Origin of the sequence: Streptomyces sp. NPDC059534 (assembly GCF_042743475.1) — a bacterium.
Classification (GTDB): domain Bacteria; phylum Actinomycetota; class Actinomycetes; order Streptomycetales; family Streptomycetaceae; genus Streptomyces.
In genome coordinates, this window is the sequence record NZ_JBHWAQ010000023.1 from 1 (window position 1) to 57,671 (window position 57,671).

Genomic DNA, 57,671 nt, shown 5'->3' on the forward strand with positions numbered 1-57,671 from the left:
GACCGCGGGCACGGGCCCGCGGTCCGGGACTTCGTCATGCCCGGGAACGGTGGTGCGGGAGCGCCGCCCGACGGCCGAAACCTGGTATGGACCTGACAAGAGGTGACCGTTAGCGTGACGGAGGCACTCGTTGAGAGCGCTCTCAATGCTCGGCTTCCCCCACACCAGGAGGTCCCGTGAAACGCACCACCCCCCTGCGCGCCGCCGTTGCCGCCCTGCTCCTGACGGTCGGTCTGGGCGCCGCCCACGCCGGCATCGCCGACGCCGCCCCGCTTCCGGAGCCCGGCGCCGCGGCGCCGGCCGCGTCAACCGGACTGCTCGACGCGATGCGCCGGGACCTCGGGCTCACCGCGACCGAGGCCGAGGAGCGGCTGAACGCCGAGAAGGCCGCCGCCGAGGTGGAGAAGGCCGCCCGGCAGCGTACGGGAGCCGCCTACGGCGGTTCGTGGTTCGACCCGGCGACCGGCCGGCTCGTCGTCGCCGTGACCGACCGGGCCGAGGAGGCGGAGGTACGGGCGCTGGGCGCCGACACCCGGCTGGTCCGTCACAGCGCCGCCGCACTGGACCGCGCCAAGGCCCGCCTGGACACGCTCCGCGCACCCGCCGGAGTGGCCGGCTGGCATGTCGACCCGAGGACCAACAGCGTCGTGGTCGACGTCGTACGCACCGAGCGTGAGGCGCCCGCCGTACGGTCCTTCGTGGAACGGGCCCGGGCCGGCGGCCTCGTCACCGTCGCCGAGACGGCGCAGGCGCCCCGCACGTACGCCGCTGGCACCGTCGGCGGCGACCCCTACTACACCGGCAACGTCCGCTGCTCGATCGGCTTCTCCGTGTACGGGGGCTTCGTGACGGCCGGACACTGCGGCCGGGCCGGCGCGGCGGTGCGCGGCTGGGACGGGTCCGCGATGGGCACCTTCCAGGGCTCGTCGTTCCCCGGCGACGACTACGCGTACGTCTCGATCCACAGCGGCTGGTGGACGGTACCCGTGGTGCTCGGCTGGGGCACGATCCCCGACCAGCTGGTGCGCGGCTCGGCCGAGGCCCCGGTGGGCGCCTCGATCTGCCGCTCCGGCTCGACCACGCACTGGCGTTGCGGCACGGTCCTGGCCAAGAACGAGACGGTCAACTACAGCCAGGGCGCCGTGTACCAGATGACCAAGACCAGCGTCTGCGCCGAGGGCGGCGACTCCGGCGGCTCGTTCCTCAGCGGCGACCAGGCCCAGGGCGTCACCTCGGGCGGCTGGGGCAACTGCTCCTCCGGCGGCGAGACGTGGTTCCAGCCGATCAACGAGATCCTCGGCCGGTACGGCCTGCGGTTGCACACCGCCTGAGGCCGGCACGGCGAACGGGTCCTTCCGGGCGGAGCGCCCGGAAGGACCCGCTGCACGGCGGCCCGTCCGGCCCGCAGGCACCGAACGGGCCGCTCGTCAGGGCGCCCAGGGCGCCTCGACCGACCAGCTGCTGTCGGCACTGAGCGTCCGGGGGCGGTCGAAGCCCCCGCTCCCGGCGCCCGAGGCGATGTACACCGCGGAATCGAAAGGGCGCAGAGAGGAGCCGGGAATGTTCAGCGACTCGAAGGTGACGCCGGTCCCGCCGACGCCCGGACGCACACAGAAGGTGGCGTCCCGGCGGAAGAGCGCGGAGCCGTCGCCGGGCGCGGTGCGCACCCGGCTGTCGGCATGACGCAGATACCGGCCGGGGTAGTTGACCGACTCGAACGAGTAGCACGAGGACTCGGCGAGGCCGCGCCGCAGCGTGTACGAGGCGTCCTGCTTCACCAGGTCGCCGCTGCCGGCGTTGACCACCTCGGTCCAGGCGAGGCTGTCGGCGTGCCACAGGTAGTGGTCGGCGTGACCCCAGGTGGTGACGCGCAGCGAGCGCCGCACGTCGGTGGGCAGCAGGACCGAGCTGCGCCACAGGGCGGGCTCACCGGTGTTCCAGGTCGCGTCGGCCGCGAAGGAGGACGCCGTGTCCCAGGGGTTCGGGCCGCCGCTGCGCGCGAGGTACACGTCGAGGGGCTCACGGATCGACCCGGCTCGACAGCGGCGACCGGGCGCCGTTCAACGCGCCCACGGGCCCCACCACTTGGGCGGCGGCGGGTCGGCCGGAGCCGAGGCGGGCTGGTCGGGGTGGAGTCCGAGCCGCCTCAGCACGTCCGCGCGGACGCGGACCGCGATGGTGCCGTGCCAGTGCCCGTCGGAACGCACCCCGCACATGTGGTCGATCCGGACGTCGTGCTCGGCGAAGGGGTGCCAGTCGATCCCCCGGTCACGCAGTCAAACCGACATCAGGCGTCCGGGCTTCGGGCAGCCGGCGACGTTCTCGAACCAGAAGAGAGTGCCCCAGTCAGAGGTGTGTCCGTCCATGGCCGCCATCATGCCGCACCGCGGGCGACCGCCGCCGATTCGGGACGACCCCTCCCACGGAAGGGGGCTCGTGGCACACCGGGCCGGGACGCCCGGCCGACCGCCCCGGGAGGCTCCGATCCGCCCTCCCGCTCCCTCAAGACAGCCTTAAGAGAGTGTTAAGCCGCAGGTCGTCGGAGAAAACCCCAGTTCAGGGGCGTGCATGAAGTGACGCCTGACGTTGCCATGACAGTTACCCCTCCGTAATACTCACTCCCCCGGGTGGCATCACGTCACGATTGAGAGCGCTCTCAGGCGACAGCCGCATGCTTCGCCCTGCCCGGCCAACCTCGTTCCCCATCCCCCCAGACAAGGGAGCACGCCCATGGCTGCTGCTCATCGCGCCCGACGCCGGTCCTTCGGCGGACTGGTGCTCGTCGTCACCGCCGCGCTCGTCGCGGCGGTCCTCATCTCCTTCAGCGGCTCGGTCACCCCACGGGCCGGTGCCGCGGTCGCCGCGCAGACCTGGTCCGACGAGTTCGACGGCCCGGCCGGCCGAGCTCCCGACGCCGCCAAGTGGACGCTGGAGACAGGCGGTTCGGGCTTCGGCAACCACGAGCTGCAGTACTACACCAACAGCACCTCGAACGCCGCGCTCGACGGCCAGGGCCGCCTGGTCATCACCGCACGGAAGAACACCGACGCCGGCCTCGGCTGCTGGTACGGGCAGTGCCAGTACACCTCGGCCCGACTGAACACCGCCAGGACCTTCACCCAGGCGTACGGCCGCTTCGAAGCCCGCATCAAGATCCCGCGCGGCCAGGGCATCTGGCCCGCCTTCTGGATGCTCGGCAACGACCTCGGCACCGTGGGCTGGCCCAACAGCGGCGAGATCGACATCATGGAGAACATCGGCCGCGAGCCCAACACCGTGCACGGCACGGTGCACGGCCCCGGCTACTCGGGAGCGGGCGGCCTCGGCGCCGCGTACAGCCTGCCCGGCGGCCGCGCCTTCGCCGACGACTTCCACGTGTTCGCCGTCGACTGGAGCCCGAGCTCCATCGTCTGGTCGGTGGACGGCACCACGTACAAGACCCTCACCCCGGCCGACACCGGCGGCAACAAGTGGGTCTTCGACCACCCGTTCTTCGTCATCCTGAACCTCGCGGTCGGCGGCGACTGGCCCGGCAGCCCGGACGGTTCCACGGCCTTCCCGCAGACGATGACCGTCGACTACGTCCGCGCCTCCTCCTCCGGCACCGCCCCCGCCGCACGTCCGATCCGCGGCATCGGCGGCATGTGCGTCGACGTCGCCGGCGCCTCCAGCGCCGACAGCACACCCATCCAGCTGCACGACTGCAACGGCAACGCGGCCCAGCAGTGGACCATCGGCGGCGACGGCACCGTCCGCGCCCTCGGCAAGTGCCTGGACGTGGCGGGCGGCTCCACCGCGGACGGCGCCGTCGTCCAGCTCTACACCTGCAACGGCACCAACGCCCAGAAGTGGACGTACACCGCCGCCCACGACTTCACCAACATCGGCGGCGGCAAGTGCCTGGACGCCAAGGGCAACTCCTCGGCCGACGGCACCCGACTGCAGACCTGGACCTGCACCGGCGCCGCCAACCAGAAGTGGACGGTCGGCTGACCGGCCCACCCCACCGGCCGGGCCCTCCCCGCCCTTCCTCCCGACCCGCGTCCGACCGCTCCCCCACCCGACCTCACGAAGAACGGACCCCCACCGTGACGGCACGCCACCAGCGAACGATGTCCCGCAGAAAACTCCTCGCCGCGACCGCGGGCCTGGCCCTGGCGGCGCCCGCCGTGGCCACCTGGCTCGAGGTGGGCGCCCACGCGTCGACCACCGCCACGCTCCCCCTCGACCTGGTCAACACCACCGGCAACAGCACGGTGTACGCCTACGTGCTCGGCCGCGACCCGGCGGCCGGCGGCAACTGGGCCTTCATCCAGGCCAACGGCTCCAGCCTGTACCACCCGCCGGCCCCGGCCAACGACCAGACGCCGCTCGGAGTCGACTGCGCCATCCCGCTCAACGCGTCCGGCGCCGGGGCGCGGAGGGTGACCCTGCCGCGCCTGGACAGCGGCCGCATCTACTTCTCCGTCGGAGCGAAGCTCACCTTCCTGATGAACCGCGGCGGCGGCCTCGCCCTGCCGTCGGTGAGCAACCCCACCGACCCCAACGCGAACGTCCACCACGACTTCTGCGAATTCACCTTCAACAACGACCAGTTGTACGCGAACATCACGTTCGTCGACATGGTCTCGCTGCCGATCGCCTTCCAGCTGGAGACGGCGCAGGGCACGCAGACCGTGCGCGGGCTGCCCGCCGACGGACTGTCCCGCGTCGCCGCCGCGCTGCGGGCGCAGTCCGCCGCCGACGGCAGCGACTGGAGCAAGCTGATCGTCGCCAAGGGCGGCGGCGACCTGCGCGTCCTCAGCCCCAACCTGGCGATCCGCGGCAACAGCGCCCTGTTCCGCGGCTACTTCGACAGCTACGTCGACGAGGTGTGGAACAAGTACCGCACCACCGACCTGCGCATCGACACCCAGTTCACCTGGGGCACCGTCACCGGCCGGGTCAACGGCGACACCCTCGCCTTCCCGGGAGTGGGCAGCTTCGCCAAGCCGTCGACCCTCTCGATCTTCTCCTGTAGCGACGCCCCCTTCACCACGGGCAACGACCTGATGGGCAACCTCAGCGCACGCCTCGCCGCCGCCTTCAACCGCACCACCCTGCTGGACAACCCCCACCAGCCGACCGCCGAGAACCCGGCCGCCTTCTACACCCGGCCGCGCACCAACCACTACGCCCGCATCCTGCACAACACCACCCCCGACCACCTCGGGTACGCGTTCCCCTACGACGACGTGCACCCGGCCGGCGTCGACTTCGAGGGCAGGGTGCAGTCCGGCAGCCCCGGCCGCTGGACCATCACGGTCGGTGGCATGGCCGGCGGCGGCGGCACGCCGACCCCGACCCCGACCGCCACCGCCACGGGCGGCGGGGCCAGCGCCTTCGCCACCCTCCAGGCCGAGGCGTTCAACGCCCAGTCGGGGGCCCAGGTGGAAGCCTGCTCCGACAGCGGCGGCGGCTCCGACGTCGGCCATCTGTCCAACGGCGACTGGCTCAAGTTCTCGTCCGTCGCCTTCGGCGCCACCGGCGCCACCCGCTTCAGCGCCCGCGTCGCGTCCGGCGCCGCCGCCGGCGTCAGCGGCCTGGTCCAGGTCCGCCTCGGCAGCCCCACGGCCACCCCGGTCGGCAGCTTCGCCGTCGCCAACACCGGCGGCTGGCAAGCATGGCGCACCGTCCCCGCCGACATCGGCCGCACCACCGGAACCCACGACGTCTACCTGACCTTCGACAGCGGCCAGCCCGCCGACTTCGTCAACGTCAACTGGTTCACCTTCGCGTAGGTCATGCCCGCATCCCTGCCTCGCTGTTCCGTCCGCGGTGCGCGGCATGGGGGGAGGGATGAGTCGCAGGCGTTGATCACCCGTGCGCGGCACCGGGCCCGACTCGTCATCGTCACGGACGGGTCGGGCCCGGTGGCCCCGGTCCCAAGCAGGTCGGCCTGAGGCTCTCTTGGATCGTCAGCCTCGGCTCCAAGGGGTCGGTCACTGCTGTGACGGCTCATCGCCTCGGCCTGCTCGGCGGGCCTCGCGGCGCGCGCAGGACTTCGAGGGTCGTGCTCAGGAGGACGCCGGCGATGGACAGGATGTCGGCTGCTCGGGAAGACCCTCGCCACGCTGGCTCAGGAAGTCGGCTACTCCACGAGTCAGATCAGCACCCTGCTCAGCGGCCGCGTCCCACGCCGCGAGTTCGTCATCCGGTTGATCGCGGTCACGGCGCATCCCACCCTGCGTGAGCGCCGCGAAGCCGAGGCCCTCCGGCTCCTGCGCGACGCCGAGCACCCGCCCCGCGTCGGTCTCAAGGCCATCGTGCCGGCGCAGGTCTCCGCCGTGCGCGTGGCGCAGACACAGGCCGCGCAGATCCAGGTGTACGAGCGGCTGACGCGAGCATGGGAGCAGGAGAGCGAGTTGTGCCAGACCGCGGTGAACTCGGCCACTCTGATCTGGGTGCTTCTCAGGATGGTCAGCATCCTTGAGGAGCGCGTACGCAAGCTGACCGGTCAGTGTGACCGGCTCGCCGGCCAGGCGGAGGCGGAGCTCGCCCGTGCCGAGGAGAGACGACGACAGGCCGAGGACCTCGCCGACCGCCTTCGGCGGGAGATCGAGCCCCTCACCGACGAGCTCGGCCGGCTTCGCGGCGACGGCCCCTCACCCCACGACCACCTCCCCACCCGGGCCGGTGCGCCGACCGCGTCGACGCAGCCCGGAGATGCCGAATCCGACGACATCGACGCCGCACTCGCCAAGGCCATAGCGGTCAGCAACGAGGACGCGGACACCATCGACCGGATCAGCACCGAGATCACCGGCCTGCCCGCCTCGGCCACGGGGACGGAGCCGGATGTCGCGGACAACTCCCCCGCCGGCCCGGACGCGGTGAGCACATCGGCCCTCCAGGTCAAGGAGGCAGCCGACGCGGCCGCCGCACGCGGCGACGCCGCCGAAGCCGCGCGACTGCACGGCGTCCACGTGACCCTCACGACCGCCTACCTCGGCCGCGAGCACCCGGACGCCCTCTCCAGCCGCCACGACCACGCCCAGTGGACGGAGCAGGCGGGCGACCCGGCCGCGGCACGCGACCTCCACGCCGCCCTCGTCACCGACCGCACCCGCGTCCTCGGCCCCCGGCACGGAGACACGCTGGCCACCGCCTCGAGCACGCCTACTGCACGGGGATGGCCGGCGCCCCGGCCGTCGCGCGCGACCTGTACACCGACCTCATCACCGCGTACTCCCAGGTGCTCGGCCCGTACCACGAGCGCACTCTGCTGACCCGCCACCTCCGCGACATGTGGGCCACCGAGGCCGCCGAGTCCTTGTAGGTGTCGCCGAGCGCGGGTGGAATCCCCGCGGGTCGGGCCGGGCGAGCATCTCCGCGAGCAGGCGTACTGCAGCCCGTACCCGACGAAGGCGTAGGTGCACATGGGTCGGCCGTACCGACCGCGTGTCCGCGCCGACGAGCGGTTGTGTGTCGGCGGCAGGTCAGGACGGGGCGTCGAGGAGGTGGGCGCCGTTGTTGCGGACGTTGTTGACGGCGGTGGAGACGGGCCGGACGGTGAGGAGGCCGTCCGCGGGCCGGGTGAGCAGGGCGCGGAGGTCGTCGGTGTCCTGGTGGCGGGGGTCAAGCCAGGTGTCGTAGTGGTCGGGGGTGAGGGCGAGTGGCATGCGGGGATGTACGCGGCCGGCGGCGTCGGTGGCCTCGGTGGTGATGATCGTGCAGGTCGTCAGCCAGGCGTCGGGGTCGTCGGCGGATGCGACGTCGGGGTTGCGCCAGTACTCGTAGAGACCCGCCATGGCCATCACCTGGCCGTCGGAGGGGGTGATGAAGTACGGCTGCTTGCGGACCTTTCCCGTCGCCTCGTCCTTGATCGGCTCCCACTCGTAGAAGCCGTCCGCCGGCAGCAGGCAGCGGCGCTTGGCGAAGGCGCGCCGATAGGCGGGCTTCTCATGGACGGTCTCCACGCGGGCGTTGATCATCCGGGCGCCGACCTTCGGGTCCTTCGCCCATGACGGCACCAGGCCCCACCGCACCGCACGCAGCCGGCGGCGCACCTCGTCGTCGTCGCCGCGCCCGGCGCGTTCGAGGATCGCGTAGACCTCGTCGGTCGGTGCGACGTTCCAGCTGGGCGCGAGGGCCTCTTCAGGGCGCCAGTCGGTCACCCGGAAGAGCTGGGTGAGGTCTTCGGGACTGCGAGTCGATGTGTAGCGGCCGCACATGGAGCCACTGTGCCACGGCGCCCGATGTCCGGGGCGCGGAAACGGCGATCGTCCTGTCGTCGGTGGTCCTCGTTCGCCGGGGCCGACCGGGTCGGCCGGCCCCGGCGAACCGGGTCACTTGGACTGGGTGGAGAGGCTCACGCCGCTGAAGTCCTGCGCGGCGGCGAGGCTGAAGTAGACCCAGCCGGAGGGCGGGTTGTCGATCGTCAGGGTCTCGCCGTTGCCGGTGTTGGTGGACTTCGCCTGGTAGCTGCCGGTGGTGGCCCAGCTGCCGCCGCCGTAGTACAGGTCGGCGTTGCCGGTGCCGCCGCTGCTGGTGATGGTCAGCTGCTTGACCCCGGCGGGCAGGTACACGAAGTGGTAGCTGTAGTTGCCGGTGGCGGCCGCGAGGTTGTCCCGGCGGCAGTTGCCGTCGAACTGGCGGGGGTCGCCGAGGGTGCAGAGCGGGGTGGACGGGGTGGCCGTCGCCTCGGGCAGGGGGCCGCAGTCGGCGGTCGCGCACGCGGTCGTCAGCCAGGTGGAGAAGTCGGCGTCGTAGCGGGTGCCGATGGTCTGCTTCAGGAAGGTGCGGGCACCGATCCAGTCACCGGCGCGGTACTTGCCGAGGACGGTCTGGACGTCGGCGGGGTGCGCCTGGAGCATGTAGCGGACCGCGAGGAAGCCCCAGCGGTAGACCCGGTTCGAGTTGACCTCCGGGTCCTCCTCCTGGCCGTAGACGGTGTCGAACAGGTCGCTCAGCTTGTACGTCCGCTTGCCGGCCTCGGCGATCGCGTCGGCGTTGCGCTCGTTGCGGTAGCCGAACGAGATGTTCTCGGCGATGCCCTCGACCCACCAGATGGTCGGCGTGGTGATGCCCGCCTCGAAGTCGCCGTACATGTTGTAGCGGCCGTCGAGGTAGTGGGTGTACTCGTGGTTGAGGTTCCAGATCTGGAAGTCGGGGCGCAGCCAGTGGGCCTCGTGGGCGATGAAGCGGGCCTGGTTGCCGGGAACGGCCGGGTTGCCCTCCTCGTACATGCCGCCGTTGTCGACGTCGATGTTGTAGATGGCCCAGGCGTACATCGCGTACTGGGTGTAGTCGTCGAAGACGACGACCTCGAGGTTGGTGTTCACGTCCCCGGGGATCGCGCCCTTGTCGCCGATGACCCGGTGGAAGTAGGCGTCCTGGTTGACCAGGCTGGTGCAGGTGCCGGCCAGCTGTCCCGGGGACATGTCCTGGGCACGGATCTTCAGCTCCGGCGTACACGTGTGCTGGATCGGCAGGATCGCCGGGAGGACGCGGTCACCCAGGTCGCAGATGGCGTAGGCGGCGCAGTTGTTCCGGTCGTACTGGCGCGTGTACCAGCCCAGGTTCATGGTGAGCGGCGCGGTGGGGCCGACGTTGGGGTAGCGGTTGATCAGGTCCTTCAGCAGCGGCCGGACCCGGTCCTTGAGCTCGGGGACGTCGAGGGCGTAGCCGAGGTAGCGGCCGACGTTGCTGACGACGTCCAGGCGGTTCAGCTGCGCGCTGTTGCGCGTGATGAAGCCGGCCCAGGTGTCCAGGATGGTGGGGTCGGCCTTGAGGGCGGCGCGCCAGCCGCGGCCGTCGTTCTTGGCCTTGAAGCCGTTCTCGACGACCCATTCGACGTGCTGCATGGCGAGGTTCATCTGGCCGGGCCAGGTGCCTGCGTAGCCGGCGAGCATCCACTTGACGACGCCCGCGTACCGGCCGGCCGACTGGGTGCTGTCGATCAGCGTGACGACCTCGTTGAGGATCTCGCCGTTGGCGTCGGTGACGTCCTTGCTGCGCGGGGCGGCGAAGAACGCGTCCAGCGCCCCGAGCGCCGCGTTGTCCAGCGGCGTGCCGTAGTCGCCGACGACGTCCGCGTGGTTGTCCTGCACGTAGTAGCCGGCGCGCAGGAACAGCACCAGCTGGCCGATGGCGGTGCTGTTGCTGCCCGAGTAGGTCGCGGAGGCGTCGCGGAGCGCGTTGGCGACGGTCACCATCTGCGGTTCGCGGAATGCCTTGCGGGCGTCCTCCCCGGTGAGACCGAACAGCGGGTAGGTGCAGTCGATCCGGGGCAGGGACTTGAGTTCCTGAACCAGCGCGGCGCCGGTGGCGTCGATCACGCGGGAGAGGTCACCGCACGCGTCCTGAGCGGCGGCCGAGGACTGCTTGGCGGCCTTGACGGCCTTGACGGCCGGGGCGGGCGCCGGGCCGGACTCCTCGGTGCCGTCCTGCGAGGAGATCCGGAAGCGGGAGCTGTTGCTCATCGCGTCGGGCGACTTGGGAACCGGGATCGACCGTGGCGCCGACGCCGCGGTTCCCTGTGCGTTCGCGCCGGCCGGGGGCGTGACCCCGACAGAGGCGGCCTGGCTCTGGGGCGCGAACAGGCCGAGGGCGAGGAAGACGGCGGCGCCGAGTGCGGGCAGTCTGCGCGCGTTGGCCTTCGATATCCGGAAGGGATGCATCTGTGGGGGCCTCCGGGGCCGTTGTGGCCGCGTGCCGAGGCACGGGGCATTGATGTGTGACGTGTAAAATTTCACATGTCGCATCTCACTGGAAGCCTTCCGGCCAGATTGACCGGCATCCGCAACTGAAACGTTGTCAACTGCCCACCCCTGAGCCGCCCCTCACCCGCGGCGGACTACGCACCCCGGACACCGCGACGTGAGCCCGTTCGTGACTGGCCGTCGCACGCCTGGACGAGGTCGTGACCGAGCTCGGCCGACTGCCGTTGACCTTGGGACACGCAGCGGCCGACTGCCGTTGGCCTTGGGATACGCAGCGACCGACGGCCATTGGCCCTGGGATACGCAGCGGCCTACCCCATCAGCGAGGAGATCGCCGACGGCGAGTACCTGAGGGAATTCAAGGACCCGGCACTGTCACTCGCGGAGCCGGCCTCCTGCAACGCTCCGGGCAGGCACCGGGAGGGGCATCGCCTGCAGAGGCGAGTCCCCACCGACCGCGAATCGAAGAGCGCCCCGCAGCCCCAGGGGAGGAAAGTCCTCGGTCAGTGCGTCACTGCCCCGGTTCGTGGAGGTGAGGCGGGTGCGGGACGTGACGGGCTACGGGGTGGGCGGGCGGGTGGTGCGGGTTCGGCGCGCGGTGAGGGCGACGGCGACGAGGAGGACCAGGACCGCGACGAGGACACCTTGGACCCCGCTTCCGGCATGCAGGAGACCGCCGGCGATGGCCCCCGCCGCGAGCGCCGCCACGGACACCCCGCGTCGTACGACCGCGGGCCCCGGCCGGTCCGCGGCAAGGCTGGTCAGGGTCCGCGTCATGACGGTGGTGGTCAGGTCGGGCACCCCCAGGCGGTGGACGACGGCGTTCTGCAGGCCCATTCCGCAGGCCAGGGGAACCAGCACCGCGTAGCGCCCCCAACCGGCCCACTGAGCGGCCAGCGCGAGCGCGACCAGGAGTCCCTGTACCGCGACCAGTGGTGCGAACAGCCGTCCCGGCTCCGCATCGCGTCGCCACGCGCCGCCCGCGGCCGCGCCGGCCAGGAAACCCGTCAACGCCAAGGCGGAGGCCAGGGCCGACAGCTGCGCCGCCCCGGCCAGGGCGAGCCCGAGGAACACCAGATTGCCGGTCATGTTGGCCACGAAGACCCGGCCGGGGCCGAGGAAGCTCGCCGCGTCGACCAGCCCGCTGACGAACGTCAGGACGAGCATCAGCGGAGCGATCCGCGCGTAGCGGTGGCCTTCGGGGAACAACCAGCGCGCCGCCACCCCTCCCCCGGTCACCGCGGGTTCCTGGGCGCCCGCACGGTCCCGGGCCGCGTCGGCCTCCACCCACCGGCGGCGGGCGGCGCCCCCCTCACCCCGCGACCGACGGCCGGCACGCTCATCATCCGCCCAGTGGAACAGAGGCCCCGGCCACCCGTGGGCGCCCCACAGCCCATCAGGGGGCAACTCCCTCGAACGGCCGCGCCTCGCCCGGGCACACCGGCATCACGCGCGAAGCCCCGGACGGCCCGGCCGCCCCGGAACGACACCCGAGGCGGGGCTACCGGGCGCGGCGTCCGGCGTTGACTCGTCCCTGACGGCTGCGCGGGGGGCGCTGGCTGCGGCGGGCGGCCGCGGTGTCGTCGGGGCCGGACGCGTCCTCGGAGGAGAAGGTGACCGGAACGGGGGCGGGGGGTGGGGTCCTGGGTGCGGGAGCCGAGGTGCCGGGTGGGGCAGCGGCGCCGCTGAGGACCGTGGTGTGCGTGATGTGGGGAGCGCATCCCTGGCAGATCTCGGCCAGGGTCCACACGTCGCCCACGGCGCGGTTGTGGATGAGGAGGAGGAGATTTCGGCCCACGCATGCCGCCCTCGCGGAGTGATAGCGGCAGTCCGCCTCGGAGCAGGCACACGTCGCGTTCGGGCGCGGGGCCGCGAGGCGTGCGTGGGCATGCGCATGCTGGTGGGCGAAGACACGCAGGGCGTTGACGTCCCGGGACCGGGGTGGCATGCGGCATGCGGCGGTGCTGCACGTCACCGTGGCGGAATGGTCGGGGTGCCCGGTGAGACGGACAGTCCACGTTCTGCCCGGCGGGCGTGATCCGGGAGGGTTACTCACTTCGCACTTCCATTCGATCGACTGGTGCAGGGGCTCATGGTTCCACCGCGTCCGACATTGTGGGTGGTTCCCGCCGACTGCTGTACCCGTGAGACGCGCTGCGCGACTGAACGCCGACCTTGCCACGAGTCACGACCTCATGATCCCCTCTCTCCGCCGCGTCGCGGACTCGGGGACACGTTTCCGGCGCGGGGTGGACTCAAGGGCTCACACGGGCAGACCACATACTCCGCCCCCACCAGGGCCTCCTCCGAAGCACCCTGCCCGGCACCTTGCCGCGCAGGACCGTCCACCCAAGGGTCTGATACCCCTCCTCCGTACGCCTCGAATCCACAGCCGGTTCCGACGGAGCCGCGTGGCGACGGCTGGTGCTCGACCGCGCGCAGTCGGCAAGGAGGTGGCTGTGAAAGCCGGTGTCCGGGCGACCCGGCGTTACTTGCCAGTAGGCTCGTGCGCTGTCACGAGCGTGCCGGAGGGGAGCCAGGAGAACACGTGGTCGACGACGGATTGACGGACTTCGCCCGGGAGCGGTTCACCCACCAGGGCCGGTCGCATGCGGTGCTGAGGTCGGGGAACGGCCCGGCCGTCCTCGTCATGGCCGAGATCCCCGGCATCACGCCGAAGGTGGCCCGGTTCGCGCGGCGGGTTCGCGACATCGGCTGCACGGTGGTCCTGCCGGATCTGTTCGGCGTCGCCGGACGCGATCCCGATCCGAAGGCCCATGGGCTGATGGGAACCGCGATGACGGGCCTGCGCGCCGTCGCCCACATCTGCGTCAGCCGGGAGTTCACCGTGCTGGCGGCCGGTCGCACCTCCCCGGTCGTGACCTGGCTGCGGGCGCTCGCGGCCCGGGAGCACGAGCGGTGCGGCGGCCCGGGCGTCGGAGCGGTCGGCATGTGCTTCACCGGCGGTTACGCCCTGGCCATGGCGACCGACGAGCGTCTCCTCGCGCCGGTCCTCTGTCAGCCGTCCCTCCCCCTGGCCGTCACGCCGCGCAACCGCCGCTCCCTGGACATCTCCCCGGCCGACCTGCGCGCGGTGCAGGAGCGCTGCGGGACGGACCTTCGGGTGCTCGGACTGCGCTTCCGCGGCGACCGGCTCGTCCCCGACGAGCGCTTCGCGCTGCTCCGGGCGAAGCTCGGCGAGGCGTTCGTCGGGATCGAACTCGAGGACAGCGCGGCGAACCCCGACGCGCCGACGCCCCCGCACTCCGTGGTCACCGAGCATCTCGTCGACGAGCCCGGTCAGCCCACCCGCGAAGCGCTCGACGAGGTCCTGGATCACCTCCGGGCCCGGCTCCTGACGCCTCGCACCTGAACGTGCCGACGGGGGACGGGGACGCGTGAGGTCCTGCCGGGTGCCCGGCAGGACCTCACGCGGTCAGGAGAGCGGTGCCGGCTGCTCCGGTGCGAGCGAGTTGCCCGCGGGGATGCGGCCGCAGTCGGACGGGGCGGTCCTGCCCTCGAAGCGGTCGTCGAGCCAGGCCATCGCGAGGGGTGCCCAGACGACCGGCACGCCGGTGTGGCTGAGCAGGTTGTACTGCCGGTACGTGATCGAGTCGTTGCCGGTGGCGCAGTACTGGCGGGCGAGCGTCCGCACGTCGCCGGCGACCATGACCGCGTCGCCGGTGCCGATGCCCGGCGGGTTGCCGAAGGTCCCTTCGAGGACGCCGCCGTTGCCCTGGGCGATGAAGCCCGGGGCGGTCGGCGTGGGGGCCGAGCCGAGGTTGACCCTGTTCACCGCGGCGACGAACTCGGGGACCGAGTTGGGGTTGGCGTACTCGGGCTTCGCCATCTTCTTCCAGGTCAGGCCCGGGAAGCGGCCCAGCGCGTCGACGATGGAGGCGTCCTCCAGCCGGTCGTACACCTGTCGGCCGTAGTCGTTCATGTACTGCCTGAGGTCGATGTCGTAGGAGCGGGAGACTCCGATGAGCGCCATGGGGATGACGCCCGACCACACGAGGGAGCCGTCCACGTACTTGAGGTTGTGCGCCGGGGCGACGAGGAGGCCGCCCTCGGCGAAGCCGACGAGCCTGCTGTTGACGTCGGGCGCGTAGCTCGGGGCGAGCGCGGCCGCCCAGCCGCTCGCGATGGCGCCGCCGGAGTAGCCGATGAGGCCGACCTTGGTGCCAGCGTTCATACCGGTCGCGGCGGACCTGGTCGCGGCACGGATCGAGTCCAGGGTGTTGGTGGCGTACTCGGGTCCCGCGGCGAAGTCGGCCCGCTGCCCCTGGGTGTCCGGGATGATCAGGGTGTACCCCTTGGCGAGCAGGGGCGCCATGAAGAGGGCTTCGGCGTTCGGGATCACGCCGCCGAGTGTGAGGTCGCCGGCGATCGCGCGGGAAGGGCCGTCCTCGGGGTCGAGCGAGTCGTAGAACGACTGGTACGAGACCGCCTTGCTGCCGTCGCCCGTGAGGCTGCGCACCACGGTGGTCACGTTCGCGGCCGGGCGGCCCTGGGCGTCGGTGCTGCGGTAGAGCAGCTGGATCGCCTTCAGCGGCGTGGGAATGCCCACGAGGTGGTACTGCAGCGTCCGCGTCTTCAGCACGGTGCCCGGGGCGAACGACGCGAGGGGCTCGCCGCCGTCGTAGGTGTAGAAGGGGTCGCTCGCGGTCGCGGTGGCCGTGGCGGCCGCCGCCGGTGACAGGGATCCGCCGGCGGTGGCCGCCGGCGCGGATCCGGTGGCGGTGGCCGCCGGCGCGGATCCGGTGGCGGTGGCCGCCGGCGCGACGGTGAGAGCCGCCGCGGTGGCGACCGCGAGGGAGATCAGGCGAGCAGGTGTCCTGGACATGCTTCCTCGATTCGTGGAGGGGTGACCGGCGTGCGGAGGGTGCCCGCGTGCGTCGGCGCGGCCGGCCGAAGTGGCGTCCTCAGCCCGCACGTTGTGGGTCCCGGCGGCCGGCGACGACGCGTCGGGGAGTGAACTACGCGGCAGTCACCACGACTGGCCATCCACCGGCCGGACGTGTTACCAACCAGTAGGACGTGTCCCGGAAACATCATGGAGGCGGTACGCGGCCGCGTCTCCGGGGCGGACAACAGAGATTTGCGAGGTGGATTGTGACCGCGTCCAACACGGCTGGGACCGCATCGGTGCCGCATTTCGGCGGCGTCCCGGTCCACAAGAGGCTCCAGGCCGCCGTCGGCACGCTGGAGCGTGCGGTCATGGTCCGGCTCGTCGAGCGCCTGCCCGTCTACGGAACACTCCCGTCGGAACAGCTCGGCGGCGACATCGCCCAGCAGGTGACACTCGGCATCCGGAGCTTCGCCGACGTGCTGCGCACCGGTGAGCTGCCGGACCAGGTGGAACGAGCGGCGATCCGAGAGTCGTCGGCCCGACGGGCCGACGAGGGCGTGCCCCTGGAAGCCGTGGTGGGCGCCTACCACCTCGGCGCGGAGGAGTGCGCCGCACAGCTCGTCTCCGCGGCCGAACCGGGCGATCTGCACGACGTGCTGCTGGTGCAGCGTCAGCTGCTCGCCTACCTGCGGCTGGTGAGCTGCGAGGTCGCCGCCGGGTACGTACAGGAACGGCAGACGGCACTGAGCGACGAGCAGGTCGCCCTTCAGGAGCTGCTGTCCCGGCTGCTGGAGGGCGACAGCCCGCAGGCCGCCGCCGACCGGGCCGGTGTCACCCTCCCGCCTGGCTACCTGGTCCTGAGCATCGGCATGGGCCCGCACCCGGACGAACTGCGCCCCGGGGTGAACAAGCCCGTCGTGGTGCGCCGCAAACTCCGGCGGCTGCGCAACGAACTACAGCGCCACACCGCCGGTGTCCCGTTGTTCACGCTCTCCGGCGACGGCGGGCTGGTGCTGATCCCCCGCGACGCCGCAGCGGACGCCGGCCTCGACACCGCGGACCGGGAGCGGCTCTCCCAACTGGTCGGACAGCTCCGGCGGGTGTGCGGCGCCGACCTGCTCGTGGCGGCCGAGGCCGCCCCACCCGAGGGCGTCGCCGAGGCCGCCCGGCTGGCCGACGACGTACGCGCGGTGGCCCAGGCGTCCGGCCGCGGGCCCGGCCTCTACCTCCTCGACGACGTGCTGCTCGCCTACCAGCTGAGCCGCCCCAGCCCGGCCAGGGACGGGCTCGCGTCGCTCCTCGGCCCGCTGGACACCCGCCCGGAACTGCTCGCCACCCTGCGCACCTTCCTCGCCTGCGACCTCGACCGGCGCCGGACCGCCGCCCTCCTCCAGGTCCACCCGAACACGGTGGACTACCGCCTGCGCAAAGCCGGCGACCTCGTCGGCCTCGACGCTTCCCGGGGTGCCGATCTGCTCACGCTGCACGCCGCGCTCGCGGCCCACGACGCCGTAGCAAGCGACGAGCCCGGCGACGACGGCGCCGCTACACCGAACCAGCGCGGCGAGGCCGGCCTCACCGACCGCGCGGCATCCCGGTGGCGCGGCGCTCCAGGCGTCGACGCCCACGCGACATCCGGCCGGCGCTTAGGGCAGCCCCGTCGTACGTGAAAGACGCGTGCAGCGGGCCGCTCGGCAGAAACGGGCGCCGGACGAGGCTCAGCGTCTGACGATCCGGTCGAGGACGGTGGCGATGCCGGACTTGACCGCCTGGCGGTGGTGGAGAGGTTCCGCGGGCAGTTCGCTGGTGGGGCGTACGCCCCTGTCGGCGAGGATGTAGAGCAGGCGCAGCGTGCGCAGGCAGTTGCTGATGTGGGCGGGCACCGGAGTACCGATCCGGTCGGCGCCGAAGCGGTCGGCGATCGGATCCAGCCATCCGACGGCGTCGCGTTCGCTCAGGTCGGTGCGGGTGAGGACGCGGGCGATCGCCCGGGCCAGGCGGTCGTCCTCCAACTGGTCGTACACGTGGTCGGTGGACGCGATGAGACGCGCGGCGGCCAGGTCCAGCATCCGTGCCGGTGCCACCTCGGGGTGCAGGCCGAAGCCTGCGAGGAGATCCGCTCCGTGTGCCACCGCGTGGAGCCAGCCGAGCGTCTCGTCGTGGCCGCGCAGATCCCGCTCCGCCGGATACCAGCGCTCGAAGGCGTCCACCCAGCCGGGCTTGAAGTCCCCCGCGGTCACCAGCATGTCGAGCACGAGCGGGGCGAAGGTGCGCGCCTCGACCCGCGGGTCGGTGAACCGGGCGGCCATCTCGTCCCCGAGTTCCAGCCGTCGGGCCGCCCCGATCGTCCCTCGGGCGATCCAGGTCGCGAGGACGCCGTACGGCTCGCCGTCCCGGACCAGCGGGTCGGGATCCGCCAGGGCCCGGGACAGCTCGCGCACGAGGTCGTCCATGGGCCGGTCGGTGGGCACGGCGTAGTCGGCGGCCTCGACGCTCTTCCAGTCGATCATGAAAGGGAGGGTATAGCGGACTTGCTGCCGGGCGCCTCACCATAAAGTCCGGGCAGGTCAGTGCCCTTCGTCCCGTACGCCCCGTCGAGCCGTCGAGCCGTCGAGCCGTCGAGCCGTCGAGCCGTTCGGCCTACCCGGCGAGGGAGGCGAGGAAGTCCCGCAAGGCATGGGCCCGTTGCTCGCCCCAAGGTCCGTGCCGGACCCGGGTGCCCGCGAAGGTGAGGCAGACGTACCAGTCCCATCCGACCCCGGCGCCCCCGCGAGGATCCGTATCGCGCTCCTTGTCGATCTCCAGCGTCACGGCGCGCAGGGATTCGTAGGGGCAGCTGAGGATGGCTCCACGGTCACGCGCGTACAGCGTCGTGGCGGTGAAGGCGATCAGGTTGGTCGAGACCGAGGACGACAGGAGGCCCTTCTGCCGGGAGAGCGCGAGGACGGGTTCGTCACCCACCATGTTCAGTCGGCCGCGGACCTTGCGTTCGACGTTCGCCGCGATGGCGGGGCGGTGGGTGAGGATCTTGCCGGGTTCCGACTCGACCCGTGCCCTGACGTCCTGCGCGGAGGTCGTGCGGGGCCGCGGAGCCGGAGGCCGGTCTCCTCCCGGAGTCTCGGTGCCGGGCAGCCGCTTCTTCGGACTCGGGGGACTCGGGGGACCCGGCAAGCTCGGCGGCGGGTCGGCCGTCACCTCGGCCGTGTCCGCGGTCGTCCCCGAGTGTCCATGGCGGACGACGAGTTCCTTGAAGCCCGGCGAGTTCAGCGCCTCGTGAACGGGCGCGGCGTGCAGCCGCCGCCAGCCCATGGTGCGGTTGTCCTCCACTGCCACGCCCACCACACGTCCGTGGCAGAAGATCGCCGCCCCCGAGGCACCCGCCCAGGGCCGGTCGGCTCCTTTGGCCGCCGCCGGCCACACCGGGCAGTCCAGGACCCAGCCCGAAGACGCCGTGGACACCACGGGCAGGTCGCCGCGCAGGTACTCGAACTGCGCTATGCCCCCGTTGTCGGCGGCGAAGTCGGGGAACCCGGCGCCTTCGAACGGAATCGGGGTGACGCCTGCCGGTTTGCCCCACCGCACCGGCCCGTCCTTGCTCTGCACCGGTTCGTCCAGCCAGAGCAGCGCGACGTCCAGCGCCGTCGCGCCCGACTGCGGGACCGGGTCCGGCCAGCAGATCTGGGCCGATCGTTCGACGAGGCCGGCTCCGAAGCGGGGGTGGCCGACGCGTACCAGGATCCGTCCGACCGGACCTCCGTCATGGCTCACCACGTGCAGGGCGGTGAGGACGAGCCGCGGGCCCACCAGATAGCCCGACCCGGAGCCGCTCGGTTCGCCGGTGCGCACCCACACCAGCCGCTGCGGGTGCACCTCAGCCCTCCCAGGGGCGGGGAACCGGATGCGTCTCGTCCGTCACCGGCGCGTACGGATCACATCGCTGCCGTCGCATGGCGGTCGGCGCCCCGGGCCTGCCCGCCGCGCGGCGGGTCCTGGCGCACCCGTCGCATCCCTGCCCCGGCGCTCCGGCCGACGAAAATCCCACATGTCCTCCTCGACGGACGACTCATCCTGTGATGATCAGGCCCAAGCCTCCCCCAACTGCCCTGTGCACCGCAGCTCTTCGCCTCCACTTGTTCCGTTTCGCGGAGGGAGGGGTGTCGCGGGGCGGGACTGGCGCCCTACTTCGGCATGAGGACCGTGTCGATGATGTGCACGGTGGCGTTGGAGGTGGAGATGTCGCCGCAGACGATGGTGGCGGTGCCGTTGACCTTGTAGGTCTCGCCGGAGGCGGAGGTGGTGAGGGTGCCGCCCTCCAGCGTCTTGAAGGCTCCGTCGGAGAGATCCGCCTTGTGCACGGGCTGGTCGACCACGTGGTACGTGAGGATCTTGGTGAGGGTGGCCTTGTCGGCGAGGACCTTGTCCAGGTCCTGCTTCGGAATCTTGGCGAAGGCGTCGTTCGTCGGCGCGAAGACCGTGATGTCCTCGGCGTTGTTCAGTGTGTCGACCAGACCGGCCTTCTTCACGGCGGTGACCAAGGTCGACAGGGCCGGATTGTTCGCGGCGGCCGTGGCCACCGGGTCCTGAGCCATTCCGTCGAACGAACCGGCGCCCTCCTTCGGTACCGAGGCGCAGGCGGGACCGAACGGACCGTCGCCGTCGCCATCATCGGCTGAGGCGTGGGGTGCCAGGGCTCCGAGCGAGACCGCGAGGGCGCCGGCGGCGAGTGCGGCCGAGACGCGACGTCGGGTGAGCGTGGTGTTCATGACGTATTCCTCCCAGCGGCCGGGCACCGGGTGAGGTGCGGCCGTGGATGCGTGGTCCTTTCGTCAGGTCATTCGGTGCCGAGGGGGTCTCCGGATGGGGTCGGCAGCGCTTTTCCTCGCGGGCTGCGCCACCGGCGCCCGCCGTCGGGGGGACCGCATCCGAAGGGCACCCGGACCGCGAAGTCAGGAGGGGCGCGACGAAGCGTCCCGCTGAGGCCGAGCGGATCGGGAGCGGCATGACCAGTACGCACTTGGCTCTTCGGCGACCAGTTGGGGCCCGAGCGGGTGACGTACGTGCGGGCGGACACGTACCGGGAGGGGTTGGGGCGGGCAGCGGGGGCTGCGGACGCATGACGGTGAACCACCTCACGTCGCGGGCGGCGCTTCGGACCTGCCGGCGCAGGAAGGGCGCGGGCCGAGGGTCCGCCGTGAGGCTGCCGCGGGCCGCTGACGGAGAAGGAGGAGATCGGCATGGCCAGGACGGACGGCGGGTGGTACGACGTGGTGGTCGTCGGCGCGGGGGCCGCGGGGCTCGCCTGCGCGAACGACCTGTGCGCGGCGGGACTCCGCGTGCTGCTCCTCGAGGCGGATGCGACGGTGGGCGGGCGGATGCGCACCGACCGTGTGGCGGGGTTCGTCGTCGACCGGGGCTTCCAGGTGTTCAATACGTCGTACCCGCAGGTCAAGCGTCGTATCGAGCTGAAGGCGCTGCGTCTGCGGGCGTTCACCCCCGGGGTGCTCGTGCGCACGGAGAGCGGTCTGCGCCGGTTCACCGACCCCAGTCGGCGGCTCAGGGAGAGCCGTGATCTCCTGCCCGGGAGGCTCGCGTCCGGCCGTGACCTGCTCGCTCTCGGCGTGCTGTCGGGCCGGGACGCGCTGGCACCGGCGTCCGTGCTGCGGCGCGGCCGTGACGGCAGCACACTGACGGCGCTGGCCGAGGCGGGTGTCTCGCCGGAGCTGGTGGAGACGTTCTTCCGGCCCTTCCTGTCGGGCGTCTTCCTGGAGGACGAGCTGGAGACCTCGGCCCGGTTCTTCCACCTGGTGTGGCGGAGCATGCTGCGGGGGACCCAGTGCCTGCCGGCCGACGGGATCGGGGCGGTTCCCGCCCAGCTCGCCGACCGGCTGCCCCCGGGCGTGCTGCGGACCGGCACCCGGGTCACGGCCGCGACCGGGGGCGGGGTCTCCCTCGCCGCGGGTGGCGACGTGCAGGCCCGTGCGGTGGTCGTCGCGACCGGACAGCGAGTCGCGGCCGAGCTGCTCCCGGGGCTGCGCGTGCCGGCCGGACGGACCGTCACCACGCTGTACCACGCGACGGCCCGGCCCCCGCTGGCGGAGCCCGTACTCGTCGTCGACTCCCGACGGAGGGTCCTCAACACCTGCGTCCTGACCGCCGTCCAGCCCCGGTTCTCGGGCGACGGCCGGGCGCTGGTGTCCACCTCGGTACTCGGCTCCCCCGGCCCGGCCGGGACAGCGGGCGTCCTGCGCTCCCTCGGTGAGGTGTACGACGCGGACACGGACGACTGGGAGCTCGTCCACCGGGTCACCGTGCCCGATGCCCTCCCCGCGATGCCGGGACCTGCTCCGCTGTCCCGGAGTACGCGCTTCGCACCCGGCCGGTACGTGTGCGGGGACCACCGGGCCACCGGTTCGCTCCAGGGCGCGCTGGCGTCGGGGGCGCGTGCGGCCCGTGACGTACTCGCCGACCTGAAGACGTCGTCCGGGCAGGTGCGGTGGCTCTAGCCGACCGCGCGGGGGCCCCTGCACGGTGGGCGCGGATCGCTCGGCGCTCCGGTGGCGGGCGGTCGTTCGGCGCCGTCGTGGGGCGGGCGGTGGCTCGCTCCCCGGGCGGTGCCGGTGTCGTCGGGGCCGCGTGGATGCATCCGGCGCTCCCCCGTGCTCGGAAGGGTGGGTGTCGGGTGCGGCCGAGAGGCCGAGGACGCGGAGGACGGAGGTCGGTGCGGTGATCAGCGTGGAGCGAAGTTTCGTGGTGCGCCTTCCCGTGCGCGAGCTGGTGGCGTACGCGGAGGACTTCGCCCGGACCGAGGAGTGGGATCCGGGGACGGTGTCCTGCGTACGGCTGGACGACGGCCCGGTACGGACCGGAGCGCGCTGGCGCAACACGTCGCGCTTCCGGGGCCGCACGACGGAGCTTGAGTACCGGCTGGCCGTACAGGAGCCCGGGCGGCTGGTGTTCGTCGGGGAGAACAGGACGGTGACCGCGGTCGACGACCTCCGCTTCGGCGACGAGGGAGGGAGCACCAGGCTGACGTACCGGGCCTCGCTGACGTTCAAGGGCCTCGCCAAGCTGGCCGGGCCCTTTCTGCGACCGGAGTTCGAGCGGCTGGCCGACCAGGTCTCCGCGCGGTTTCCGGCCGCCGCCGAGACGCGGCGCTCCTGACGGCCTGGCGAGCCGGTGAGGCTCGCCGGATTCGCATCGTTTTCGCATCGCTTTCGCATCGCGTGGTGGATGACATGGCCGATACGACACTCGGGATCACGACGGGCGCGGTGGCGCGGCGACTGGGGGTCTCGCCGACCACCGTGCGCTCCTGGGACCAGCGCTACGGCATCAGTCCCGCCGTGCGCGGAGAGGGACGCCACCGTCGGTGGAGCCCGGCGGACGTGGCGATGCTGGAGGAGATGTGCCGCCTCACGGCGTCGGGTGTCCCGCCTGCCGAGGCGGCACATGCCGCGCAGCTGGTCCGGTCGGAGCCGGGACCGGCGGTGACCGGGGCACCCGGCGTACGGCCCGTCGAGTCTGCGGTCGACCGTCCCACGGCCGGCGGGGCTCCGGACGGGGCTCGCCGCGCGGGGCCGGGCAGTGGGCTGCCGTTGGGGAACGTACGGCCGGAGTGCCGGGGGCTCGCGCGGGCCGCCGTGCGTCTCGACGGTCCGGCGATGGAAGCGCTGCTCCGGGAGGTGGTCGCGGAGTACGGGCTGATCGCCGCGTGGGAGGAGGTGATGGCACCGGCCCTACTGGCGGTGGGCCGTAAGTGGGCGTCGACGGAGGACCGCTACGTGGAGGTGGAGCACCTGCTGTCGTGGCACGTCTCCACCGCTCTGCGGCGTACCGCGGTCACAGGGCCCGCGGCCGCCGGCTCCGCGGCTCCGGTCCTCCTCGCCTGCGTCCCGGCGGAGCAGCACACACTCCCGCTGGAGGCGCTCGCGGCCGGTCTGGCCGAACGGGGTCTGCCGGTCCGGATGTTCGGTGCGGCGGTGCCGCCGGAGGCCCTCGACGCGGCGGTACGGCGACTGGGCCCGGCCGCCGTCGCCCTCTGGTCACAGACCGGATCCACGGCGAACCCCTTCCTGGCCCGGCAGGTCGCGGGGACGGCGTTCGGTGTCCACGGGGCACGGATCGCTCCCCTGGTCCTCCTTACGGGACCCGGGTGGCTCGGTGCCGCGGTCGCACCCGGCATCGTCCAGCCGGCGGGACTGCGCGAGGCGCTCGACATGATCTGCACGCGGTACGGAGGGCAGGCCGGGCCCGCCGCCCCCGGCTGACGGGTCCGCCGTCGTGCGAGGACAAGCCGCGCCCTCGACTGTCAGAGGCGGCCGCCCTCGGCTCGTGGTGCGTCCGCCAGGCGGCGGGGAGGTCGGGGGAGGAAACCGCTCGTGCGGGCGCGGTAGGCCGCGTACCCCGGGCGGTCGGCCATGTGGGCTTCCAGGAGGCGCTTTCCGCTGCCCCAGATGAGCAGGGCGCTCATGACGAGCGGGGAGACGAGGGTGAGGAGGGCCGTCTGCCAGGTGGCGCAGGCCGTCAGGTACAGCCCCCACCAGACGAGGAAGTCGCCGAAGTAGTTGGGGTGCCGGGTCCAGCTCCAGAGTCCCTGGTCCATGACGCGGCCGCGGTTCCCCGGGTCGGCCTTGAACCGGGCCAGCTGGCGGTCGCCCACCGCCTCGAAGGCGACGCCCGCCGCCCACACGGCGAGGCCCAGGAAGGCGGTCGCCTCCAGCGGCTCGGGCAGCAGGACGGCGAACTGGACGGGCAGCGAGACGAGCCAGACGAGGGCGCCTTGGAGGAGGTACACGGTCCGCAGCGCGTACAGCGTGGGGTTGCCGCGGGCGCGGGCGAGCATGCGGGCATACCGCGGATCCTCGCCGTGGCCGCGTCCGCGCCGGGCGATGTGGACGGCCAGTCGCAGCCCCCAGACGACGGTGGCGACGGCGACGACGGTCCGGCGGCCGTCGTCACCGTGGCCGGCCGCCAGGAACCAGGCCACGACGGCGACGGCGGCGAAGGCGAGCCCCCAGGCGACGTCGACGATCCGGTGGAGGCGCTTCGCGGTGCCGATCACGAAGGTGACGAGCATGACGGCGAGGGCCGTGGCCGCGGAGGCGGCCAGCACCACGCCGAGGGCTCCGGGGTCGACGGCGGTCATGACACCACCCGGTACCGGCCGGCGTCAGGGGCGGTCGGGAACGCCCCGCCGGGGGTGTCCGTCCGCGCGCTGGAGTTCCGGGCGGCAGGCTGTGACCTCCCCTGCCGCAGCCGAGCGGACTCGACGGATGGAGGCGCCGGCGTCCGAGCGGGGGTGGCGGCGGCCGGGATCATCGGGTCTCCTCCCCCTCGTCGGCCGTGAGCCGCAGCTGGCGGACGTCGAGGTACTGGGCGCGGAATCCCGCCTCGGAGTACGCGAGGTAGAACTCCCACATACGCCGGAAGACCTGGTCGAAACCGAGTGCGGCGACGTCGGGCGCCTCGCGGAGGAAGCGCTCGCGCCACTGGCGGAGGGTCTCGGCGTAGTGGCCGCCGTATCCCTTGTCATGGGTGATGCGAAGGCCCGCCGCGGCGCTCTCGCGGGCGATGGCCTCCGGGGAGGGGATCAGACCGCCGGGGAAGACGTACTTGCTGATCCACGTGTGGGTGCGGGCGATGGTGAGCATGCGCTCGTGCGGCATCGTGATGGCCTGGAGTGCGATGCGGCCGCCGGGGGCGAGCAGCCGGCGGAGGGAGGTGAAGTACTCCGGCCAGTACTCGGCACCGACGGCTTCGACCATCTCGACGCTGACGACGGCGTCGTACTGGCCCCGGACGTCGCGGTAGTCGAGGAGTTCGACGGTGACGCGGTCGTCGGCCCCGGCGTGCGCGACGCGGCGACGCGCGAGGTCGAGTTGCTCCTCGGAGAGGGTGACGGTGCGGACGCGGGCGCCCCTCTCGGCGGCGCGGATCGCGAGTTCGCCCCAGCCGGTCCCGATCTCCAGGAGTTCGGTGCCCGGGCCGGTCCCGGCCAGGTCGAGGAGCCGGTCGATCTTGCGGTGCTGGGCGGCGGTGAAGAGCGCGTCGGGGAGGGGACCGGCGGTCTCCGGGAGAGGGTCGAAGACCGCTGAGGAGTAGCTGAGGCTCGGGTCGAGGAACAGGGAGAAGAGCTCGTTGGACAGGTCGTAGTGACGGTGGATGTTCTCGCGCGCCCCGTCGGGGGTGTTGCGGTCGGCGGTGGGCCTGCGCCGGACCCACGCTCCGCGCAGTCGGCGCAGTGGTGCGGGAACCAGGTCGTCGACGTGTCGGGCGAGGACGGTGAGGACACCGACGAGGTCGTCCGCGTCCCATTCGCCGGCCATGTACGACTCACCGAAGCCGATGAGTCCGTCGGCACCGATCCGGCGGTGGAAGGCGTCGGCGTCGTGCAGCGTGAGGGTCGGAGCCGATGCCGGAGCTGGAGCCGGAGCGATGACGTCGCCCGCGCGGCCCCCGCAACTCTCCGTGCTCTCGCGGCACTCCGGCACGAGAGGACCGTGGCCCGCGGTCCGCATCCGAAGGGGCAGGCCGGCGAAGGCCCGCTCGACGATCCGGCGGGCGACAGCGGTGCGTACGGCCGAGGCGCGGGGCAACCGGGCGACGTCGGGCCAGCGCTCCGGGTCCGCCTGGACGGCGCCCGCAGGGGCTGCGGGTGCGGCCGAGGGGAGGGAGAGGGTCACGGGGTGCCTTCCTTGAGGGACGGGGCGGTGCGGGGGCGCGGCCTGACGGGAAGCCCCTTGAGGTACAGGCGGACGCCGTGGCGGCGGATGGCCATCGAGACGCCGAGGGTCGACCAGGGATGACGCAGCGCGGCCGCGAGCAGGGTGCGCGGGCCGGCGGGCCGGTGCGCTCCGCGAACGGTGGCGGTCAGCGGGCGCGAGCCGTCCGGGAGGCGCAGCTGGACGGTGAGGTCGAGGACGTCGCCGGGGAGTGGCAGCCGCATGCGGTACGCGCCCGCGACGTCGAGGAACGGCGAGACGTAGAAGTCCTTGGCGACCTCGGCGCGGCCCCGCTCGTCCGGACGAAGGAGATAGCAGTGGCGTCCGCCGTACGTGTTGTGGACCTCCGCGATCACGCAGACGGGCCGGCCGGTGCGGTCGTGGCACCAGTACAGGGTGATCGGGTTGAACACGACCCCGAGCACGCGCGCGTGGGCGAGCATCAGCACCTGCCCGTCCGCGTCCGTCACGCCGTGGGCGGCGAGGTACGCGTCGAGGCCGGCGCGCAGCGTGGGCGCGTCGCCGTCGAAGTGGTCGCGCGGGTCGAAGCGGGCCAGGGGGCGCAGCGCTGCGGGCAGGACAGGCAGGTCGTCGATGTCGACGAGCCACATGTACGTGCGGTGGCGCAGGGCGTGGTGGACGGGGGCGACGCGGGTGTGGGCGACCTCGGTCTCGTACAGGGCGGGCACGGGTGGCGGTGCTGTCCCGGTCATCACCACTCCACCCCCAGATGCCGGGCGGCCTCGACGCCGGAGCGGCAGCCGTCCTCGTGGAAGCCCCAGCCGTGGTACGCGCCCGCGTAGGCGGTGACGGGGGTGCGGAGGGTCGGCAGGAGCCGCTGGGCGGCGACGGACTCCGGCGTGTAGACGGGGTGCTCGTACGTCATCCGCGCCAGGACGGTGGACTCGTCGAGGCCGTCGCCCGGGTTGAGCGTGACGATGTGGGGCTCGCCGGTGCGGAGCCGCTGCAGCCGGTTCATGTCGTAGCTGACCTGGACGGCGCCCGGGCGGGCGGTGCAGGACGGCAGCCGGTAGTTCCAGGAGGCCCGGGCGTGCGGTGAGCGCGGCAGCACGGTCGTGTCGCGGTGCAGGACGGTCGGGTTGCGGGAGTAGGTGAAGGCGCCGAGGACGCGCCGCTCCTGTTCCGTGGGGTCCGCCAGGAGGCGCAGGGCCTGGTCGGGGTGGACCGCGATCACGACGGCCGCGTGCTCCGCCGACTCGCCGTCGCCGGTGACGACGGTCGCGCGGTCGGCGCCGCGCACGACGGTGAGTACCGGGGTCGCGGTCCGCACGGAGGCGACCGACTTGGCGACCCTCTCGACGTAGGCCGCGGAGCCTCCGGTGACGGTCTTCCACTGCGGGGAGCCGCTCACCGACAGGAGTCCGTGGTGGTCGAGGAAGCGGAACAGGTACACGGCGGGATACCGCAGGGCGGTGTCGGGGGCGCACGACCAGACGGCGGAGACGAGGGGAATCGCGAAGTGGCTGACGAAGTAGGCGGAGAAGCGGTGGGCCCGCAGGAAGTCGTCGAGCGTACGCGTGGTGTCGTCGGCGGACAGCAGGCGGCGGGCGGCGCGGTGGAAGCGCGGAACGTCGGCGAGCATCAGCAGGTGGCGGCCCCGGAGGGCGTTGCCGCCGCCGAGGACGCCTCTGGCCCCGCGCGCGCCCGCGTATTCCAGGCCGCATCCGTCGCAGCGGACGGACATGCTCATCTCGGAGTCCTGGGTCGTGACGCCGAGTTCGCGGAAGAGGCGGAGGAGGTGGGGATAGGTCCGCTCGTTGTGGACGATGAAGCCCGTGTCCACGTGGAGCGTCCCTCCCTCGGGGGCCGGCAGCTCGTGGGTGTGCGCGTGACCCCCCAGCCGGTCCTCGGACTCGTACAGCACCACGTCGTGCGCCCGGGACAGGACGTGGGCGGCGGTGAGGCCCGCCACCCCCGCCCCCACCACGGCGACACTCCGTCGTCCGTTCATCGTCTCCACCCCTTGTGCCCTTGTGTGATGGCCGTCGGCCGGTCGTGGCCGCGGCGCGTCTGTGCAGCCGGTCTGCAGTCGGTGATTCGGAGCCCTCGCCCGGCCGGATGGGCCGGATCAGCCGCCGATCGCGGCGAGGGCCAGGTTGTGGCGCATCCGCTGGAGGCCGCGCCGGGCGTGGCTCTTGACCGTGCCCAGCGGCATCCCGATGCGGTCGGCGATCTGCACCTGCGTCAGGTCGTCGAAGTACGCGAGTTCCAGGACGTCACGCTGGACCCGAGGCAGCCTCGCCAGCTCCTCGGTCACGACGATCCGGTCGAGCACTCCCTCGGGCTCCTCGACCACGCCGCCCTCGTGCTCCAGCTCGGCACCGAGCGCCGTCGCCAGCTCGGTACGGCGGGTACGCGCGGTCAGCGCGTCGGCGATCTTCCGGCGCGTGATACCGGTGAGCCACGCCGGCAGCGTGCCCCGCTCGGGACGGAAATTGGCCCGCCCACGCCACGCGGCGACGAACACCTGCTGGGTGACGTCCTCCGCTTCCCGTGGGTCCCCCGTCGCCCGGGCGGCCAGCGTGTGGACCAGCCGCCCCCAGCGCTGGTACGCGGCGTCCAGGCAGCGCTCGTCACCCTCGACGAGTCCGCAGGCGATCCAGTCGTCGTCACCGGCTCCGTCCCCGTGCGGCAGCTGGTGCGCCTCGGGCTCGTGCTCCGTCGGCGCGGCGAGTTCACCGGTCATGCGGTGCGCGGTCATGACGCTTCCTCCTCCGGCGGTGGCGCGGGCGGCGACATCGGGCCGTACGCGGGGTGCCCACCTGGGCTTGCGGCGCCGCCACAGCGAGTGCGGCGGTCCGAGGACCTCGTCGGCCCCGTACCCCCTCACGCTCCGGCGGCGGACCCCTGCGGCACAACTCGCATCGATTCCGCATCGAAAGTCCACAGGGGAGTCGCTGGAGGCCGGAGCCGGTCCGAGCGACGACAACCTCCGGGCGCCACTGAACGGGCCGTACCCCGGCCCGGGCGCCGCTTGTCAGGGTCACCCTGACTTCCGTACTCTCCCTGTCAGGATCGGCCTGACAGACAGGTCGCAGTCGGAAGAGGTTTCGCCATGCCCGCGGAAACGATGCAACGCGGAGCCCGGACATGCTCCTTCTGCGGCACCCCCGAGGCGGACGTGGCCAAGCTGATCGCCGGCCCCGGCGTCACCATCTGCAACACGTGCGTCGACCTGGCCGCCTCCATCGTCGCCGAGTACCGCCCCGGCCCCACCGAGCTGCGCATGCCCCTGTGGGGCGAACTCACCGACGCCGCCATGCTGGACCGACTCCCGCGCGTCGCCGCCGTCGCCCACCAGGTCGAGGCCGACCTCCGCATGTGGGTCACGGAGTTGCGTCGCCGCGGCGTGACCTGGGCCAGGATCGGCGAGGCACTCGGCATCACCCGCCAGTCCGCCTGGGAGCGGTTCTCCGGGGAGGAATGACACCGGGGACGTCGTCCGCCTGGTGCTTGACCAGAAACGATCACCGCGTTGGTGCTGACCGGGCTTCCGCCACTGGGCAGGTCCGGTCACGGGGTGGGCCTGCCGAAAACCTGGTGCGCCGAGTCGGGCGAGTCGCCAGACTCGCGCGCATGACCTCCGAGATCACACGCATCAACCCCACCCAACTCCATGCGACTCCGGGATACCACCACATCACCGTCGTGGAGGCGGGCCGGACGGCGTTCCTGGCGGGACAGTGCCCGCTTGACCGTTCAGGGGAACTGGTGGGTCCAGGTGATCTCGACGCCCAGATCGACCAGGTGGCAGCCAATGCTGCCGCTGCTCTGAGCGCGGTGGGCGCCCGTCCTGATCACGTCGTCCGCTCGGTGATCTATGTGGTCAGCGGCGAGGTCGCGGTCCTGGGTGCTGCATGGCAGCGCCTGACCGGGTCGGTCATAGGGCCGGCGTTCACCACCGCGAGCACGCTGCTGGGAGTCGCCCAACTCGGCTTTTCTGGACAGCTGATCGAGGTCGACCTCACAGCGGCCCTGCCCGGGTAGCCGCCGACCCGGTCCACGGGGGTCAGGTTGCCGAGGCGGTGCCGTGGCGGCGGTACTCGAACGCGCATCGGGCGGCCTGACCTGGCCGTGGCGGCTGGCCCGCATAGCGGCGTTCGCGGGGCTGGATCGCGGTCTTCTCGTCGATGGACAGCACGATCGCCCCGGTCGGCGGGACGCGGTAGAGGCCGCAAATGTCCTGGACGCGGTCCCAGAAGCCCGGGGTGTCACGCCGGGCCGCCCCGGGCCGCTGGGGCCAGGGGCGGTGGGACGGTGCGATCAGGTCAGGTCAGGTCAGGACGTCAACGCCGTACGGACGGCGGCTTCGACCAGGGTGGCGGTGTTGGCGTGGCCGGCAGCGTTGGGGTGCACGAGCGTGGCCCGGTTGTCGCCCGAGCAGGTCAGGGTGAGCGGACCGACGGCGACCTCGCTCGGCCAGTACGAGCCGGCCTGGCCGCAGACTCCCTCGACCCACTTCGTGGCCCGGGGCTGACAGGCGTCGTGGCCGACGCTGGCCCTGGCGGTGTCGACGTACGTGTCGCCGCTCAGCTCCGTGATGGCCTCGATGATCGCGTTGAGGTGGGTGTTCACCTCGCCCAGCCAGGCGATGTCCCCGTGGGTGGCCGAGATCCGGCCGAGATCCTTGATGTCGGCCGCCAGCTCGGTGGTGTCCTGACGGTCGCACGTGGTGGGGTCCGCCGGGACGATCGTGGGGTAGCCGACCGTGATGACCCTGGCGTTGGGCGCCTTCTCGTGCACGGCGCGCAGCATGCCGGCGTACTCCCGGGTGACCCGGTCGTACTTGTCGTAGATCGACTCGGGGTCGAGGAACGGGCCGCCGGCCTCGTAGGCGTCCCGGCAGGGGGTGGCTTCGTCCGGCTGGCCGATGCCGGCGATCAGGCAGGACGTGAGGATCTTGCCGAAGGGCAGGCTGTTGCCGCCGACGCCGATCGTGACCACGTCGGTGCTCGCGCTCAGTTGGGCGCGGTCGATCTGGGGGGCCACGCTCGGCCAGCCGTCCTCGGGGGGCTGCACCGGGCTGATGGGGGTCTGGCGGGCCACGGCGATCTCGTCGATGGTGGCGGCGCCGCAGCTGAAGTCGGTCAGCTTCACCGACCGGCCCGCCGGCGGCTCGGCCGCGAGCCTGCGCTCGACGAGGTTCGGGTAGGCGCCCGTCGTGCGGTCGCATCCGTCCCGGTTCGCGCTGCCGAGCTCCGGTCGGGGGGAGCCGACGAACACGCCGGCCGTGTACGAGTCGCCGAGTGCCGCCCACTGCACCGGCTCCGGCGCAGCCGAAGCCGCGCCGCCCGGGACAGCGGCCGAGAAGGCCAGCGCGGTGAGCGTGCCCAGCGCGACCCTGCGCGCGAAGGATGTCTTGAGGTGGAACACGTAGCCTCCTGAGAGCAGGAAACAAACCAAGCGGTCTATAACGTTCCGCACTCAAGCAGTCACGCTTCGCAAGCGTCCACAGTCCTGGTGATCATTCACTCCACCGTGTCCGGAGCCGGCCCTCCCCCAGCCGGGAACGCGGCGGGCGGTGCGCCCATCGCACGCGTCGGCGGTGAGCATCCCGCCGCCTTCCGGGCCAGACTCCGTACCTTCGTCAATCTCGGCGTCGTCGTGGGCACGCTGGGCGCGGCTTTCGCCATCCAGATCAACACGCGTCCTGCCTACACCGGGCTGATCCTCGCCAATGCCGCCAGTTTCGCCTTCGCCGGACTGATCGCGCTCCTCGGCGTCCCGAACTATCGGCCGCTGCCCCGGCCCAAGGAGCACCGGCAGTGGTCCGTCCTGGCCGACCGGCCGTACGTGTCCTTCGTCGCGCTCTCCAGCGCGATGGGCCTGCAGTACCAGACCGTCTCCCTGCTGCTGCCGATCTGGCTCAGCGCGCACACCGACGCGCCGCGCTGGACCGTGGCAGCGGTCTACGCGGTCAACAGCGGCGTCTGCGTCCTGCTCCGGAGCAGACTCGGCTCCACGGTGGAGACCCCACGGCAGGGCGGCCGCGCCTTCCGCCTCGTCGGCGTGTTCTTCGCCTGCCTCGGCGCGGCAGGACCTCCGTTGGCCGCCTGGGCCGAGTGCACCCGCCCCGGGAAGCCGGGTACGGAAGAGGGTCGGCAAGTGACTCCCCGCTGCTGGACGCCGACTGCTGAGGTCGCCTTGGAGCGGCCCGCGTCACGAGGCCGGCGGGGGCGATCGCGTACCCGGCCCGCGGTCCGGAGGAAAGGCCCCGCCTCTCACCGACCGTGAGACCGGGCGGTGAGAGGCGGGGGTGGGGCGGGAGTGCGGATCAGAGCTCGGAGACGTAGTAGCGGTCGACCGTGATGCGGACGTTGCCCGAGGCGCCGATGCGACTGCCGGTGGTTTCCCGGGCGAGCGTGTAGAAGGAGTCGACGTAGTCCGGGTCGTCGGTCCACCAGGAGGTGGGCATGGCGTCGATGAGCGCGTTGACGAGGGGGATGTAGGCGCCTTGGTCGGTGACCGTCAGCAGGACGGCGGCGAGGGCTTTGGCGAGTGAGGAGTAGTTGGTGTCGCCGTCGTCCTCCATGAGGACGACGTCGGCCAGGTTGTACTTGTAGTTGGACCAGTTGACCAGGATCTGGTTCGGGTAGTACGTGTGGTTCTCGTCGTCGAGGTACGGCATGGTGACGGTGTCGACGCGGACCTTGCCGTCCGTGCCGAAGCCGGTGACGAGGGTGAAGATCTCGGCACTGCCCTTGAACCAGGGTTCCTCGACGTCCCCCGCGCTGATCGAGTTGATGCGGGTCGTCCAGAAGCCGGAGGTGGCGGCCGTGGTGGAGGCGGTGCGGGACGCGGTGGCGGAGGCCGCGGTGCCGAGGCCCTTCGCGGCGAGTTCCTTGTCGATCACCTCCAGGCCGGCGGCGAGGGCCTTCTGTCCGTCGATGCCGACGATGTAGACCGGCCGGTCGGGGGCCTTCGCCGCGTCCAACCGGTGTGCGTTGCCCGCGCTGTCGTAGGCGACGATCACCTCGGCGTCGTCGTCGGCGGGCGCCGACGCGACCAGAGGAGTCGCCTTGGCGAGGGTGGACCCGCTCACCGACTGCCCGGCGAGGCTGATCCGCAGCAGGGAGGGCGTGTCCTTGCCGAGCCCCTTCGCCCGGGCTATGTCCGTCTCGGCCTTGGCCAGGGCGGTTCTCAAGTCCTTGGCCGGCTTGGCGCCGGAGTGTGCGGTCAGGGCCAGCAGGTCGACGTCCTGGTCGGCCAGGGCCGCCTTCGCCACTTGCTTCCGCCACGTGGGGTCGGCGAGTGAACGTGCCAGGGCGCGTGCCGTCGAGTCCTCGATCGTCGCGACCGGCGAGGCGGTGGCGACCGGTGAGCTCGTGGCGGTCAGCGAGCGCGTGGCGGTCGCCGGGACTTTGGTGGTGGCGGCTTCGGTCGCCGCGGCGGTTCCCTGAAGGGTGGTCAGGGTCAGTCCGCCCAGCGCGAGCCCGGTGAGTGCCGCGCGGAGCTGTCTCTCAGCGAACAAGTTGTCCTCCAGACAATGGCGTTGCCCAGGTCCGGGCATGCCGGAATCACCGCCGTGCGGGCGCACAGCGGTCTTGCTCGTGCGGGTGCGGCATCATTGTGGACGAGCTTGGTCTACGCGGATAGACGGCCTCCCGGCGATTGATGGGCAGTGGTGGCGGACTGCCGGGAATGTTCCCGCCGGTATGCGTCGGGCCGGGCGATCGGCGCGGGCCCACGCGCCCACGTCGCCGGTGTGAGCCCTCACGCCCACGTCGCCGGTGCACTCACCCGATGCACTCACGCCGCCGGTGCACTCACCCGATGTGCTCACGGACAAAGGCGAGTTGGGCGCGCTCGTGGACGCGGCCCCCGCCTTCGTGCCCGTTGAAGGGATACACCTCGACCGACTTCTCCGCGGCGTAGTGGTGGTAGGCGGTGAAGCAGGTGGAGGGCGGGCAGATGGGGTCCATCAGGGCGATCGAGAAGAGTGCGGGGGCGTCGGCTCGGGCCGCGAAGTGGACGGCGTCGAAGTAGGACAGGGTGGTGAAGACCCGGTCGACGTGGTCGCGGTGGAGGGCGAGGTACTGGGCGATCTCGGCGAAGGGGGGTTCGGGGGCGATCTCGACGCCGCGGCGGATGTGGCAGAGGAAGGGCACGTCGGGCATCACCGCGGCCAGGCCGGGGACGAGTCCGGCGACGGCGAGGGCGATGCCGCCGCCTTGGCTGAAGCCGGTGACGGCGATCCGGTCCGGGTCGATCATCGGGAGGGTGCGGGCGGCCTCGGTCCAGCGGACGGCGTCGGTGAAGAGGCGTCGGTAGTAGTGGTTCTCGGGGCTGTCGACGCCTCGGGTGAGGAAGCCGGGGACGGTGCCGCTGTCGCCGGAGGAGGGGTCGGCGGTGGCGCCGGGGGCGGCGGACCAGCCCTGGCCGCGGGTATCCATGAGGAGGTGGGCGTATCCGGCCGCCGGGTACAGGAGGTTCTCGTGGGGCAGTCCGCGGCCCCGTCCGTAGCCGAGGAACTCGACGACGCAGCCGAGCCGTCCGGTTGCGCCGGCGGGGACGCGCAGCCATCCGCGTATGGGGTGGCCGTCGAAGCCCGGGACCGTCACGTCGTAGGTGTCGATCAGGGTGAGGCCGTTGTCGACCGGGGTCAGTTCCGCGGAGGAGCCGATGGTCGTGATCGCCGTCGTGGTGAGGGTCCGTGCCCAGAAGGCGTCGAAGTCGGCGGGCGGCGCCGGTTCGGGTCGGTAGGCGAGGCACTCTTCGAGCGTCAGGTCGGTCAACGGCACGGTGTTCTCCTTGCGGGCGGGCCGACAGGCAGAGATCTGATGTCTGATCTCTGGGGACTGTACGGAGGCCCGCGCTCAAGGGTCAAGAAGTGCCCGAAACGCGAGGCGTCCGCCCGGACAAGGCCGGGCGGACGCCTTCCTGCGCTGTCGACCGCTGTCGACCGGAGGGCTAGGAGCCCTCCCCGCCGGACCTGGCCCGGGCCTCGGCGAGGCGCCTTCGGACGGGTGCGTAGTGGTCGGCGACGGCGGCGACGAAGGCCGCCGGGTCGCCGGCGCGTGCCGCCTGGACGATGCGGCGGTGCACGTCGACCGTCACGCGTTCGTCCTCGATGGTCATGAGGTTCAGGTGCGGCGAGACGATCGAGTAGACGTCCCAGAAGGCGAGGGTGAGCTGGCTGACCAGCTCGTTGCCCAGCGGTTCCACGAGGAGCGCGTGGAAGGCGCGGTCCGAGGCCACGAAGCCGTCGCCTCCCCCGGCCCCCTGCCGGTCCATCTCGTCGACCAGGGAGTCGAGGGTTTCGAGGTGCCGCGGACTCAGGGAGCCCACGATGCGGTCGGCGTTGCCGCGCTCGAACAGTTCGCGTACGTCGACGAGGTCGGCGTACACGCGGAAGTCGTCGTCGGGGCTCAGCATGCCCCGGAACGTCATGGACTCGACGAGCGCGGAGAGGCTCAGGCGGCCGACGTAGGTGCCGTGCCCGTGGCGCACTTCGACGATGTCGAGGGCGGCGAGGGTCTTCACCGCCTCACGGACGCTGGAGCGGCTGGCGCCCAGGGCGATGCACAGTTCCGCCTCGGTGGGCAGGGGGTCTCCGGGGCGCATGCGCTTGTCGAGTATGTAGCGCTTGATTTCCTCCACGACCTCCTTGCGGAGCGTCCCGCGCCCCCGGCGCGCTTCCGAAATCTCAGGACTGGCCACCTATTGACCCCTCTCCCTCGTCCAGCTACGTTCACACACTATCAAGCCATCGGACATCAGACGTCTGAACTCTGGCACATTCGAGTGAGCGTTGCCCCCTAGGAGGAACCCCATGTCGCAGCGGATACCCGCAGGACTCCGCCGCCGCAGCTTCCTGCGCTACACCGGCGCCATCGGGACGGCGGCCGCTCTGACCGGCACCCTCGCCGCGTGCGGCGGCCCCGCCTCCACCGGTTCCGCGACCGGCTCGGGCAGCGCCACGATCGAGGCGGGAATCTCCTACGCGCTCTCCACCGGCTTCGACCCGATGACGGCCTCCGGCGCCACGCCCGTCGCCGCGAACACGCACGTCTTCGAGGGCCTCGCCGACCTCGACCCGGCCACCCTGGTGGCCCGTCCCGCGCTGGCCACCGCCCTGCCCGCGAAGGTGGACGCCACCACGTACCGGGCGACGCTGCGCGCCGGTGCCACCTTCCACGACGGTTCGCCGGTGACGGCCGAGGACGTGGTCTTCAGCTTCGAGCGCATCCTGGACCCGAAGAACGCCTCGCTGATGGCGCAGTTCCTGCCCTTCCTCGACAAGGTGAAGGCCGTCGACGCCTCGACCGTCGAGTTCACGCTCAAGTACGCCTTCGACCTGTTCCCCTCCCGGGTCACCGTCGCCAAGATCGTCCCCAAGAAGCTGGTGCTGGCCGACCCGAAGGGGTTCGACGCCAAGCCGGTGGGCTCGGGCCCGTACCGCCTGGTCTCCGCCACCAAGGAAGACAAGATCGTCTTCGAGGCGTACGACAGGTACAACGGCCGCAACAAGGCCAAGGCCAAGAGCATGACCTGGCGTCTCATGTCGGATCCGGCGGCCCGGGTGAGCGCTCTGGAGTCCGGTCGTGTCCAGGCCATCGAGGACGTGCCGTACATCGACGCGAAGCGCCTGTCCGCGAAGGCCGCCGTCGACTCGGTGCAGTCCTTCGGCCAGCTCTTCATGATGTTCAACACCGCGCAGAAGCCGTTCGACGACAAGAGGGTCCGTCAGGCGCTGCACTACGCACTCGACGTCGACAAGATCATCCAGACGGCGATGATGGGCAACGGCACCGCCGCGCAGGGCTACCTGCAGACGACGCACCCCGACTTCCACAAGGCGTCGACGGTCTACACGTACGACCCTGCGAAGGCGAGGAAGCTGCTCGCCGAGGCCGGCGTGACCGACCTGTCGATCGAGCTGCTCACCACCGACGTCGGCTGGGTGAAGGACATCGCCCCGCTGATCAAGGAGAGCCTCGACGCGGTCGGCGTGAAGACCACGCTGAACATAGGCCAGTCCGCCGCCCAGTACGGCAAGGTCGACCAGGGCCGGTTCCAGGTGCTCGTCGCACCGGGCGACCCGTCCGTCTTCGGCAACGACGTCGACCTGCTGCTGCGCTGGTTCTACGACGGCACCTGGCCGACCAAGCGGTACCGCTGGGCCGGCAGCGCCCCCGACAAGCAGGTCCGCGCCCTCCTGGACCAGGCCGCGAGAAGCTCCGACGAGGCCGAGCGCAAGCGGCTGTGGGGAGAGGTCATGGACATCGTCGCCGACGAGGCGCCGATCTACCCGATCCTGCACCGCAAGCTGCCCACCGCCTGGAACGACAAGGCGCTGCCCGGTTTCAGCCCGCTGCCCACCACCGGCATGTCGTTCCTGAACGTCGGCCGTTCCTGACCGGGCCCGGGCCGGTCCGTCCCCTGTCCGCGGACCGGCCCGGGTTCCCCTCCAACCGCTAGGAACCGAACGATGGTTGTCTTCCTCCGGCTCGCCTTGCGACGCATCGCGATCATGCCGGTGATGATCCTCGGCATCACCCTGCTGGTCTTCGTGGTGCTGCAGTTCTCCCCCGCCGACCCCGCGTTCAACGCGCTCGGCGAGGGCGCCACGCCCGAGGCCCGCGCCGCGTTCGCCGCGGAGCACGGGCTCGACGACCCGCTGCCCCTCCGGTACGTGGGCTTCCTCGGCCAGCTGCTCCAGGGCGACCTGGGCGTCACCATGCCGCCCAGTCAGCCGGTCGCCGACCGGATCGCGATCGCGCTCCCCGTCACCATGCAGCTCACCGCGCTGGGCCTCGTCCTCGCCGTCGTCCTCGCCGTCGCCCTGGGCGTGACCGGCGCGGTGCAGCGCGACCGCTGGCCCGACCAGGTGAGCCGGGTCCTGTCGATGGCCGGCATCGCGATCCCCTCCTTCTGGCTCGGCGTCGTGCTCATCCAGCAGTTCGCCCTGAACACCCCGGTCTTCCCGACGGGCGGCTACGTCAACCCCGCCGAGTCCTTCTCCGGGTGGCTGCTGGCCATGGCGCTGCCCGCGATATCGCTGGCGGTCCCCGTCGCCGCGTCGCTCGCCCGCCTCATCCGGACCTCGATGGTCGGCGAGCTCGACCGCGACTACGTCCGTACCGCCACCGGCAACGGTCTCCCCCGGACCCTGGTGATCCGCGGCGTGCTCCGCAACGCCCTCGTCACCCCGCTGACCGTGCTCGGCATCAAGGTCGGCTACCTGCTCAGCGGCGCCGTCGTCATCGAGACGATCTTCGACCTGCCCGGCATGGGCAAGCTGATCCTCGAGGGCGTCACCGGCGGCGACACGGCCCTCGTCCAGGGCACCGTGCTGACCATCGCCCTCGCGTTCCTGGTCGTCAACGTCGTCGTCGACCTCCTGTACCTGCTCGTCAACCCCCGTATCAGGACGGTGTGACGCATGTTCACCGGTCGTCTCGCCACGAGACTCTCCCGTCCCGGCATCCGCTTCCGCGCCCTGCCGGCCACTTCCCGCATCGCCGTCTCCCTGCTGCTGCTCGTCGTCGCGGCGGCCGTCCTGGCTCCGCTGTTCGCCGCGGACCCGCTGGCCACCGGCGCTCCCGTACAGGCCCCCGGCGCCGCGCACTGGTTCGGCACCGACCGTGTGGGCCGCGACGTGTTCTCACGGGTCGTCTACGGCGCCCGCTACTCGCTGCTCATCGGCCTCGGCGCCACCGCGCTGGCGGTCGTCGGCGGAGCGCTGCTCGGCGCGGTGGCCGCCACGTCCCGCAAACTGGGCGACGAGTCCGTGATGCGCACCCTCGACGTCGTCATGTCCTTCCCGCCGATCGCGCTGGCCGCCGTCCTGGTGGCCGTCTTCGGCCCCAGCGTCCCGGTGATCGTCGGCAGCATCGCCTTCGTGTACGTGCCGTCCCTGGCCCGCGTGGTGCGCGCCAACGTGCTCGCCCAGTACGGCGAGGACTACGTCGCCGCCGAGAAGGTCATCGGCGCCCGCCGCGGCCACATCGTGCTGCGCCACGTCGCCGTCAACTGCGCGGCGCCCGTCATGGTCTTCGCCACCGTCCTCGTCGCCGAGGCGATCACCTTCGAGGCGAGCCTCTCCTTCATCGGCGCCGGCGTGCAGGACCCCGATCCCAGCTGGGGCAACGTCCTCTCGTACGGCCGCCAGATCCTGCTCTCCGGCGGATGGTGGGCCACCTTCTTCCCCGGCATGGTCCTGCTGATCACCGTCCTGGCGCTCAACATGCTCTCCGAGGGACTCACCGACGCCTCGGCGGCCCCGAAGTCGGGCCGTACGGAGGACGGGACGCCCCGGCGGGAGACCTCCGGCCCCGCGATGGAGCCCCGCTCGCGCGAGGACGTCGACGCCGCCCTCGCCCGGCTCGCGGAGGTCGTCCGGGCCACCCCGCCGACGGCGCGGCCCGTGGCCGACGACGCGGCCGGACTGCTGGTCGTGAAGGACCTCGCCATCCGCTTCCCGGACCGGTACGGCGACGTGAACGTCGTCGACGGCATCTCCTTCACCGTCCGCGAGGGCGAGACCCTCGGCCTGGTCGGCGAGTCCGGCTGCGGCAAGTCCATCACCAGCCTCGCCGTCATGGGCCTGCTGGCCCGGAACGCCGAGGTCTCCGGCACCATCGAGTACCGCGGCCGGAACCTGCTCACCATGGACCGCAAGGAGCGTCAGGCGCTCGCCGGCCCCGAGATCGCGATGGTCTACCAGGACGCCCTGTCGTCGCTCAACCCGTCGATCCTGGTCGGCAAGCAGCTGCGCCAGCTCACCTCGCGCGGCGGTACCCGCACCCCGGCCGAGCTGCTCGAACTGGTCGGCCTCGACCCGGTACGCACCCTGCGCAGCTACCCGCACGAGCTGTCCGGCGGCCAGCGCCAGCGCGTCCTCATCGCCATGGCGCTCTCCCGCAGTCCCCGGCTGCTCATCGCCGACGAGCCGACCACGGCCCTCGACGTCACCGTCCAGGCCCAGGTGGTGGAGCTCCTCGTCCGACTCCGCGACGAACTCGGCTTCGCCATGGTCCTCGTCTCGCACGACCTCGCGCTGGTGGGCGACCTCTCCCACCGCGTCGCCGTGATGTACGCCGGTCAGCTCGCCGAGGTCGGCGAGACCCGCTCGGTCCTCGTCGCTCCGTCGCACCACTACAGCCGCGGCCTGCTCGGCTCGGTCGTCTCCCTGGAGGGCGGCGCGGACCGGCTCCACCAGATCCACGGCGTGGTCCCCGCCCCGAGGCAGTTCGGCACCGGCTGCCGGTTCGCCTCGCGGTGCGAGGCGGCCACGGAGCTGTGCCGTACGACTCCCCCGGAGCTGACCGCGGCCGGCGGCCGGCCCCATGGATTCGCCTGCCACCACCCCGCGGCGACCGCCGAGCTTCAGAAGGAGGCGGTCCGATGATCCGCCTGGAGAACATCCACGTCCGTCACAAGGCACGCGGCGGCCTCTTCCGTCACGACGCCGTCCACGCCCTCACCGACGCGTCGCTGGAGGTCGCCAAGGGCGAGATCCTCGGCCTGGTCGGCGAGTCCGGCTGCGGCAAGTCCACGCTCGCCCGCGTCCTCACCGGCCTCCAGGAGCCCACCGAGGGCACGGTGCACTTCCGCGGGGAGGACCTGTGGCGGATGCCCGCCGCCCGCCGCCGCCGGGAGTTCGGCGCCGCGGTCGGCGTGGTCTTCCAGGACCCCGCCACCGCCCTCAACCCCCGGATGTCCGTGGGCCGCATCCTCCGCGACCCGCTCGACGTCCACAGGCGGGGCACCGAACGGGAGCGCGAGGAGCGCGTCGAGGAACTCCTCGACCTCGTCGGCCTCCCCGGCCACATGTTGCGCGCCCTCCCCGGGCAGCTCTCCGGCGGGCAGCGGCAGCGGGTCGCGATCGCGCGGGCCCTCGCCCTGGAGCCGGACGTCATCGTGGCCGACGAGCCGACCTCGGCGCTCGACGTCTCCGTACGCGCCCAGGTGCTGAACCTGCTCGTCGACCTGCGGGCGCGGCTGGGTCTCGGCATGGTGTTCATCTCCCACGACATCCAGACGGTGCGGCACCTCTCGGACCGGCTCGCCGTGCTGTACCTGGGGCGGATCGTCGAGGAGGGCCCGGCCCGCGCGGTGTCGGCGGCGCCCGCCCACCCGTACACCGAGGCGCTGTTCTCGGCGACCCCGAGCCTGCTGGAGCGCACCGAGCGGATCATCCTGACCGGTCCGGTGCCGTCGGCGGTCAATCCGCCCAGCGGCTGTCCGTTCCGCACCCGCTGCCGACGGGCGGACGACGACTGCGCGACCGCCTTCCCGGCGGCCGACGGCGCCGCGTCCGGCCACCGCTGGCACTGCGTCCACCCGCTGACGGACGACGCCCCCTCTTCCTCTTCCTTCCGTTCCCCTTCCCCCGTACACACCGCCAGGAGCACGTCGTGAACGCCCGTAACCCCCGCTTCACCGGAGTCATCCCCCCGGTCGTCACCCCGCTGACCGCCGACGGCGAGATCGACACCACCTCCTTGGAGCGGCTCGTCGGATTCCTCCTCGAAGGCGGCGTGACCGGGCTCTTCGCCCTCGGCAGCTCCGGTGAGACCGCCTACCTCACCGACACCCAGAAGGACGTCGTCGTCGACACGATCGTCGGCGCCGCCGCCGGGCAGGTCCCCGTCGTCGTCGGCACGATCGAGCAGACGACCAACCGCGCGATCGAGCGGGCCGCGGCCGCCCGCAAGAGCGGCGCGGACGCCGTGGTCGCGACCGCCCCCTTCTACACCCGCACCCACGAAACCGAGATCGACCGGCACTTCCGGCTCCTCGCCGACGCGGCCGAACTGCCCCTGCTCGCCTACGACGTCCCGGTCTGCGTGCACAGCAAGCTGTCGACCGATCTCGTGCTCCGCCTCGCCGCCGACGGCGTGCTGGCCGGCATCAAGGACTCCAGCGGCGACGACGTGGGCCTGCGCTACCTGTGCCTCGGCGCCCAGGACCTGCCGGAATTCTCCGTCCTGACCGGGCACGAGGTCGTCGTCGACGCGATGCTGCTGGGCGGCGCCGACGGCGCGGTGCCCGGCCTCGGCAACGTCGACCCGCACGGCTACGCGCGCCTGGACCGCCTCGCCTCGGCCGGGGACTGGGTGGCCGCGAAGGCCGAACAGGACCGCATCGCACGGCTCTTCGAGATCGTCACCGTCGCCGTACCCGGCACGGCCTCCGCGACGGCCGGCGGGCTGGGCGCGTTCAAGACCGCCCTGAAGGTCCGCGGCATCATCGACACCAACGTCGTCAGCCCCCCGATGCGCCCGCTCGACGAGGCCGAGACCGCACGGATCGCACAGATCCTGGAGCGGGCGGGCCTGCGATGACCCTCGTCGCCGGAATCGACATCGGCGGCACGAAGACCGCCGCCGGCCTGGTCGACCCGAACGGCACCCTGCTGGCCCGCCACACGCTGCCGACCCCGGCCGCGGACGGACCGGCCGCCGTGGTCGCCGCCGCGGTCCGGGCCGTCCGGGAGCTGGGCGGGCCGGTGGCGGCGGTCGGCGTCGGCAGCGCCGGCGTCGTCGATCCCGCCGCCGGCCGGATCGTCTCCGCCACGGACGCGCTGCCCGGCTGGGCCGGGACCGAGCTGCGCCGGGACCTGGAACAGGCGCTGGGCGTCCCGGTCTCGGTCGACAACGACGTCCACGCGCACGCGCTGGGCGAGGCGTGGCTCGGCGCCGCCGCCGGTCACCGCCAGGTCCTGCTGGTCGCGGTCGGCACCGGAATCGGTGCCTCGCAGCTGATCGACGGCCGGGTGCACCACGGCGCCCGGTTCGTCGCGGGCCACGCCGGTCACGTCCCCGTGCCGGCGGCCGCCGGGGTCGCCTGCACGTGCGGCGGATCCGGTCATGCCGAGGCGGTGGCGAGCGGACCCGCCCTGCTCGCCGCGTACGCGAGGTGCGAGGGCCCCGTCTCCTCGCTGGCCGAGGTCTCGGCGCGGGCGGCCGCGGGCGAGGAGTCGGCGCGCCGGGTGCTGGCGCGGGGTGCGCGGGCGCTGGGCGAGGCCCTGGGCGGCATCGTCAACATGACCGACCCCGAACTGGTCCTCGTCGGCGGCGGCGTCAGCGGATGCGGCCCGGAGTGGTGGGACCCGCTGAGGAAGGCGTTCGCCGCCGAACTCCTGCCGCCCCTCAAGGGTGTGGCGCTGCGGCCGGCGACTCTGGGCGGTGACGCGGCCGTGCTCGGCGCCGCCCGGCTCGCCCGGGAGGTCCTGCGATGAGCGGCGCTCCGGAAGGGTCGGTTCTCGACCGCCTGCGCGGCACGCTGATCGTGTCGTGCCAGGCGTATCCGGGTGAGCCGATGCGCGACCCCGACACGATGCGGCGGGTGGCGCTGGCGGCCCGTGACGGCGGCGCGGCCGGTATCCGCGCCCAAGGGCTGGACGACATCCAGGCGATCCGCGGCGCGCTCGACGTTCCGTTGATCGGGTTGTGGAAGGACGGGGCGGAGGGCGTGTACATCACTCCGACGGCCCGTCACGCTCGTGCCGTCCTGGCGGCCGGGGCGGATGTCGTCGCCCTGGACGCCACCGACCGGCCCCGGCCGGACGGCAGGCCGCTGGCCGCGTCGATCGACGCGGTGCGTGCTGCCGGCGGTCTGGTGATGGCCGATGTGTCCACGTACGAGGAGGGGGTACGGGCCGCCCGGCTCGGTGCCGACCTGGTGGGCACCACGCTCTCCGGGTACACCCCGGCCACGTACGACCGGAAGGCCGCCGGCCCGGACCTGGACCTGGTGGAGCGGCTCGCGGGCGCGCTGGACGTGCCGGTGGTCGCCGAGGGCCGGATCCACTCCCCCGGTCAGGTGACCCGGGCCCTGGAGTGCGGGGCGTACGCCGTGGTCGTCGGGACCGCCATCACCCACCCCACCACGCTGACCCGCTGGTTCGCGGACGCCGTGGCGGACGTCCGGGTCTGATCCCGTCGCCGGGGGTGCGGTCCGGTGCCGCCGGCGACGATCACGGGGCGTGGCCCTCCCGGGCGGAGGGGGTCACGCCCCGCATGCTGTCCCCCGTGGACAACGACGACGCGCGGGACGCGTGCCCCTGGTACCGGCAGATCGGCCGGGCCGGCTGGAAGGCGTTCGCGGGGGCGTGGATCGGTTATCTCCTCGACGGTTTCGACTTCGTGCTGATCACCCTGGTGCTGACCGAGGTGAGCGCGGAGTTCGGGCTGGAGCCGGTGGAGGCGGCGAGCCTGGTGTCGGCCGCCTTCATCACCCGCTGGCTGGGCGGCGCCGTGCTGGGCGCGATCGGCGACCGGTACGGGCGCAGGACGGCCATGGTGCTCAGCATCTGGCTGTTCTCCCTGGGCACCCTGGCGTGCGGCTTCGCGTGGAGTTACGGGAGTCTGTTCGCGGCGCGGCTGGTGATCGGGCTCGGCATGGCGGGCGAGTACAGCGCGAGCGCGACCTATGTGATGGAGAGCTGGCCGCCCCGGCTGCGCGGCAGGGCCAGCGGGTTCCTGATCTCGGGCTACTCGATGGGCACGGTGCTGGCGGCGGAGACGTACAGCGTCGTGGTTCCGGAGCACGGCTGGCGCTGGATGTTCTATCTCGGCGTCCTGCCGGTGGTGGCGGCGCTGTGGGTGCGGCGCGCCCTGCCCGAGGCCGAGGACTGGGAGGAGGCGGTCGCGGAGACGGCGACCCGGCCGAACCCGTTCCGGCCGTTCTTCGCCGACCGGCGGCGGGGAGTGGTCAACGTGCTGCTCGCGGCGGTGGCCCTGGGGTCGCTGTTCGCGGTGTTCGCCGGAGGGGCGGGCGGGGCCACGGCGGCGCTGTCGGTTCTCGCGGGCCTGGTCATGGTGGTGTTCGCGGTCCAGCTGGGCGGCCGGCGGGGCTGGATCCTGTATGTGGCGCTGATCGGGACGGTGTTCGCCGCGTTCCTGTACAGCTGGCCGATCCAGGCGCTGCTGCCCACGTATCTGAAGTCCGAACTCGGCTACTCGCCGGAACAGGTGGCCCAGGTCCTGTACTACGCCGGGTTCGGCACGATGGCGGGCTGCTGGCTGTCCGGGTTCACCGGGGACCGGTTCGGCCCGTCCCGGGCGTACGCGTGGACGTTGCTGTCGTCGCTGCTGTTCGTCTTCCCGGTGTTCGCGGTGGACGACAACCTGCCGCTGCTCGGGGTGCTGCTGTTCGCGCTGCAGGCCCTGGGCTTCGGTGTCTCGGGGCTGTTGCCGCGCTACATCGGCGGGCATTTTCCGGCGGAACAGCGGGCGGCGGGGCTGGGGTTCACGTACAACGTGGGCGCGCTGGGCGGGGCCGTGGCGCCGGTGCTCGGGGCCCGGCTGGCCGAGGGGACGGAGCTGGGGACGGCCCTGGCCGTGCTGACGTTCGGTCTGAGCCTGGTGGTGGTCGTGCTGGTGGGGTTCGACGTGCCGAGGCGACTGCACAGGCGCGTGGATCCGGGGGCTGCGATCGACCATCTGCGGGCCGATCCTGAACGACCTGCGGGAGCATAAGACGTCTGATGTCCGATGCGTGCTCGACTCTAGGGCCGCCGCATGCCGCACGACAAGCGCGGGGACGCCACGACTTCCCTTGAGACGCCAGGGGGTTGACCCGAAGGCGGCAGAGACCTAGGTTCCCAGACGTCTGATGTCCGATGCCTTCCTGTCATCTGTTGTGGAGGTGTCGGTGAAAACCGCCCGTTCTGCTTCCCTGGCCATGCTGCTGGCTCTCGGCGCCGGCCTGCTCGGCCTGTCCCCCAACCCTGCGGCCGGCGCCTCGGCCGCCGGGACACCCGCCGCCGGGACACCCGCGACCGGAACGCCCGCCGCAGCGGCGCTCCAGCGCCGGCTCGCCACCGAGGAGCCCCTCTTCGAGAGCACCGTCCTCGCCACCTCCGGCCAGGGCGCGCACACGTACCGCATCCCCGCCCTGGACACCCTGCCGGACGGCACGCTGATCGCCGCCTACGACCGGCGCAACGACAGCGCCGCCGACCTGCCCGGCAACCTCGACGTCATGGTGCGCCGCAGCACCGACAACGGCCTCACCTGGAGCGCGCCGCAGGCGATCGCGGACTACGCCGACGGCGTCGGAGCCGGTGACCCCAGCCTCGTCGTCGACCGGGTCACCGGCCGGGTCTTCGTGTTCTACGCGTACGGACCCAAGGGCATCGGCTTCTTCAACTCCGGTGCGGGCAACGCGAACGACAGCACCGGCACGCTGCACGCCGACTACGCCTCCTCGGACGACGGGGGCGTCACCTGGACGACCCGCCGGATCACCCAGGACATCAAGGACCCGGCCTGGAAGGGCATGTTCGCCTCCTCCGGCACCGGGATCCAGCTGTCGACCGGGCGGCTGGTCCAGCAGTACGCCTTCCGCAAGGCCGACGGCGGCATCTGGGCGGCGAGCGCCTACAGCGACGACCACGGCACCACCTGGAGGATGGGCAACCCCGTGGGCCCGCTGATGGACGAGAACAAGACCGTCGAACTGGCCGACGGCCGCATCATGCTCAACAGCCGTACCTCCAGCGCCAAGACCCGCCTCGTCGCCTACTCCGCCGACGGCGGGATCACCTACAGCACGCCGGTGCCGGACGACGAGCTGATCGACCCCACCAACAACGCCGCGATCCTGCGGTACGACGCGACGGCGGGCGCGCAACTCCCCTCGTCGCACTGGCTGCTGTTCAGCAACACGGCGAGCACGACCACCCGCCACAACCTGACCGTGCGGATGTCCTGCAACGACGGACTGACCTGGCCCACCTCCAAGGTCGTCGAAACCGGCGGCTCGGCGTACTCGACGCTCACCCGGCTCGCCGACGGCACCTTCGGCCTCCTGTACGAGTCCGGGCCCTACCAGCGGATCACCTTCGCCCGCTTCAACCCCGCCTGGCTGGGAGCGGACTGCCCGCTCGACCAGGGACACCCGAAGCTCGCCGCCCGCGCCGTCATCCCCGACGGGCTGCTGACCGCGGGCACCACGAGCACGATGGAGGTACGCGTCACCAACCACGGGCATCTCGCGAGCGCCCCCGGCACAGCGACACCGGGCCTGCCCGCCGGCTGGGCCGCGGCGACGGAACAGCCACTGCCGTCGATCGCCGCCGGCGCCACCGTCACCGTCCGCTTCCCGGTGACGCCCCCGGCCGGCACGGCAGCCGGTGAGCAGGACCTCACCGTCGTTCTCCGGTCGGGAGCGGTCACGGCCTCCACGACCACGCGCCTGCTCGTCGTCGGCGGGCCCAGGGTCCTCGACTCCGTCCTCGCGAAGGACTTCGACGGCACGAGCTCGTACACCGATCTGACCACCTCGCTGCCGACCGTCGCACCGCTCACCCGCGGAGTGCTCACGGTCCGGTTCCGCACGACGAAGACGCCCGTCGCCGGAACGCTGCTGTCCGCCTCGGACACCGCCGCGCCGTCGACGAACGTGACGCTTTCCCTCAACAGCGGTGTGCCCCACTTCGAAGCCCGTTCCGGCGGTGTCTACAGCGCGCGGCTCGACGGCACGCAGTCCCTCGCCGACGGGCTCGACCACACCCTCGCCGTCTCGGTGACCGACTCCGGCACCGCGCTCTACGCGGACGGCGTGCGGATCGCCTCGACGCCGACGCCGTCGCTCTTCGGGCAGACCCCGGCGCTCAACGGCATGTGGGCCGGCCGCAACGTCGACAGCGGCGGCCCCCAGTGGCTGTACGGCGGCCGGATCGAGCGGATCAGCGTCCACAGCGCGGGCTGAACCCTCATGCGCGCCTGGTGAGGCCGCTGAAACGGTGAGCCGGGTGCAGCCGGTGAAACGGTGAACCAGGTGCAGCCGGTGACCAGGCCCGCCGCCGGACGATCTCCGGCGGCGGGCCCCGGTCGGAGTGCGCCTTCCGGAGTACGAAGAACCTCCCGATGGGCGTGGGCACACCACCGGGGCGCACAGGTCGTGCAGGATCACTCCCGCATGCCGTCGCAGAGCGGCCCGTCGACTCCTCCCCCCTCCTCCCTTCCTTACCTCTTCTCCCCCTTCCGCCGCCGTCTGCGCGGGCCGGCGCCGCCCACACCCCGCATCGAAGGGAACGTCCTGTGCGCAGACGATCCGTCCTCCTCGCGGCCGGATCCCTGGCCGCCTCGATCGCCGCGCCGTTCGGGCGGGCGGGCGCCTCGTCGGCCGTGGTGCCCGTGCTGGACCACCAGAGCGGGAGGGTGTACGACGGGCGGTCGTACACCGACCTGTCGGCGGAGCTCGGAAAGATCCGGACTCTGTCCTCGGGCACGGTCCTCGCCACCTTCGCGACCACGAGCCGCGACCTCGCGATGACCCTGATCAGCGCGTCGGACCCGGCCCGCCCGGGAACCGAGGTCGCGGTCTGCGTCAGCGCCGGCAGACTGCAGTTCTCCGTCCGTCACGACGGCGTCGTGAAGCAGAACCACCTCACGCGCACGATGTACGACGACGGCGCGCTCCACACCGTCGCGGTCACCGTCTCCGCCACGGGAACGACCTTCCACGCCGACGGGCGCCCGGTCTTCGCGACCGGCCACGCACACTTCTTCGGCGGCGCCCCCGGACTCACCGCCCTCAACATCGCCCGGAACGTCGACAGCGACCACCCGGGCGGCGAGTGGTTCTACACCGGCACCATCGCCCGGGTCGCCGTCTACGACCGCACGCTGTCCGAGCAGGAGATCGCCTCCGAGAGCGTCCGCCTCGACCTCGCCGACTTCGGCCGGATCTCCGCGATCCTCAACTCCGGTACCCCGGCCGTCTGGCTGATCACCGGCGACAGCATCACCCACGGCGCGGTGTGGACGAACGGCTGGCGCAGCTACGCCGAGCACTTCCAGGAGCGCGTCCGCTTCGAGCTCGGCAAGCCGAAGACCAGCGACTTCGTCATCGACACCGGAGTGAGCGGCAGCACCACCGACGACCTGGTGGCGAGGTTCGCCGACCGGGTCTCGGCCTTCCGGCCGAAGGTCGTGTCGATCATGCTGGGGACGAACGACGTGGCCACCGCCGCCATCGGTCCCGCCGCGTACCGGGCCAACCTGCGCAAGCTCGTGACGGACGTGCGCGCCCTGCCCGGCGGCGGCGCGGTCCCCCTGCTCCAGACCCCCAACCCGATCGACGTGAACCGTTGGCCCCAGCGGGCCGCGCTCCCCGACTACGCCCGGATCATGCGCGACGTCGCGGCGGAGCTGGACGTCGTCCTCGTCGACCACCACGCCCACTGGCTGGAGACCGGCGGCGGCACCGTACCCCTCGGGCTCCTCGGCGACGGCCTGCACCCCGACCAGCGGGGGCACCTCCAGCTGGCCAAGAAGATGATCAGGGACCTGCGTCTCTTCGACCCGGCCAGCCGGGTCTGTTCTCTGGTGATTCCCTGACGAGCTCGTCCGTACCGGGTGGTGCGGGGCCCGAGGCCGGGCAGCGTGATGTACCGGGCAACCGCCGACGGCGAACGGAGCGGCCGCTTCCAGGTGGCGTGATGACGCCGCGGTACTCGTCCACCACCAGGTCCGAGTCCCGCGAACCGAACACGAAGTGACTGCCGGGGAAGGTCGTCGACGTGCGGTCGGCGAAGCGCGTCCAGCGGGTGGCGACCGGATCCTCCGGATCCCAGCTCAGGAACCCCGACCGGCCCAGGCTCTCGAGCCGGCTGCCCGGCCCGAACGCGCCCTCGGCGACGCCGCCCGTCCCGGCCGTGGCCGACGCCGGCACGGCTGCGGCCCCGGCCGGGGCGGCCGCCACGGTACCCGCCGTCACGGCCAGAGCCGACCATACGCAGACACCGCTTTGTGTGGTTCACCCACATGCCCTGTCGTCGAAGGGCCACCTAGCGTGTCCCCACCGCGTGCCGCAGGGCATCGGGCGGGCGCGCCACGAGCGCATGAGTGGGGGGAGGCCGGGACATGGCCGGAAGAGGGAGTGCGGGACGGGGGTGGCGACGGCGCGTCGCCCGGGTCGTGGCGATCGTGGGGGTCGTCGCGGCAGCCGTGGGGGCGTTGCCGGCGGCGGTGAGCGGCACGGCGGTGGCGGCCGCTGCCGCGCCCCCGTCGTACCTCACGCTCGAGGCGAGCTACGGGGCCGGGACCGTCACCAACGGCTGGACGTCCGTCGAGCGTTATCTCGACACGACGAGCGGATTCCGCACGGAGGGGTACCCCGCGGACGGCCGCGGTGATCAGGACGGCAAGCGCCTGACGTACTTCGGCGGGGCGGCGCGGCCTTCCTCGGGCCGGTTCCTGCTGTACTCGGCACCCGGTTGGAACACCGGCAGCCGGACCACGCCCGTCCTCCTCGTGCACGGCGCGAACGACAACGCGGACCGCGCGTGGGCCAATCCCGGTGAGGCGGGCGGCTACGGATGCGGCGCCGTCTCCTGTCCCTCCACCGGGCTGATGCAGTACCTGTCCGCGCGTGGTCACCGTGTCTTCGCCGTCGGGTTCGCGCACAAGCAGGGCGACAACCTCATGCAGGCGCAGGCCGTCGGCGACGCGATCGCGGTGATCAAGGCGAAGCTGGGCGTCGCCAAGGTGGACCTGGTCGGCTGGAGCAAGGGCGAGATGTCGACGCGGGCGTACGTGTCGTCGGTGAAGCCGAGCTGGGGCCGGGCGTACGCCGGCGACGTACGCCGGCTGATCACGCTGGGCGGTCCGAACGGCGGCTACGACTACCCGTACGCGCACGGCTGGGCCCACGACTTCTCCATCTGGCCGGAGTGCGGGGGCAAGGTGAACGCGCCCTCGCCGCACTCCCACATGACCTGCTACGGCCTGTACACCGCGCACCCGGAGTTCTCGATGACTCCCTCCGGCGGTCAGGACAACTACCCCGGTCAGCGCCAGATGCTGGCCCGCTGGGACGGGGTGTACGGAGTCGACGGCTCCGCCCAGGACTGGTACACGACGTACTACGGCGGTCAGGGCTTCTACACCGCCGGCGGCGGCATCCAGGCCGCGATCGACGCCGGTTCGCTCGTCGGTCCCCTGCACGGCGCCGGAGTGCCGGCCGCCGTCACCACGTACCTGCTGGCGGGCGGATCCGCCGACGTGATCGGCATCTTCAACGAGAACCGCGGTCCGAGCGACGGTGTCGTCTTCATCTCCAGCGCGCTCGACACCACGGGCATCCCCACGGTCGGCGGCACGGCCACGATCGCGAGCGCCAACCACCTGGAGCTGGGCTGGCACAGCTCGGCCGCCGCCCAGGTCGCCACCTGGCTGTCCTGAAGCACCCGACATGACCACAGGAACCGAGATGACCACGCTTCGCACCCGCCGTGTCGACACCGGCAGACTGACCCAGCAGATCACCGAGGCCGAGGGCAGGGACGGCGGCGACGTCGTCCTCTTCGTCCACGGCAACGTCTCCTCGTCCGCGTTCTGGGACACCACGCTGACGACGCTGCCGGCCGGCTACCGGCCGATCGCCGTCGACCTGCGCGGCTTCGGCGGCACCGACCCGCTGCCCGTCGACGCCACCCGGGGCCTGCGGGACTACGCCGACGACCTCGCGGCCCTGCTCGCCGCCCTCGAAGTCGACCGGGCCCACCTGGTGGGCTGGTCCATGGGCGGGGGCGTGGTCATGCAGTACCTGCGCGACCATCCGGCCGCGGTGCGTTCGCTGACGCTGGTCAACCCGGTCTCCCCGTACGGCTTCGGCGGTACGCACGGAGTGGAGGGCACCCTCAACTCCGCCGACGGGGCCGGGTCGGGCGGCGGCACGGCCAACCCGGAGTTCGTGCGCCTGCTCGCCCAGGGCGAGCGCGGTGAGGAGTCCCCGCTCGCACCGCGATCGGTCCTGACGTCCTGCTACGTCAAGCCGCCGCTGCGCCCCGAGCACGAGGACGCGTACGTCGAGTCCATGCTCACCACGCGGCTCGGCGACGACCACTATCCGGGCGACAGCACGGAGTCGGCCGCCTGGCCCGGGATCGCGCCCGGCACCCGCGGGGTGCTCAACAGCCTTGCTCCGATCCACTTCCGCGTCGACGACCTGCACCTGATCGACCCCAGGCCGCCGGTGCTGTGGGTGCGCGGCGAGGACGACGTCATCGTGTCGGACACGTCGATGTTCGATCTGGCGCAGCTGGGCGCGATCGGGGCGGTGCCCGGGTGGAACGGCACTCCGGCGCAGCCGATGGTGGCGCAGACGCGTCATGTGCTGGACCGTTACGCGGCGGCGGGCGGGACGGTGCGGGAGGTCGCGGTGGCCGACGCCGGGCACGCGGTCCACCTCGAACGTCCCGAGGAATTCGGCAAGGCGCTGCTGGAGGTCCTGTCGGCATGACGGTGTGCGGTACTCGGCAGGGCGCGGTCCTCGGCCGCGCCTCCGCCGACGGCGTGACGTCCTTCCTCGGCATCCCGTACGCCGCTCCGCCCTTCGGTGCGCGACGGTTCCTGGAGCCGTCCCCGCCCGAGCCCTGGACGGGCGTGCGCGACGCGACAACCCATCGCGCGACAGCGCCGCACGCCCCCTATGCCCCGCCCTTCGACGCCCTCATCCCGGAGAACGCGATCGACGGCGAGGACTGTCTGAACCTCAACATCTGGACGCCGGCTCCGGAGCCCGGTGCCGGACTGCCCGTGATGGTGTGGCTGCACGGTGGGGCGTTCACCAACGGCTCGGGCTCGGCCCCCGCGTACGACGGAAGTGCCTTCGCCCGCGACGGAGTCGTGTGCGTGACGCTCAACTACCGCCTGGGATCGGACGGTTTCCTGCACCTCCCCGGGCGCCCCGACAACCGGGGCCTGCTCGACCAGATCGCCGCCCTGCGCTGGGTCCGGGACAACATCGCCTCCTTCGGCGGCGACCCGGACCTGGCCACGGTCTTCGGCGAGTCGGCGGGCGCCATGAGCATCGGCACGCTCCTGACCATGGAAGAGGCCCGGGGGCTGTTCCGCCGGGCGATCCTGCAGAGCGGGGCCTGTCACCACTTCCTGCGCCCGGCTTCGGCCGCGCGGATCACGGCCCGCCTGGCGGAGAAGCTGGGCGTCGAGCCGACCCCGGAGGCTTTCGCGGACGTCCCGCTGCCTCAGCTCCTCCCCGCGCAGGCGGAACTGCGCGCGGAGGTCAACTCCCGTCCGGACCCGGCACGGTGGGGCGAGGCGGCGCTCAACATGATGCCCTTCGAGCCGATCCGCCCGGCACTCGCCCTTCCCGGCCCGGAGTGCGGCATCGACCTGCTGATCGGCAGCAACCGCGAGGAGTACCGCCTCTTCCTGGTACCGACCGAGCGTCTTCACGTCCTCCCCGAATCCACGCTCCACTCCCTGGTCACGGCCTACGGCCTCACGCCGGCCGAGGCCCTCCCCGTCTACCGGGCCGGCCGTCCCGCCGCCACCGCGGGCGAACTCCTCGACGCGGTGGCGACCGACTGGTTCTACCGCATCCCCGCCATCCGCCTCGCCGAGTCCGTCCCGGGCTCCCACCTGTACGAATTCGCCTGGCGCTCCCCCCAGTTCGACGGGAATCTCGGTGCGTGCCATGCCCTGGAGCTGCCCTTCGTGTTCGACCGCCTCGACGACCCGTCCTACGCGGCGATGATCGGCCAACACCCGCCCCAGGCCCTGGCGGACGCCGTACACGGAGCCTGGGTCTCCTTCGCGAAGACGGGCAGCCCCGGGTGGCAGGCGTACGAGAAGACGACGCGCACCACGATGACGTTCGGCGCCACACCCGCCTCCGCGCCGGTCAGCGACCCGCGCGCGGAGGAACGCATGGTGTGGGAGGGCGTGCGGTGAGAGCCGGCGGCCGGCGAGGGCCACGATTCGTGCGGCGGCCGGTTCATCGATAGGGTGCCGGATCACGACCGCACCCCGTTCATCCACGGGCCGGTCAGGGCTCTGCCGCAGGCGGTGGCAACTCCACGGCTGCCGTGCGCAGATCTCTGCCTGCCCGGGCCCTGGAACACGGGGGCGATCCACACGGCGGGGCCAGTCGGGCCCCACCGACGGGTCAGGAGGAACGAGTGGCACAGGTCATCGCCGAGGTCTCACGGACGTTCAACGAATTTCTGCTCTTGCCGAACCGGACCCGGACCGACTGCTCGGCCGCGACGGTCGACCTGAGCACCCCGCTGGTGCGGCACATCGCGGGCGAGGCGTCGGCGATCGAACTGCAGTCCCCGTTCACGTCCGCGATCATGCAGGCGGTCAGCACCCCCGATCTCGCCATCGCGCTCGCGCGCAACGGCGGTCTCAGCTTCCTGCACCACAACCAGTCGATCCCGGACCAGGCCGCGGCGGTCCGCCAGGTGAAGAACTTCAAGGCCGGATTCGTCACCAGCGACACCAACGTCCGCCCCGGCGACAGCCTGACCGTCCTGGTCGACGTCATGCGACGCACCGGTCACAGCACCGCCGCGGTCACCCACGACGGGACCGCGACCGGCCGCCTCCTCGGCCTGGTCACCTCCCGGGACTTCCACCCGCACCGCCACGACCTGGACGGACCGGTCGGCGACCGGATGACCGCCCTGGCCGACCTGCCGCACGCCGGGCCCGACATCACGCTCTCCGAGGCCAACGCGCGACTGTGGGACGAGCGGCTGGACTGCCTGCCCGTACTGGACGCCGAAGGCGGGCTCCAGCACCTCGTGTTCCGCTCCGACTACGCGGACAGCAAGCGCTACCCGAACCAGCTCGTGGACGCCGCCAAGCGTCTCCGCGTGGGCGCGGGCATCAACACCCACGACTACCAGGAGCGTGTCCCGGCCCTCCTGGAGGCGGGCGCGGACGCCCTGTGCTTCGACTCGTCCGACGGCTACAGCGACTGGCAGGCACAGGCCCTGACCTGGGTGAAGAAGCACTACCCGGAGATCCCGGTCGGCGGCGGCAACGTGGTCGACGGCGACGCGTTCACCTTCCTCGCCGAGGCCGGGGCGGACTTCGTCAAGGTCGGCGTCGGCGGCGGATCCATCTGCATCACGCGCGACCAGAAGGGCATCGGCCGCGGCCAGGCCAGCGCCGTCCTGGACGTCGCCGCGGCCCGGGACGCCTTCCGCGAGCGCACCGGCGAGTACGTGCCGATCTGCTCCGACGGCGGGCTGGTCCACGACTACCACGTGTCCCTGGCACTGGCGATGGGCGCCGACTTCGTCATGATGGGGCGCTACTTCGCACGCTTCGACCAGGCGGCCGGCGCGAAACTCCCCACCCGTGACGGCTTCGTCAAGGAGTACTGGGGCGAGGGCTCGAACCGCGCCCGCAACTGGCAGCGCTACGGCCAGGGAGGCCAGGGGCTGATCTTCGAGGAAGGCGTGGACGGCTACGTCCCCTACGCGGGCGACCTCAACGAGGGCCTCGCCCTGACCGTGGCCAAGATCAAGACCACGATGGTCTCCTGCGGCTCCACCACCCTGCCGGAGTTCCAGTCCACGGCCCGGCTGACCCTGGTCTCCGACCAGAGCTTCCAGGAAAGCCACGCCAACGTCACCTTGCGGGACACACCGGCGACGCTGGCCTGACGGGCCGGCCGGCTGACGGGTTCTCTGGCCGGCTGACGGGCTGACTGGCCGGCCGGCTGACTGCCGGCCCGGCTGGCTGGCTGGCTGGCTGGCTGCGATCGGACTTCCGGACTGCCCCCGGGAGGGGCAGCGGGGGTCTTGGCCTGCGGCGGTTTCAGCCGGCGATCCGCGTCAGGGCGCTGGGGCCCAGATGTTCGGCGATGACACTCAGCGCGGCCTTGACCTCGTCCAGTCGCGCCGGGTCCTCCAGCGCCCGCTTGAGAACGCCGTCGATGTCCCCGGCACGGACCGCCGCCACGCGGGGGGAGGCGCTCGGGGACGGGGTGACGAGGGTGCGGCGGCGGTCGGCGGGGTCGGTGCGGGTCTCGACCGCGCCGGCCTCTCGCAGCCGGGCCACGCAGGCCGAGACCTTGCTCTGGGGGAACCCGGTGCGCGTGGCGATGTCCTTCACGGGCGTGCCGGGATGTGCCTTGATGTCGGCGGCGACGATGATCACCGACTGCGTACTCGTTCCGTGGGAGCCGATGCCCTCGGTGGGGATGGCGGCCTCGCCGAGCTTCATCAGGGTGCGGCCCAGCAGGGCCAGATCCATACCGTTCACGTGAGCAATATACATCACACTTGATACATCGATTCTGATGCATCGCTATTGATACATCAGAATCGATGCATTAGCGTGGGGTCCAGCCCACCACGAACCACCCCCACAGGGAGGACCCCTCATGACCACCGGCCTGCTGCCCGTCGACGGCGCCACGCTCTACTTCGAACAGCGCGGCACCGGCCCGCTCCTGCTCATCTCGCAGAGCGGCGAAGGCGACGCCCGGCGCACCACCGATCTCGTCGACGCCCTGGCCGACGACTTCACGCTGCTCACCTACGACCGCCGCGGCCTGTCCCGCAGCACCCTCGACCACCCCGAGCGGCCCGTCACCATGGCCGATCACACCGACGACGCCCACCGCCTCCTCACACACGTCACCGACAGCCCGGCGCACATGCTCGGCTGCAGCTTCGGCGCCGTCATCGGCCTGCACCTGGCCGCCGAGCACGGTGACCGGCTCGACACCCTGATCGCCCACGAGCCCGTGGCCCCCTGGCTGCTCGACGCGGACGCCGACGCCCACCGCCGCGAACTGGCCGAACTCCAGGACCTGTTCGCCACCGGCGGCCTCGCCACCGCCCTCCCGGCCATCGCGAAGTCCCTCGGCATCGACCCGACCCACCCCGACACCGAGCCCGACCTGACCCCGCAGCCCATGGACGAACAGCGCCGACGCAACTTCACCCACTTCATCACCGACGAGTTCACGGCCCTGCGCACCGACCCCGGCTGCCGTGACCGGCTCGCCGCCACCAAGACCCGCATCGTTCCGGCCACCGGGCGCACCACGCCCACCACGGTCTTCGACTACCAGGCCGCCCACCGCCTCGCCGCCCTGCTCGACCAGCCGGTCATCACCTTCCCCGGCGGCCACAACGGCAACACCACCCACCCCCGCGCCTGGGCGGCGCAGCTCCGCACCACCCTGCTCACCCACTGACCGCGACGGCTCGGGTGACGCGGTCAGCCAACCGGCACAGCTCCCCTGCGACCGGAAGCCGTCCGGCGCAGCTCCGGTGGCGCGGAGAGCTGCCCGGCCGCAGGGTGGGGCCCAGGACTGTCCGCCGCTCCGAGCCCACGAGGACATCGCCGATGCATCGATACCCGCCGATCGCCGACCACGGTCTCGTCGGAGACCTCCAGACGTGCGCGCTGGTGTCCGCGGAGGGGGTGGTGGACTGGCTGTGCTCACCACGGTTCGACTCGCCGAGCATCTTCGGCCGGCTCCTGGATCACGAGCGGGGCGGCCACTTCTCGATCACCGTGGAGGCCCCGGGCACGACGGTGCGGCAGCTCTACCTGGCGGACAGCGCGGTGCTGCTGACCCGCTTCCTCACCCCTGACGGTGTCGGCGAGGTGGCCGACTTCATGCCACTCGTCGCGGACC

48 protein-coding genes (1 of these 48 running past the window's edge) are annotated in these 57,671 nt (G+C 72.1%); 28 read left to right on the forward strand and 20 right to left on the reverse strand.

The annotated features are described in order from the left end of the window. Nucleotides 1-176 precede the first annotated feature (176 nt). Entirely contained in the window at nucleotides 177-1,331 is a 1,155-nt protein-coding gene (locus ACFVZH_RS25515; protein WP_384900601.1) for a S1 family peptidase, read from the forward strand. 96 nt (nucleotides 1,332-1,427) lie between these two features. Here the strand turns inward: ACFVZH_RS25515 and ACFVZH_RS25520 are convergent, their stop codons facing one another. Continuing rightward, nucleotides 1,428-2,009: an AbfB domain-containing protein gene (locus ACFVZH_RS25520; protein ID WP_384900603.1), complete on the reverse strand. Its 582-nt coding sequence runs from the start codon at nucleotides 2,007-2,009 to the stop codon at nucleotides 1,428-1,430. A gap of 51 nt (nucleotides 2,010-2,060) precedes the next feature. After that, nucleotides 2,061-2,216 (reverse strand): hypothetical protein, encoded by a 156-nt coding sequence (locus tag ACFVZH_RS25525; RefSeq protein WP_384900605.1) that lies wholly within the window; start codon nucleotides 2,214-2,216, stop codon nucleotides 2,061-2,063. 514 nt (nucleotides 2,217-2,730) lie between these two features. Between ACFVZH_RS25525 and ACFVZH_RS25530 the strand changes: the two genes are divergently transcribed. The 3 genes from ACFVZH_RS25530 (at nucleotide 2,731) to ACFVZH_RS25540 (ending at nucleotide 7,268) form a co-directional block, all read left to right on the forward strand. Then, entirely contained in the window at nucleotides 2,731-3,993 is a 1,263-nt protein-coding gene (locus ACFVZH_RS25530) for a family 16 glycosylhydrolase (protein WP_384900607.1), read from the forward strand. Between the two features lie 119 nt (nucleotides 3,994-4,112). Continuing rightward, the gene (locus tag ACFVZH_RS25535) at nucleotides 4,113-5,780 is read left to right on the forward strand and encodes a beta-1,3-glucanase family protein (RefSeq protein WP_384900608.1); all 1,668 of its coding nucleotides are present in this window, start codon (nucleotides 4,113-4,115) and stop codon (nucleotides 5,778-5,780) included. 417 nt (nucleotides 5,781-6,197) lie between these two features. Further along, nucleotides 6,198-7,268 carry a hypothetical protein gene (locus ACFVZH_RS25540; RefSeq protein WP_384900610.1) on the forward strand — a complete coding sequence of 357 codons (1,071 nt, stop codon included), beginning with the start codon at nucleotides 6,198-6,200 and terminating at the stop codon, nucleotides 7,266-7,268. Between the two features lie 210 nt (nucleotides 7,269-7,478). On the opposite strand, the gene ACFVZH_RS25545 is transcribed toward ACFVZH_RS25540, so the two are convergent. From ACFVZH_RS25545 to ACFVZH_RS25560, 4 genes are all read right to left on the reverse strand, one after another. Then, nucleotides 7,479-8,213: an SOS response-associated peptidase gene (locus ACFVZH_RS25545; protein ID WP_384900612.1), complete on the reverse strand. Its 735-nt coding sequence runs from the start codon at nucleotides 8,211-8,213 to the stop codon at nucleotides 7,479-7,481. Between the two features lie 114 nt (nucleotides 8,214-8,327). Then, complete coding sequence (locus ACFVZH_RS25550) at nucleotides 8,328-10,661, reverse strand: collagenase (protein ID WP_384900614.1); 2,334 nt, start codon at nucleotides 10,659-10,661, stop codon at nucleotides 8,328-8,330. A 600-nt stretch (nucleotides 10,662-11,261) separates the two neighbouring features. Beyond that, a complete protein-coding gene (locus ACFVZH_RS25555; RefSeq protein WP_384900616.1) occupies nucleotides 11,262-11,942 on the reverse strand; it encodes a YoaK family protein in 681 nt (226 codons plus the stop codon). Between the two features lie 262 nt (nucleotides 11,943-12,204). Then, nucleotides 12,205-12,501 (reverse strand): hypothetical protein, encoded by a 297-nt coding sequence (locus ACFVZH_RS25560; RefSeq protein WP_384900617.1) that lies wholly within the window; start codon nucleotides 12,499-12,501, stop codon nucleotides 12,205-12,207. A 750-nt stretch (nucleotides 12,502-13,251) separates the two neighbouring features. Here ACFVZH_RS25560 and ACFVZH_RS25565 point away from each other — a divergent pair. Continuing rightward, nucleotides 13,252-14,076 (forward strand): dienelactone hydrolase family protein, encoded by an 825-nt coding sequence (locus ACFVZH_RS25565; protein ID WP_384900619.1) that lies wholly within the window; start codon nucleotides 13,252-13,254, stop codon nucleotides 14,074-14,076. Between the two features lie 63 nt (nucleotides 14,077-14,139). Here ACFVZH_RS25565 and ACFVZH_RS25570 read toward each other — a convergent pair whose 3' ends face one another. Continuing rightward, the gene (locus ACFVZH_RS25570) at nucleotides 14,140-15,549 is read right to left on the reverse strand and encodes a lipase family protein (RefSeq protein WP_384900621.1); all 1,410 of its coding nucleotides are present in this window, start codon (nucleotides 15,547-15,549) and stop codon (nucleotides 14,140-14,142) included. Nucleotides 15,550-15,851: 302 nt separating this feature from the next. Between ACFVZH_RS25570 and ACFVZH_RS25575 the strand changes: the two genes are divergently transcribed. Beyond that, nucleotides 15,852-17,225, forward strand: a complete 1,374-nt coding sequence (locus ACFVZH_RS25575; protein ID WP_384900623.1) for a PucR family transcriptional regulator — start codon at nucleotides 15,852-15,854, stop codon at nucleotides 17,223-17,225. A 48-nt stretch (nucleotides 17,226-17,273) separates the two neighbouring features. Here ACFVZH_RS25575 and ACFVZH_RS25580 read toward each other — a convergent pair whose 3' ends face one another. From ACFVZH_RS25580 to ACFVZH_RS25590, 3 genes are all read right to left on the reverse strand, one after another. Then, nucleotides 17,274-18,065 carry a DUF2785 domain-containing protein gene (locus tag ACFVZH_RS25580; protein WP_384900625.1) on the reverse strand — a complete coding sequence of 264 codons (792 nt, stop codon included), beginning with the start codon at nucleotides 18,063-18,065 and terminating at the stop codon, nucleotides 17,274-17,276. Between the two features lie 130 nt (nucleotides 18,066-18,195). Then, complete coding sequence (locus ACFVZH_RS25585) at nucleotides 18,196-19,425, reverse strand: trypsin-like serine peptidase (protein WP_384900626.1); 1,230 nt, start codon at nucleotides 19,423-19,425, stop codon at nucleotides 18,196-18,198. A 308-nt stretch (nucleotides 19,426-19,733) separates the two neighbouring features. Then, the gene (locus ACFVZH_RS25590; protein ID WP_384900628.1) at nucleotides 19,734-20,318 is read right to left on the reverse strand and encodes a fasciclin domain-containing protein; all 585 of its coding nucleotides are present in this window, start codon (nucleotides 20,316-20,318) and stop codon (nucleotides 19,734-19,736) included. Nucleotides 20,319-20,789: 471 nt separating this feature from the next. Here ACFVZH_RS25590 and ACFVZH_RS25595 point away from each other — a divergent pair, with 471 nt between their 5' ends. The 3 genes from ACFVZH_RS25595 to ACFVZH_RS25605 all read left to right on the forward strand — a co-directional run bounded on the left by ACFVZH_RS25595 (nucleotide 20,790) and on the right by ACFVZH_RS25605 (nucleotide 23,822). Beyond that, nucleotides 20,790-22,058 (forward strand): NAD(P)/FAD-dependent oxidoreductase, encoded by a 1,269-nt coding sequence (locus tag ACFVZH_RS25595; protein ID WP_384900630.1) that lies wholly within the window; start codon nucleotides 20,790-20,792, stop codon nucleotides 22,056-22,058. 229 nt (nucleotides 22,059-22,287) lie between these two features. After that, nucleotides 22,288-22,716, forward strand: coding sequence for an SRPBCC family protein (locus ACFVZH_RS25600; protein ID WP_384900632.1), 429 nt, complete (start codon nucleotides 22,288-22,290; stop codon nucleotides 22,714-22,716). A 74-nt stretch (nucleotides 22,717-22,790) separates the two neighbouring features. Further along, nucleotides 22,791-23,822: a MerR family transcriptional regulator gene (locus tag ACFVZH_RS25605; RefSeq protein ID WP_384900634.1), complete on the forward strand. Its 1,032-nt coding sequence runs from the start codon at nucleotides 22,791-22,793 to the stop codon at nucleotides 23,820-23,822. A gap of 41 nt (nucleotides 23,823-23,863) precedes the next feature. Here ACFVZH_RS25605 and ACFVZH_RS25610 read toward each other — a convergent pair whose 3' ends face one another. From ACFVZH_RS25610 to ACFVZH_RS25630, 5 genes are all read right to left on the reverse strand, one after another. Beyond that, nucleotides 23,864-24,700: a DUF1295 domain-containing protein gene (locus ACFVZH_RS25610; protein ID WP_384900636.1), complete on the reverse strand. Its 837-nt coding sequence runs from the start codon at nucleotides 24,698-24,700 to the stop codon at nucleotides 23,864-23,866. Between the two features lie 169 nt (nucleotides 24,701-24,869). Continuing rightward, a complete protein-coding gene (locus tag ACFVZH_RS25615) occupies nucleotides 24,870-26,237 on the reverse strand; it encodes a class I SAM-dependent methyltransferase (RefSeq protein WP_384900638.1) in 1,368 nt (455 codons plus the stop codon). Beyond that, nucleotides 26,234-26,989 carry a DUF1365 domain-containing protein gene (locus ACFVZH_RS25620; protein ID WP_384900640.1) on the reverse strand — a complete coding sequence of 252 codons (756 nt, stop codon included), beginning with the start codon at nucleotides 26,987-26,989 and terminating at the stop codon, nucleotides 26,234-26,236. Before ACFVZH_RS25620 ends, ACFVZH_RS25615 begins: the two co-directional genes overlap by 4 nt. Beyond that, nucleotides 26,989-28,248 (reverse strand): NAD(P)/FAD-dependent oxidoreductase, encoded by a 1,260-nt coding sequence (locus ACFVZH_RS25625; protein WP_384900642.1) that lies wholly within the window; start codon nucleotides 28,246-28,248, stop codon nucleotides 26,989-26,991. The genes ACFVZH_RS25620 and ACFVZH_RS25625 overlap by 1 nt, the downstream gene beginning before the upstream one ends. 117 nt (nucleotides 28,249-28,365) lie before the next feature. Next, nucleotides 28,366-28,998, reverse strand: a complete 633-nt coding sequence (locus tag ACFVZH_RS25630; RefSeq protein ID WP_384900644.1) for an RNA polymerase sigma factor — start codon at nucleotides 28,996-28,998, stop codon at nucleotides 28,366-28,368. Between the two features lie 354 nt (nucleotides 28,999-29,352). On the opposite strand from ACFVZH_RS25630, the gene ACFVZH_RS25635 reads away from it, so the two are divergent. Both ACFVZH_RS25635 and ACFVZH_RS25640 read left to right on the forward strand, forming a co-directional pair. Further along, entirely contained in the window at nucleotides 29,353-29,724 is a 372-nt protein-coding gene (locus ACFVZH_RS25635; protein ID WP_384900646.1) for a ClpX C4-type zinc finger protein, read from the forward strand. Nucleotides 29,725-29,873: 149 nt separating this feature from the next. After that, nucleotides 29,874-30,284: a RidA family protein gene (locus ACFVZH_RS25640; protein ID WP_384900648.1), complete on the forward strand. Its 411-nt coding sequence runs from the start codon at nucleotides 29,874-29,876 to the stop codon at nucleotides 30,282-30,284. 291 nt (nucleotides 30,285-30,575) lie between these two features. Here ACFVZH_RS25640 and ACFVZH_RS25645 read toward each other — a convergent pair whose 3' ends face one another. Beyond that, nucleotides 30,576-31,670: an SGNH/GDSL hydrolase family protein gene (locus ACFVZH_RS25645; RefSeq protein ID WP_384900650.1), complete on the reverse strand. Its 1,095-nt coding sequence runs from the start codon at nucleotides 31,668-31,670 to the stop codon at nucleotides 30,576-30,578. An 87-nt stretch (nucleotides 31,671-31,757) separates the two neighbouring features. Between ACFVZH_RS25645 and ACFVZH_RS25650 the strand changes: the two genes are divergently transcribed. Next, nucleotides 31,758-32,531, forward strand: coding sequence for a hypothetical protein (locus ACFVZH_RS25650; RefSeq protein WP_384900651.1), 774 nt, complete (start codon nucleotides 31,758-31,760; stop codon nucleotides 32,529-32,531). 40 nt (nucleotides 32,532-32,571) lie between these two features. Here the strand turns inward: ACFVZH_RS25650 and ACFVZH_RS25655 are convergent, their stop codons facing one another. From ACFVZH_RS25655 to ACFVZH_RS25665, 3 genes are all read right to left on the reverse strand, one after another. Continuing rightward, the gene (locus ACFVZH_RS25655) at nucleotides 32,572-33,768 is read right to left on the reverse strand and encodes a DUF3103 family protein (protein WP_384900653.1); all 1,197 of its coding nucleotides are present in this window, start codon (nucleotides 33,766-33,768) and stop codon (nucleotides 32,572-32,574) included. Nucleotides 33,769-34,063: 295 nt separating this feature from the next. Further along, nucleotides 34,064-35,038, reverse strand: coding sequence for an acetylxylan esterase (locus ACFVZH_RS25660; RefSeq protein WP_384900654.1), 975 nt, complete (start codon nucleotides 35,036-35,038; stop codon nucleotides 34,064-34,066). A 169-nt stretch (nucleotides 35,039-35,207) separates the two neighbouring features. Then, nucleotides 35,208-35,942: a FadR/GntR family transcriptional regulator gene (locus ACFVZH_RS25665; RefSeq protein WP_384900836.1), complete on the reverse strand. Its 735-nt coding sequence runs from the start codon at nucleotides 35,940-35,942 to the stop codon at nucleotides 35,208-35,210. Nucleotides 35,943-36,069: 127 nt separating this feature from the next. On the opposite strand from ACFVZH_RS25665, the gene ACFVZH_RS25670 reads away from it, so the two are divergent. The 14 genes from ACFVZH_RS25670 to ACFVZH_RS25735 all read left to right on the forward strand — a co-directional run bounded on the left by ACFVZH_RS25670 (nucleotide 36,070) and on the right by ACFVZH_RS25735 (nucleotide 55,680). Next, complete coding sequence (locus ACFVZH_RS25670) at nucleotides 36,070-37,656, forward strand: ABC transporter substrate-binding protein (protein WP_384900656.1); 1,587 nt, start codon at nucleotides 36,070-36,072, stop codon at nucleotides 37,654-37,656. Nucleotides 37,657-37,728: 72 nt separating this feature from the next. Beyond that, nucleotides 37,729-38,679: an ABC transporter permease gene (locus ACFVZH_RS25675; RefSeq protein ID WP_384900659.1), complete on the forward strand. Its 951-nt coding sequence runs from the start codon at nucleotides 37,729-37,731 to the stop codon at nucleotides 38,677-38,679. A gap of 3 nt (nucleotides 38,680-38,682) precedes the next feature. Continuing rightward, on the forward strand, nucleotides 38,683-40,650 hold the full coding sequence (locus ACFVZH_RS25680) for a dipeptide/oligopeptide/nickel ABC transporter permease/ATP-binding protein (protein WP_384900661.1): 1,968 nt from the start codon (nucleotides 38,683-38,685) through the stop codon (nucleotides 40,648-40,650). Continuing rightward, nucleotides 40,647-41,663 carry an oligopeptide/dipeptide ABC transporter ATP-binding protein gene (locus ACFVZH_RS25685; protein WP_384900663.1) on the forward strand — a complete coding sequence of 339 codons (1,017 nt, stop codon included), beginning with the start codon at nucleotides 40,647-40,649 and terminating at the stop codon, nucleotides 41,661-41,663. Before ACFVZH_RS25680 ends, ACFVZH_RS25685 begins: the two co-directional genes overlap by 4 nt. Next, on the forward strand, nucleotides 41,660-42,589 hold the full coding sequence (locus ACFVZH_RS25690; RefSeq protein ID WP_384900664.1) for a dihydrodipicolinate synthase family protein: 930 nt from the start codon (nucleotides 41,660-41,662) through the stop codon (nucleotides 42,587-42,589). Before ACFVZH_RS25685 ends, ACFVZH_RS25690 begins: the two co-directional genes overlap by 4 nt. Beyond that, nucleotides 42,586-43,485 (forward strand): ROK family protein, encoded by a 900-nt coding sequence (locus ACFVZH_RS25695; protein ID WP_384900666.1) that lies wholly within the window; start codon nucleotides 42,586-42,588, stop codon nucleotides 43,483-43,485. Before ACFVZH_RS25690 ends, ACFVZH_RS25695 begins: the two co-directional genes overlap by 4 nt. Beyond that, nucleotides 43,482-44,183, forward strand: coding sequence for an N-acetylmannosamine-6-phosphate 2-epimerase (locus ACFVZH_RS25700; protein WP_384900668.1), 702 nt, complete (start codon nucleotides 43,482-43,484; stop codon nucleotides 44,181-44,183). Before ACFVZH_RS25695 ends, ACFVZH_RS25700 begins: the two co-directional genes overlap by 4 nt. Before the next feature lie 95 nt (nucleotides 44,184-44,278). Next, entirely contained in the window at nucleotides 44,279-45,727 is a 1,449-nt protein-coding gene (locus ACFVZH_RS25705) for a sialate:H+ symport family MFS transporter (protein WP_384900671.1), read from the forward strand. A 175-nt stretch (nucleotides 45,728-45,902) separates the two neighbouring features. Beyond that, entirely contained in the window at nucleotides 45,903-47,963 is a 2,061-nt protein-coding gene (locus ACFVZH_RS25710) for an exo-alpha-sialidase (protein ID WP_384900672.1), read from the forward strand. Between the two features lie 332 nt (nucleotides 47,964-48,295). Further along, nucleotides 48,296-49,597 (forward strand): GDSL-type esterase/lipase family protein, encoded by a 1,302-nt coding sequence (locus ACFVZH_RS25715; protein WP_384900674.1) that lies wholly within the window; start codon nucleotides 48,296-48,298, stop codon nucleotides 49,595-49,597. Nucleotides 49,598-50,122: 525 nt separating this feature from the next. Beyond that, a complete protein-coding gene (locus tag ACFVZH_RS25720) occupies nucleotides 50,123-51,442 on the forward strand; it encodes an esterase/lipase family protein (protein WP_384900676.1) in 1,320 nt (439 codons plus the stop codon). 28 nt (nucleotides 51,443-51,470) lie between these two features. After that, nucleotides 51,471-52,502: an alpha/beta fold hydrolase gene (locus ACFVZH_RS25725; protein ID WP_384900678.1), complete on the forward strand. Its 1,032-nt coding sequence runs from the start codon at nucleotides 51,471-51,473 to the stop codon at nucleotides 52,500-52,502. Further along, entirely contained in the window at nucleotides 52,499-53,956 is a 1,458-nt protein-coding gene (locus ACFVZH_RS25730) for a carboxylesterase/lipase family protein (protein ID WP_384900680.1), read from the forward strand. Before ACFVZH_RS25725 ends, ACFVZH_RS25730 begins: the two co-directional genes overlap by 4 nt. A gap of 227 nt (nucleotides 53,957-54,183) precedes the next feature. Beyond that, entirely contained in the window at nucleotides 54,184-55,680 is a 1,497-nt protein-coding gene (locus tag ACFVZH_RS25735; protein WP_384900682.1) for an IMP dehydrogenase, read from the forward strand. A gap of 154 nt (nucleotides 55,681-55,834) precedes the next feature. Here the strand turns inward: ACFVZH_RS25735 and ACFVZH_RS25740 are convergent, their stop codons facing one another. Continuing rightward, nucleotides 55,835-56,272, reverse strand: coding sequence for a MarR family winged helix-turn-helix transcriptional regulator (locus ACFVZH_RS25740; RefSeq protein ID WP_384900838.1), 438 nt, complete (start codon nucleotides 56,270-56,272; stop codon nucleotides 55,835-55,837). Nucleotides 56,273-56,402: 130 nt separating this feature from the next. Between ACFVZH_RS25740 and ACFVZH_RS25745 the strand changes: the two genes are divergently transcribed. Continuing rightward, nucleotides 56,403-57,224 (forward strand): alpha/beta fold hydrolase, encoded by an 822-nt coding sequence (locus ACFVZH_RS25745; RefSeq protein ID WP_384900683.1) that lies wholly within the window; start codon nucleotides 56,403-56,405, stop codon nucleotides 57,222-57,224. Nucleotides 57,225-57,376: 152 nt separating this feature from the next. Then, nucleotides 57,377-57,671: the start of a glycoside hydrolase family 15 protein gene (locus tag ACFVZH_RS25750; RefSeq protein WP_384900685.1), read on the forward strand. Its footprint extends 1,523 nt past the window's final position; 295 of the gene's 1,818 nt are visible here — the first part of the coding sequence; its start codon is at nucleotides 57,377-57,379; its stop codon lies off the right edge, out of view.

Coding starts and splice junctions, on each gene's coding strand:
- ACFVZH_RS25550 (WP_384900614.1), bottom strand. CDS start 10,661: ATGCATCCCTTCCGGATATCGAAGGCCAACGCGCGCAGACTGCCCGCA.
- ACFVZH_RS25595 (WP_384900630.1), top strand. CDS start 20,790: ATGGCCAGGACGGACGGCGGGTGGTACGACGTGGTGGTCGTCGGCGCG.
- ACFVZH_RS25720 (WP_384900676.1), top strand. CDS start 50,123: ATGGCCGGAAGAGGGAGTGCGGGACGGGGGTGGCGACGGCGCGTCGCC.
- ACFVZH_RS25545 (WP_384900612.1), bottom strand. CDS start 8,213: ATGTGCGGCCGCTACACATCGACTCGCAGTCCCGAAGACCTCACCCAG.
- ACFVZH_RS25700 (WP_384900668.1), top strand. CDS start 43,482: ATGAGCGGCGCTCCGGAAGGGTCGGTTCTCGACCGCCTGCGCGGCACG.
- ACFVZH_RS25605 (WP_384900634.1), top strand. CDS start 22,791: ATGGCCGATACGACACTCGGGATCACGACGGGCGCGGTGGCGCGGCGA.
- ACFVZH_RS25730 (WP_384900680.1), top strand. CDS start 52,499: ATGACGGTGTGCGGTACTCGGCAGGGCGCGGTCCTCGGCCGCGCCTCC.
- ACFVZH_RS25625 (WP_384900642.1), bottom strand. CDS start 28,248: ATGAACGGACGACGGAGTGTCGCCGTGGTGGGGGCGGGGGTGGCGGGC.
- ACFVZH_RS25675 (WP_384900659.1), top strand. CDS start 37,729: ATGGTTGTCTTCCTCCGGCTCGCCTTGCGACGCATCGCGATCATGCCG.
- ACFVZH_RS25610 (WP_384900636.1), bottom strand. CDS start 24,700: ATGACCGCCGTCGACCCCGGAGCCCTCGGCGTGGTGCTGGCCGCCTCC.
- ACFVZH_RS25570 (WP_384900621.1), bottom strand. CDS start 15,549: ATGTCCAGGACACCTGCTCGCCTGATCTCCCTCGCGGTCGCCACCGCG.
- ACFVZH_RS25530 (WP_384900607.1), top strand. CDS start 2,731: ATGGCTGCTGCTCATCGCGCCCGACGCCGGTCCTTCGGCGGACTGGTG.
- ACFVZH_RS25725 (WP_384900678.1), top strand. CDS start 51,471: ATGACCACGCTTCGCACCCGCCGTGTCGACACCGGCAGACTGACCCAG.
- ACFVZH_RS25670 (WP_384900656.1), top strand. CDS start 36,070: ATGTCGCAGCGGATACCCGCAGGACTCCGCCGCCGCAGCTTCCTGCGC.
- ACFVZH_RS25635 (WP_384900646.1), top strand. CDS start 29,353: ATGCCCGCGGAAACGATGCAACGCGGAGCCCGGACATGCTCCTTCTGC.
- ACFVZH_RS25740 (WP_384900838.1), bottom strand. CDS start 56,272: ATGGATCTGGCCCTGCTGGGCCGCACCCTGATGAAGCTCGGCGAGGCC.
- ACFVZH_RS25745 (WP_384900683.1), top strand. CDS start 56,403: ATGACCACCGGCCTGCTGCCCGTCGACGGCGCCACGCTCTACTTCGAA.
- ACFVZH_RS25685 (WP_384900663.1), top strand. CDS start 40,647: ATGATCCGCCTGGAGAACATCCACGTCCGTCACAAGGCACGCGGCGGC.
- ACFVZH_RS25620 (WP_384900640.1), bottom strand. CDS start 26,989: ATGACCGGGACAGCACCGCCACCCGTGCCCGCCCTGTACGAGACCGAG.
- ACFVZH_RS25640 (WP_384900648.1), top strand. CDS start 29,874: ATGACCTCCGAGATCACACGCATCAACCCCACCCAACTCCATGCGACT.
- ACFVZH_RS25695 (WP_384900666.1), top strand. CDS start 42,586: ATGACCCTCGTCGCCGGAATCGACATCGGCGGCACGAAGACCGCCGCC.
- ACFVZH_RS25535 (WP_384900608.1), top strand. CDS start 4,113: ATGTCCCGCAGAAAACTCCTCGCCGCGACCGCGGGCCTGGCCCTGGCG.
- ACFVZH_RS25590 (WP_384900628.1), bottom strand. CDS start 20,318: ATGAACACCACGCTCACCCGACGTCGCGTCTCGGCCGCACTCGCCGCC.
- ACFVZH_RS25580 (WP_384900625.1), bottom strand. CDS start 18,065: ATGATCGACTGGAAGAGCGTCGAGGCCGCCGACTACGCCGTGCCCACC.
- ACFVZH_RS25630 (WP_384900644.1), bottom strand. CDS start 28,998: ATGACCGCGCACCGCATGACCGGTGAACTCGCCGCGCCGACGGAGCAC.
- ACFVZH_RS25525 (WP_384900605.1), bottom strand. CDS start 2,216: ATGTGCGGGGTGCGTTCCGACGGGCACTGGCACGGCACCATCGCGGTC.
- ACFVZH_RS25680 (WP_384900661.1), top strand. CDS start 38,683: ATGTTCACCGGTCGTCTCGCCACGAGACTCTCCCGTCCCGGCATCCGC.